At 55.1% G+C, this 55,740-nt stretch carries 59 protein-coding genes and 1 pseudogene (2 of these 60 running past the window's edge); 23 read left to right on the top strand and 37 right to left on the bottom strand.

Annotated elements, in window-relative coordinates:
* The 3 genes in view from DHN10_RS17730 to DHN10_RS17720 are tightly spaced (at most 22 nt apart) and all read left to right on the top strand, a layout consistent with a single transcriptional unit that may run on beyond the window.
* Positions 1-947, top strand: the 3' portion of a protein-coding gene (locus DHN10_RS17730) for a TRAP transporter large permease (RefSeq protein WP_373444402.1). 334 nt of this gene lie to the left of the window's left edge; 947 of the gene's 1,281 nt are visible here — the last part of the coding sequence; the start codon falls outside the window, past its left edge; it ends in the stop codon at positions 945-947.
* A gap of 22 nt (positions 948-969) precedes the next feature.
* Positions 970-1,785, top strand: a complete 816-nt coding sequence (locus DHN10_RS17725) for an SDR family oxidoreductase (protein ID WP_108816686.1) — start codon at positions 970-972, stop codon at positions 1,783-1,785.
* A gap of 5 nt (positions 1,786-1,790) precedes the next feature.
* Positions 1,791-2,666 (top strand): alpha/beta fold hydrolase, encoded by an 876-nt coding sequence (locus tag DHN10_RS17720; protein WP_159087067.1) that lies wholly within the window; start codon positions 1,791-1,793, stop codon positions 2,664-2,666.
* Positions 2,667-2,674: 8 nt separating this feature from the next.
* On the opposite strand, the gene DHN10_RS17715 is transcribed toward DHN10_RS17720, so the two are convergent.
* Positions 2,675-3,886 carry an aminomethyltransferase family protein gene (locus tag DHN10_RS17715; RefSeq protein ID WP_108816684.1) on the bottom strand — a complete coding sequence of 404 codons (1,212 nt, stop codon included), beginning with the start codon at positions 3,884-3,886 and terminating at the stop codon, positions 2,675-2,677.
* Positions 3,887-4,038: 152 nt separating this feature from the next.
* On the opposite strand from DHN10_RS17715, the gene DHN10_RS17710 reads away from it, so the two are divergent.
* The gene (locus DHN10_RS17710; RefSeq protein ID WP_108816683.1) at positions 4,039-4,923 is read left to right on the top strand and encodes a LysR substrate-binding domain-containing protein; all 885 of its coding nucleotides are present in this window, start codon (positions 4,039-4,041) and stop codon (positions 4,921-4,923) included.
* A 64-nt stretch (positions 4,924-4,987) separates the two neighbouring features.
* Here DHN10_RS17710 and DHN10_RS19805 read toward each other — a convergent pair whose 3' ends face one another.
* On the bottom strand, positions 4,988-5,260 hold the full coding sequence (locus DHN10_RS19805) for a hypothetical protein (RefSeq protein ID WP_159087066.1): 273 nt from the start codon (positions 5,258-5,260) through the stop codon (positions 4,988-4,990).
* A 46-nt stretch (positions 5,261-5,306) separates the two neighbouring features.
* Positions 5,307-7,286 carry a UPF0149 family protein gene (locus DHN10_RS17705; protein WP_159087065.1) on the bottom strand — a complete coding sequence of 660 codons (1,980 nt, stop codon included), beginning with the start codon at positions 7,284-7,286 and terminating at the stop codon, positions 5,307-5,309.
* A gap of 393 nt (positions 7,287-7,679) precedes the next feature.
* On the opposite strand from DHN10_RS17705, the gene DHN10_RS17700 reads away from it, so the two are divergent.
* Positions 7,680-8,618: a tyrosine-type recombinase/integrase gene (locus DHN10_RS17700; RefSeq protein WP_108816681.1), complete on the top strand. Its 939-nt coding sequence runs from the start codon at positions 7,680-7,682 to the stop codon at positions 8,616-8,618.
* 304 nt (positions 8,619-8,922) lie between these two features.
* Here DHN10_RS17700 and DHN10_RS17695 read toward each other — a convergent pair whose 3' ends face one another.
* Positions 8,923-9,708 carry a MauE/DoxX family redox-associated membrane protein gene (locus DHN10_RS17695; protein ID WP_025054238.1) on the bottom strand — a complete coding sequence of 262 codons (786 nt, stop codon included), beginning with the start codon at positions 9,706-9,708 and terminating at the stop codon, positions 8,923-8,925.
* A 153-nt stretch (positions 9,709-9,861) separates the two neighbouring features.
* On the opposite strand from DHN10_RS17695, the gene DHN10_RS17690 reads away from it, so the two are divergent.
* A complete protein-coding gene (locus tag DHN10_RS17690) occupies positions 9,862-10,134 on the top strand; it encodes a metal-sensitive transcriptional regulator (protein WP_108816680.1) in 273 nt (90 codons plus the stop codon).
* A 4-nt stretch (positions 10,135-10,138) separates the two neighbouring features.
* Here DHN10_RS17690 and DHN10_RS17685 read toward each other — a convergent pair whose 3' ends face one another.
* The 6 genes from DHN10_RS17685 to DHN10_RS17660 form a co-directional block, all read right to left on the bottom strand.
* Positions 10,139-11,017, bottom strand: a complete 879-nt coding sequence (locus DHN10_RS17685; RefSeq protein WP_108816679.1) for a CopD family protein — start codon at positions 11,015-11,017, stop codon at positions 10,139-10,141.
* Positions 11,014-11,358: a copper resistance CopC family protein gene (locus tag DHN10_RS17680; RefSeq protein ID WP_234417178.1), complete on the bottom strand. Its 345-nt coding sequence runs from the start codon at positions 11,356-11,358 to the stop codon at positions 11,014-11,016. The genes DHN10_RS17685 and DHN10_RS17680 overlap by 4 nt, the downstream gene beginning before the upstream one ends.
* Positions 11,359-11,370: 12 nt before the next feature.
* Positions 11,371-11,835 carry a c-type cytochrome gene (locus DHN10_RS17675; protein ID WP_108816678.1) on the bottom strand — a complete coding sequence of 155 codons (465 nt, stop codon included), beginning with the start codon at positions 11,833-11,835 and terminating at the stop codon, positions 11,371-11,373.
* Positions 11,835-12,302, bottom strand: a complete 468-nt coding sequence (locus tag DHN10_RS17670; protein ID WP_037969029.1) for a DUF411 domain-containing protein — start codon at positions 12,300-12,302, stop codon at positions 11,835-11,837. Before DHN10_RS17670 ends, DHN10_RS17675 begins: the two co-directional genes overlap by 1 nt.
* Before the next feature lie 58 nt (positions 12,303-12,360).
* On the bottom strand, positions 12,361-12,696 hold the full coding sequence (locus DHN10_RS17665; protein ID WP_108816677.1) for a hypothetical protein: 336 nt from the start codon (positions 12,694-12,696) through the stop codon (positions 12,361-12,363).
* A 64-nt stretch (positions 12,697-12,760) separates the two neighbouring features.
* The gene (locus tag DHN10_RS17660) at positions 12,761-13,357 is read right to left on the bottom strand and encodes a hypothetical protein (RefSeq protein ID WP_159087064.1); all 597 of its coding nucleotides are present in this window, start codon (positions 13,355-13,357) and stop codon (positions 12,761-12,763) included.
* Positions 13,358-13,434: 77 nt separating this feature from the next.
* On the opposite strand from DHN10_RS17660, the gene DHN10_RS17655 reads away from it, so the two are divergent.
* Positions 13,435-13,977, top strand: a complete 543-nt coding sequence (locus tag DHN10_RS17655) for a Crp/Fnr family transcriptional regulator (protein WP_108816675.1) — start codon at positions 13,435-13,437, stop codon at positions 13,975-13,977.
* Positions 13,978-14,082: 105 nt separating this feature from the next.
* Complete coding sequence (locus tag DHN10_RS20235; protein WP_373456723.1) at positions 14,083-14,520, top strand: GFA family protein; 438 nt, start codon at positions 14,083-14,085, stop codon at positions 14,518-14,520.
* Positions 14,521-14,581: 61 nt separating this feature from the next.
* Here the strand turns inward: DHN10_RS20235 and DHN10_RS17645 are convergent, their stop codons facing one another.
* On the bottom strand, positions 14,582-15,088 hold the full coding sequence (locus DHN10_RS17645) for a methyltransferase family protein (RefSeq protein WP_159087063.1): 507 nt from the start codon (positions 15,086-15,088) through the stop codon (positions 14,582-14,584).
* A 41-nt stretch (positions 15,089-15,129) separates the two neighbouring features.
* The gene (locus DHN10_RS17640) at positions 15,130-15,765 is read right to left on the bottom strand and encodes a cation transporter (RefSeq protein ID WP_108816673.1); all 636 of its coding nucleotides are present in this window, start codon (positions 15,763-15,765) and stop codon (positions 15,130-15,132) included.
* Positions 15,766-15,839: 74 nt separating this feature from the next.
* On the opposite strand from DHN10_RS17640, the gene DHN10_RS17635 reads away from it, so the two are divergent.
* The gene (locus DHN10_RS17635) at positions 15,840-16,256 is read left to right on the top strand and encodes a MerR family transcriptional regulator (RefSeq protein WP_038006129.1); all 417 of its coding nucleotides are present in this window, start codon (positions 15,840-15,842) and stop codon (positions 16,254-16,256) included.
* Between the two features lie 106 nt (positions 16,257-16,362).
* Entirely contained in the window at positions 16,363-16,764 is a 402-nt protein-coding gene (locus DHN10_RS17630) for a glyoxalase superfamily protein (RefSeq protein WP_108816672.1), read from the top strand.
* 12 nt (positions 16,765-16,776) lie between these two features.
* On the opposite strand, the gene DHN10_RS20055 is transcribed toward DHN10_RS17630, so the two are convergent.
* Together DHN10_RS20055 and merF are read right to left on the bottom strand one after the other, a co-directional pair.
* Positions 16,777-17,004: a GDCCVxC domain-containing (seleno)protein gene (locus DHN10_RS20055; RefSeq protein WP_072936797.1), complete on the bottom strand. Its 228-nt coding sequence runs from the start codon at positions 17,002-17,004 to the stop codon at positions 16,777-16,779.
* Positions 16,980-17,321, bottom strand: a complete 342-nt coding sequence (gene merF, locus DHN10_RS20050) for a mercury resistance system transport protein MerF (protein WP_234417177.1) — start codon at positions 17,319-17,321, stop codon at positions 16,980-16,982. The genes DHN10_RS20055 and merF overlap by 25 nt, the downstream gene beginning before the upstream one ends.
* A 293-nt stretch (positions 17,322-17,614) precedes the next feature.
* On the opposite strand from merF, the gene DHN10_RS17610 reads away from it, so the two are divergent.
* The 3 genes from DHN10_RS17610 to DHN10_RS17600 all read left to right on the top strand — a co-directional run bounded on the left by DHN10_RS17610 (position 17,615) and on the right by DHN10_RS17600 (position 20,510).
* Entirely contained in the window at positions 17,615-18,028 is a 414-nt protein-coding gene (locus DHN10_RS17610; RefSeq protein WP_108816670.1) for a MerR family transcriptional regulator, read from the top strand.
* A gap of 360 nt (positions 18,029-18,388) precedes the next feature.
* Entirely contained in the window at positions 18,389-18,949 is a 561-nt protein-coding gene (locus tag DHN10_RS20230) for a CDP-alcohol phosphatidyltransferase family protein (protein ID WP_108816669.1), read from the top strand.
* Between the two features lie 218 nt (positions 18,950-19,167).
* A protein-coding gene (locus tag DHN10_RS17600) for an IS3 family transposase (protein ID WP_373456722.1) occupies positions 19,168-20,510 on the top strand; the annotation gives its coding sequence in 2 pieces (ribosomal slippage) (positions 19,168-19,495 and positions 19,495-20,510; 1,344 coding nt in all).
* Between the two features lie 96 nt (positions 20,511-20,606).
* On the opposite strand, the gene DHN10_RS20045 is transcribed toward DHN10_RS17600, so the two are convergent.
* The 3 genes from DHN10_RS20045 to DHN10_RS17585 form a co-directional block, all read right to left on the bottom strand.
* Complete coding sequence (locus DHN10_RS20045) at positions 20,607-20,759, bottom strand: HNH endonuclease domain-containing protein (RefSeq protein ID WP_234417185.1); 153 nt, start codon at positions 20,757-20,759, stop codon at positions 20,607-20,609.
* A 153-nt stretch (positions 20,760-20,912) separates the two neighbouring features.
* Positions 20,913-23,951, bottom strand: coding sequence for an AAA family ATPase (locus DHN10_RS17590; RefSeq protein WP_234417176.1), 3,039 nt, complete (start codon positions 23,949-23,951; stop codon positions 20,913-20,915).
* 17 nt (positions 23,952-23,968) lie between these two features.
* Positions 23,969-25,114, bottom strand: a complete 1,146-nt coding sequence (locus DHN10_RS17585; RefSeq protein WP_108816665.1) for an exonuclease SbcCD subunit D — start codon at positions 25,112-25,114, stop codon at positions 23,969-23,971.
* Between the two features lie 72 nt (positions 25,115-25,186).
* Between DHN10_RS17585 and DHN10_RS17580 the strand changes: the two genes are divergently transcribed.
* From DHN10_RS17580 to DHN10_RS17565, 4 genes are read left to right on the top strand one after another with little or no spacing between them, the layout of a single operon-like run.
* Positions 25,187-26,005: a WYL domain-containing protein gene (locus DHN10_RS17580; protein ID WP_108816664.1), complete on the top strand. Its 819-nt coding sequence runs from the start codon at positions 25,187-25,189 to the stop codon at positions 26,003-26,005.
* Positions 25,995-26,240 carry a WGR domain-containing protein gene (locus DHN10_RS20225; protein WP_108816663.1) on the top strand — a complete coding sequence of 82 codons (246 nt, stop codon included), beginning with the start codon at positions 25,995-25,997 and terminating at the stop codon, positions 26,238-26,240. The genes DHN10_RS17580 and DHN10_RS20225 overlap by 11 nt, the downstream gene beginning before the upstream one ends.
* On the top strand, positions 26,237-27,295 hold the full coding sequence (locus tag DHN10_RS17570; RefSeq protein WP_108816662.1) for a hypothetical protein: 1,059 nt from the start codon (positions 26,237-26,239) through the stop codon (positions 27,293-27,295). Before DHN10_RS20225 ends, DHN10_RS17570 begins: the two co-directional genes overlap by 4 nt.
* Positions 27,292-28,179, top strand: a complete 888-nt coding sequence (locus DHN10_RS17565; RefSeq protein ID WP_108816661.1) for a bacteriophage abortive infection AbiH family protein — start codon at positions 27,292-27,294, stop codon at positions 28,177-28,179. Before DHN10_RS17570 ends, DHN10_RS17565 begins: the two co-directional genes overlap by 4 nt.
* Positions 28,180-28,259: 80 nt before the next feature.
* On the opposite strand, the gene DHN10_RS19925 is transcribed toward DHN10_RS17565, so the two are convergent.
* The 4 genes from DHN10_RS19925 to DHN10_RS17545 all read right to left on the bottom strand — a co-directional run bounded on the left by DHN10_RS19925 (position 28,260) and on the right by DHN10_RS17545 (position 34,608).
* Positions 28,260-31,130, bottom strand: a complete 2,871-nt coding sequence (locus tag DHN10_RS19925; protein WP_199910714.1) for a YecA/YgfB family protein — start codon at positions 31,128-31,130, stop codon at positions 28,260-28,262.
* A 118-nt stretch (positions 31,131-31,248) separates the two neighbouring features.
* Entirely contained in the window at positions 31,249-32,793 is a 1,545-nt protein-coding gene (locus DHN10_RS17555) for a Fic family protein (protein ID WP_108816660.1), read from the bottom strand.
* Between the two features lie 205 nt (positions 32,794-32,998).
* Positions 32,999-33,658: an SMC-Scp complex subunit ScpB gene (gene scpB / locus DHN10_RS17550; protein WP_108816659.1), complete on the bottom strand. Its 660-nt coding sequence runs from the start codon at positions 33,656-33,658 to the stop codon at positions 32,999-33,001.
* Positions 33,655-34,608 (bottom strand): DUF1403 family protein, encoded by a 954-nt coding sequence (locus DHN10_RS17545; RefSeq protein WP_108816658.1) that lies wholly within the window; start codon positions 34,606-34,608, stop codon positions 33,655-33,657. Before DHN10_RS17545 ends, scpB begins: the two co-directional genes overlap by 4 nt.
* A gap of 156 nt (positions 34,609-34,764) precedes the next feature.
* On the opposite strand from DHN10_RS17545, the gene DHN10_RS17540 reads away from it, so the two are divergent.
* Complete coding sequence (locus DHN10_RS17540) at positions 34,765-35,853, top strand: tyrosine-type recombinase/integrase (protein ID WP_108816657.1); 1,089 nt, start codon at positions 34,765-34,767, stop codon at positions 35,851-35,853.
* A 12-nt stretch (positions 35,854-35,865) separates the two neighbouring features.
* Here the strand turns inward: DHN10_RS17540 and DHN10_RS17535 are convergent, their stop codons facing one another.
* The 8 genes and pseudogenes from DHN10_RS17535 to DHN10_RS17500 all read right to left on the bottom strand — a co-directional run bounded on the left by DHN10_RS17535 (position 35,866) and on the right by DHN10_RS17500 (position 43,633).
* Positions 35,866-36,261 (bottom strand): hypothetical protein, encoded by a 396-nt coding sequence (locus DHN10_RS17535; protein ID WP_108816656.1) that lies wholly within the window; start codon positions 36,259-36,261, stop codon positions 35,866-35,868.
* A complete protein-coding gene (locus tag DHN10_RS20220; RefSeq protein WP_159087061.1) occupies positions 36,258-36,446 on the bottom strand; it encodes an ankyrin repeat domain-containing protein in 189 nt (62 codons plus the stop codon). The genes DHN10_RS17535 and DHN10_RS20220 overlap by 4 nt, the downstream gene beginning before the upstream one ends.
* Before the next feature lies 1 nt (position 36,447).
* On the bottom strand, positions 36,448-37,689 hold the full coding sequence (gene repC / locus DHN10_RS17525; RefSeq protein ID WP_373456720.1) for a plasmid replication protein RepC: 1,242 nt from the start codon (positions 37,687-37,689) through the stop codon (positions 36,448-36,450).
* 297 nt (positions 37,690-37,986) lie between these two features.
* Positions 37,987-38,952: a plasmid partitioning protein RepB gene (gene repB / locus DHN10_RS17520; RefSeq protein WP_234417175.1), complete on the bottom strand. Its 966-nt coding sequence runs from the start codon at positions 38,950-38,952 to the stop codon at positions 37,987-37,989.
* Positions 38,952-40,136 (bottom strand): plasmid partitioning protein RepA, encoded by a 1,185-nt coding sequence (repA, locus tag DHN10_RS17515; protein WP_108816652.1) that lies wholly within the window; start codon positions 40,134-40,136, stop codon positions 38,952-38,954. The genes repB and repA overlap by 1 nt, the downstream gene beginning before the upstream one ends.
* 386 nt (positions 40,137-40,522) lie before the next feature.
* Positions 40,523-42,559, bottom strand: a complete 2,037-nt coding sequence (locus DHN10_RS17510) for a ParB/RepB/Spo0J family partition protein (protein ID WP_159087060.1) — start codon at positions 42,557-42,559, stop codon at positions 40,523-40,525.
* 330 nt (positions 42,560-42,889) lie between these two features.
* A pseudogene (locus DHN10_RS20040) lies at positions 42,890-43,092 on the bottom strand (hypothetical protein); the annotation flags it as partial.
* Between the two features lie 115 nt (positions 43,093-43,207).
* Positions 43,208-43,633 (bottom strand): hypothetical protein, encoded by a 426-nt coding sequence (locus DHN10_RS17500; RefSeq protein ID WP_108816650.1) that lies wholly within the window; start codon positions 43,631-43,633, stop codon positions 43,208-43,210.
* Between the two features lie 267 nt (positions 43,634-43,900).
* Between DHN10_RS17500 and DHN10_RS17495 the strand changes: the two genes are divergently transcribed.
* From DHN10_RS17495 to DHN10_RS17480, 4 genes are read left to right on the top strand one after another with little or no spacing between them, the layout of a single operon-like run.
* Positions 43,901-44,515 carry a hypothetical protein gene (locus DHN10_RS17495; protein WP_108816649.1) on the top strand — a complete coding sequence of 205 codons (615 nt, stop codon included), beginning with the start codon at positions 43,901-43,903 and terminating at the stop codon, positions 44,513-44,515.
* Complete coding sequence (locus DHN10_RS17490; RefSeq protein ID WP_159087059.1) at positions 44,452-45,654, top strand: hypothetical protein; 1,203 nt, start codon at positions 44,452-44,454, stop codon at positions 45,652-45,654. Before DHN10_RS17495 ends, DHN10_RS17490 begins: the two co-directional genes overlap by 64 nt.
* Positions 45,629-46,570: an alpha/beta hydrolase gene (locus tag DHN10_RS17485; protein ID WP_159087058.1), complete on the top strand. Its 942-nt coding sequence runs from the start codon at positions 45,629-45,631 to the stop codon at positions 46,568-46,570. Before DHN10_RS17490 ends, DHN10_RS17485 begins: the two co-directional genes overlap by 26 nt.
* Positions 46,542-46,844: a tyrosine-type recombinase/integrase gene (locus DHN10_RS17480; RefSeq protein WP_199910711.1), complete on the top strand. Its 303-nt coding sequence runs from the start codon at positions 46,542-46,544 to the stop codon at positions 46,842-46,844. The genes DHN10_RS17485 and DHN10_RS17480 overlap by 29 nt, the downstream gene beginning before the upstream one ends.
* Positions 46,845-46,946: 102 nt before the next feature.
* Here DHN10_RS17480 and DHN10_RS17475 read toward each other — a convergent pair whose 3' ends face one another.
* From DHN10_RS17475 to DHN10_RS17440, 8 genes are all read right to left on the bottom strand, one after another.
* Complete coding sequence (locus tag DHN10_RS17475) at positions 46,947-47,387, bottom strand: putative sulfate exporter family transporter (RefSeq protein WP_234417174.1); 441 nt, start codon at positions 47,385-47,387, stop codon at positions 46,947-46,949.
* A gap of 83 nt (positions 47,388-47,470) precedes the next feature.
* A complete protein-coding gene (locus tag DHN10_RS17470) occupies positions 47,471-48,487 on the bottom strand; it encodes a D-cysteine desulfhydrase (RefSeq protein WP_108816646.1) in 1,017 nt (338 codons plus the stop codon).
* Positions 48,488-48,559: 72 nt separating this feature from the next.
* Positions 48,560-49,312: an alpha/beta fold hydrolase gene (locus tag DHN10_RS17465; RefSeq protein ID WP_108816645.1), complete on the bottom strand. Its 753-nt coding sequence runs from the start codon at positions 49,310-49,312 to the stop codon at positions 48,560-48,562.
* An 11-nt stretch (positions 49,313-49,323) separates the two neighbouring features.
* Positions 49,324-50,625, bottom strand: coding sequence for a TRAP transporter large permease (locus tag DHN10_RS17460; RefSeq protein WP_108816644.1), 1,302 nt, complete (start codon positions 50,623-50,625; stop codon positions 49,324-49,326).
* Between the two features lies 1 nt (position 50,626).
* On the bottom strand, positions 50,627-51,142 hold the full coding sequence (locus DHN10_RS17455; RefSeq protein ID WP_108816706.1) for a TRAP transporter small permease: 516 nt from the start codon (positions 51,140-51,142) through the stop codon (positions 50,627-50,629).
* A gap of 105 nt (positions 51,143-51,247) precedes the next feature.
* Positions 51,248-52,246: a TRAP transporter substrate-binding protein DctP gene (gene dctP / locus DHN10_RS17450; RefSeq protein ID WP_108816643.1), complete on the bottom strand. Its 999-nt coding sequence runs from the start codon at positions 52,244-52,246 to the stop codon at positions 51,248-51,250.
* Entirely contained in the window at positions 52,224-53,621 is a 1,398-nt protein-coding gene (locus DHN10_RS17445) for an MmgE/PrpD family protein (RefSeq protein WP_159087057.1), read from the bottom strand. The genes dctP and DHN10_RS17445 overlap by 23 nt, the downstream gene beginning before the upstream one ends.
* 150 nt (positions 53,622-53,771) lie before the next feature.
* Positions 53,772-54,743, bottom strand: coding sequence for a MurR/RpiR family transcriptional regulator (locus DHN10_RS17440; protein WP_108816641.1), 972 nt, complete (start codon positions 54,741-54,743; stop codon positions 53,772-53,774).
* Positions 54,744-54,766: 23 nt separating this feature from the next.
* On the opposite strand from DHN10_RS17440, the gene DHN10_RS17435 reads away from it, so the two are divergent.
* Positions 54,767-55,740, top strand: the 5' portion of a protein-coding gene (locus tag DHN10_RS17435; RefSeq protein ID WP_108816640.1) for a sarcosine oxidase subunit beta family protein. It continues 283 nt past the right edge of the window; the window shows 974 of its 1,257 coding nt (coding positions 1-974); the start codon lies at positions 54,767-54,769; the stop codon falls past the right edge of the window.

Below are 55,740 nucleotides of genomic sequence, written 5' to 3'. Positions count from 1 at the left end.
TTGCCACGGCGGCCACCGTTGGGACGGTTGCGGTGCCGCAGATCGACAAGCGCGGCTATCACACACCCCTGTTTCTTGGCTCGCTTGCCGCCGGTGGGACACTTGGCATTCTGATACCGCCTTCCGTTGGCCTGATCATCTACGGGCTTTTGACCAATACATCCGTGCCCAAGCTTTACCTCGCGGGAATCTTACCGGGGCTGGTTTTGGCGGGGCTCTACAGTCTTACCATCGTCCTTCTCTGCCTCGCCAACAAAGGCTGGGGCGGCGAAAAGATCTCAATTTCGTGGTCTGAGCGTTTCGCGAGCCTGCCAAATCTGTTGCAACCTTTGTTCATTTTCATTGTGGTCATCGGCTCCATTTATGCGGGTTGGGCGACGCCGACGGAAAGTGCCTCTCTGGGCGTTCTTGCGGCACTCTTGCTGTCGTGGAAAAACGGCAAGCTGACACGGGATATGCTTCTGAAATCATTCGAAGGCACCATGCGGACAACAGCGATGATCATGCTGATCATTCTGGCAGCGGCCTTCTTGAACTTCGTGCTTGCCGTCATCGGCCTCGCGGCCGCATTCCAAAGCTTTATCGAAGGCCTGGGCCTGTCCCCGTTTCAGGTGTTGTTGATCATTATCGCCATCTATCTAGTGATGGGGTGTTTCATGGAGAGCCTGTCCATGTTGATCACAACGACCCCCATTGTCGTGCCGGTGATCGTCGCCCTTGGGTACGATCCGATCTGGTTCGGTGTGGTGCTGATGTTGCTGCTGGAAACCGCTTTGATCACACCGCCTATTGGGCTGAACCTCTATGTTGTGCAATCCATCCGCCAAAGCGGACCAATCAAAGACGTAATCAAAGGGGCGATCCCGTTCGTTTTCGCCATGTTCGTGATGATTGGCCTTGTGATTGCATTTCCCTCGATGGCGCTGTGGCTGCCATCTCTTCTGTAAAAATTTGCGATAGGAAAGTCCCATGGATCTTAAGAATAAGACGATCATTATCACCGGCGGTGCACGCGGCATTGGTGCGGCCTTAACCACTCGGTTCGCCAAGGAGGGTGCAAAGGTTGTTGTCGCCGATCTGGACGAAGGTGCGGCTCGTGCAACCGCGGCCGTGATTGATGGTTTGGCTGTGGCATGCGACGTCACCAAGGAGGCCGATGTGCAGGCGTTGGTTCAGCAGGCAGAGCAGCACTTTGGCCCGGTGGATATGTTCTGCTCAAACGCGGGTGTGTGTTTAGGCGAGCCATCACATTCAGCCTCGGCCAGCAATGACACCTGGGGCCTTTGCTGGGACGTTCATGTGATGGCGCATGTCTATGCCGCCCGCGCGGTTCTGCCAGGCATGATCGAACGCGGGAGCGGCTATCTGTTGCAGATGTCTTCGGCTGCCGGGTTGCTGAGCCAAATCGGTGATGCGGCTTATTCTGCAACCAAACATGCTGCCTTAGGGTTCGCTGAATCCGTCGCGATCACCCATGGCGGTGACGGGATCAAGGTTTCGGTCATTTGTCCGCAATATGTGGCAACCCCGATGCTGGGGTATGCCGATAAAGGCGCATCAAGCGATCTGCCGGGTGTGATCACACCAGAAGCACTTGCAGAAACCGTGGTTGAGGGTGTTGCGCAGGAAAGCTTCCTGATTTTGCCGCACGCGGATGTCGCGCAATTCATCCAATTCAAGTCTGCCAACTACGACAAATGGCTGGGCGCGATGCGAAAACTGCGCAGCAAAATTGTAGACGAGATCGGGTCCACAGATCTGGAAGCCATGCACAAGCTGGTGTGATCGTTATGACGCCTCACCCTCGCTTTGAGACATACGCCAACCAAAAAGTCAGCATCGGCGGGCAAAAAATCTGCTTTAGCACCAACGGAATTGCAGTGACGCCGGAGCGGCCCACACTTGTTCTGGTGCACGGTGCCGGAGGGTCCAAACTCGACTGGCCGCAATCTTGGCGGAGTGTGGCCGAGGCGACTGCCCCGTTTGGCCTTCCGTCGTCGACGGCTGTTCTGCCCGGTCAAGGGGGGCAAGCGCTGCACGCGCATCCCGTGATTGCGATTGATCTTCCGGGCCATGGTGGCTCGGGTGGCCTAAGCTTGCCTGATATCACTGGCCATAGCCGCGCAGTCACCGGTTTCCTGCAGGCGCTCAATCTGGAAAACGTCTGTCTGGTGGGGCACTCAATGGGTGTCGGCGTTGTCTTGTCAGCCGCGTTGCAATCTAGCAAGCGGATTTCCTCACTATGCCTGATCGCCGGGGCGGCGCGAATGCCAGTCACACCCGAATTGCTGAAGGGGTTGCAGAACCAAACCGAAGATACCGTCGCCGCCATCGCCCGCTCTTGCTGGCACAAATCAACGCCAGAACACTTCGTGAAGACCACACAGCAAAGGATGATGTCTGCCGGAGGAAACGTTCTGCTGAAAGATTTCACTGCATGTTCAAAACTGGACCTGAGCGCAAAGTTGGCAGCGCTTCAAGTCCCGACATTGATCCTTGCATCGCAGGAAGATCGCTTGGTGAAAACCGCTGAAATCAATGCCATGGCGCAAGCTATTCCAAAGGCTCAGCTTCAAATCTTCCATGAATGCGGACATTTCCTTCATGCTGAACGCGCGTCAGTGGCCGCGGCTGCACTCGCAGGGTTCCTTGCGAACGCAGCCTAGTTGCCAAGTCATTCTGCGGCAATGGGTTTGGTTGGGATGTCCACCAGCTTGCCGCGTGGTATCAGGCGGTCTGCGTCATACATCGGCAGGGTGCAGAGCTCACCGCTCTGGGTGGACCCATCAGCGCAAAGCACCTCCACCTTTGTGCCGGGACCCCGCGCAGGGTCGTCCATGCGCACAATGCAGACACCGCAGCCCTGATAGGGCGAATAGCCCGAGGAGCAGACCCGACCGACCTCTTTGCCATCGATGGTCATGACGTGTCCAAGTTGCGCCACGCCGCCGGTGACTCGCATGCCCCAGGTGCGGCAGGATTTATCGGCGACCTCCAGCGCTTTGTGGCCAACAAAGTCACGGTCGTCAAATTCGACAAAACCGCCAAGCCCTGCGTCGAACGGCGTGGTGTCTGCCCCGAAATCCGACCCGGCATTGAGCAACCCGGCCTCGATCCGCCGCGCCCTGAACACTGGCGTTCCGGTCAGCAGAATGCCGAAGTCCGCGCCAACCTCCATGATCTTGTCACCGATGGCGGGGATGTCAGTGTCGGGTAACATGTAGACTTCCCAGCCCAGTTCATTGGTGAAGCCCGAGCGGCTGATCCAGCAGGTCTGGCCTGCGATGGAAACCTCGGTGCAATCAAAGTAGCGGAAAGGATCGGGCATCGGTCCGTCAAGCACAGCTGCCAGCAGTTCCAGCGAGCGAGGACCCTGAATCTGGCTGACCCAGACATCCGGGTTGTGGATTTTCACGTCCAGCCCTTCGGCGTGTGCCTTGTACCAACTGAACAGGTCGCCGTCGGCCTGCGCCATCCAGAACCTGTCTTCCGCAAGCCGCAGCAGCACCCCATCGGTGATCATGCCGCCATCGTGATAGCAGGCGAACTGATAGGAACAGCGCCCCGGCTTCACCTTGCTGACGCTGCGGGTGAACACTTTGTTCAGCAAGGTTTCGGCGTCCGGCCCGCTAATCTCGATCGGCAATTCTCCGGTGTGGCGGAAAATGACGTTGGTGCGCACGGCCCAATACATCTCGTCATCTGTGGCGGTGTCGAGTTTTTCCGGCGTCAGGCGCGAGTTGTAGAGCGTGTATTCGGGATCATAGGGCAGTTCCATGTAGCTTAGCGGATGGGCAGGCATGGTGCGGGCAAGCTCGCGCGGACGCGTCCCTTGATTGGGGAGCGCCTTAGCAACGAAGCGGAAGTTAGTGAGGTCAGTTGTCATGATATTCACCGTTTAGATTTGTTAGACGCCTGCGGGTGATCTTCGACAAGGACAGATGGATGCCACGCATTAAGTTTGGGATATTCGGTCATGTGGGCTTGGCGCAAATCTAATGATTTGCACAAGTCGTTCGAAAAAATTAGACAATAACAATGCGCTTTCGTTCTTATGATTCCCTCAAGACCTTTGATGCCGTTGCCCGCAGTCTGTCGATGACCAAGGCGGCGGACGAGGTGCATCAATCGAAAGGCTCGATCAGTTACCAAATCAACAAGCTCGAAGCCGAGCTCGGGTTTCGACTGTTCGAGCGCGCGCACGCAAAACTGGAAATGACCGAAGAAGGGCGCAGATTGTGGCATGTGTCCCAAACGGCCCTGAGCCAGATCGACCGTGAAATCGAAGACCTGCGTGGCACTGTCTCAGGTGCCGTGACCGTTGGCGCACTGACCTACTTCTCGTCACGCTGGCTGTCGCCAAGGCTCACCCGCTTTTTTGAGGCCAATCCCGGTATCAGCCTGCGGATCGAACCGATCAATTCCGTCGACATGATGAGATCGGTCAAAGTCGACATGGCAATCCTCTGGGGAATTGACGGCTGGGAGGGTCACAAGAGCGAACTTCTTCTGTCCCTGCCTGCTGTGCCAACCGCCAGCCGTGCAGTTGCTGAGCAGGTAAGGCAGCTTGGATTGGCCGAAGCGGTCAGGCAGCTTCCGCTCTTGGGTGACAGCTCCGGCGATGCGGGGTGGAGGGCCTGGCACGCAGCAGCAGGGCTACCTTACGCCCCCAGCCGATCCAGCCTGACGATCCCGGACTCCAACAGCCGCGTTCAGGCGGTGGTGGATGGTCAGGGGCTGGCGCTTTGGGATGATCTGATCGCGCCAGAAATTGACGACGGCACGCTTGTCCGCTTGTCCGATGTCAGGGTTGAAAACGCGGGGTACTTTGTCATTTTCACGGATCGGCCGATGTCTCAGGGTGCGGAGGCATTTTTGAACTGGTTGCGGGCTGAAAATGATCGCAGCGAGAGGCGGGCCTGAAATCCGGTGCACGTTCAGCTCATGAACGGCCGGTTTGGAGAAATCTGCCGCGTCGCCGCGTGTTTCATACCGCATTTGCGAAAGGTTTCTGCGTCCGCAATAGAGGCATAAGCAAAAGGCGGGATTGTTCCGCAATTTTCGAATTCATGGATTCAGATTTGCTGCGCGTTGCATGAACGGCTGCTGTTTCCGCCGCCAGGCAGTATAAAACCTTTCGCCGCTTCGAAAAAATCTCTGCTGCGCGCGCCTGCAGCGAAATTTTGACACTTCTGCAATGGGCTCTTTCGACACATTCTCTGCGTTCGTCACGAATGCCCGGTTTGGTGAGCAGTGCCATTCGCTGGACCACACCTTAACATAAAGAGGCGGGACACGCGCAGAACTCAGCCAAACGCCCGTGCGGCCATCAACTGGAGCCATGCAGGCAAGAGCGGTTTTAGGGTTGTTTGCGCATCCGGCTGCTCCGCTCCGTCCCGGATCCGACGTAAGATATTGCGATCATCAGCTGACAACGCGCGTTTGGGCCAAGCATCCGGCAACGCGCCGGCCTGCGCGAACCCGTCCAGCCAATTGGCAAACTGGCGCTTGCCATACTTGCGGAGATCAGCCCCAAAATCATCCACCATCAGAGCATCCCGGATTGTCCCATAGCGGAGCATGAGAATGTCCAACACCCGCTGGACGCTGCCCTCGCCTGCAAAACTGATCTCGCCCAGAAGCGGCGGCAGCCAGTCTGGCGGCGTGGTGAACTCTGGTGCGACCAGAATGCCGGTCAGGTAGCCATCAATACTGTCCGGGCTGAGCGTGGTGCCTTTGAGCAACCGCGCCAACTCGCCTTTGCCCTCGGGCACGATATCATCATCAAAGACCTCGTCTTCCATCGGGTCGGGCACCAATGCGTCAAACCCCTCTTGCTCTGCCAAATCGAGGGTGAGCGCTGCGATCATCTCGAAGATTGGGGTTTTCTTGAGCGCCCGCCCCGTCTCCACCGCGTGGACGACCGCAGCAAAAGCGCGCCATTCATCGTGATCCGCATGGCGCAAAACGGCGGCGGCGCGGGCAAAGAGCATGGACCAGTCGTTGCGCTGCAACTCCAGTTCGTTCCATACCGCTCTTTCGGCCTGTTGCTCTGTCCGCGCGGCATCCAACGCATCGGACAGGGAGGCGTTGGTCACAAACCAGCTCTGCGCCATGTCAAAGTCACCCGCCCATTGCAGGCTTTGACCGATCAACCGGCCGCGCTTTTGTGCCGACAATGTGGTTACAAGGCCATCCGGATCGGCGATCTCGACGGGCGGCAGGGGATCGGCTGGTGTGATCTCCCCCTGCCCCAGCATCTCGGAAACATCCAGAAACCCTGGCGCGGGCGGCAGCGTCTCCCCAAGGGCTTGGGCCAGTGCAACCGGCAGATAGTCTGCGGGTACCTCATAGAGCGCCACATTGCTTTCGATCTCGGCCAGCATCGCGCGCTGCTCCGTGGCGCTGGAACAGGGGATCGCGTAGGTGTCTTTGATCCCGTGACCGGCCTTTAACATCAGCATTGCGATGCATTTTTCGCTTCCGCGACTGACATTGGCGGCAATACTCTGACTGCCGGTACCGTCCGGCAGGGATGCCAACACCCGGTGCATACGCCAAGGCCTGGGGGCCGACCCGCCACTGGCTTCGCGGCGCAGAGCCTCCTTGATCGCCTGATCCAGCTTGAGACGCGGCGCGCTGTCGGGCAGCCATTTGCGCAGGCGGATCAGGTCGGCAAGTAACGCAGCATCGACATCGCCGGCTTGCGCCAAATCCACAAACCCCGCCGCGGCCGCGAGGCGCATATCCTCCTGTGCATCCAGCAGAAAATACCGCCCCATCGCAACCAATTCCGGCACCGCCTGCACGATCATCTGATGCACAAACGCCATCGCCGCGTCTTGCGGCATCGCTCCAATCGCCTCACGCAAGATCATAGAGGCCGGGTAGCCGGCGACATCCTCGGGGATCAATTCACGTACCAGCGCCGCGATATCAGGCACATCAGCGACCGAGATGAGACCTTCAAAATCGTCATCATCCACTCCCACCCTGATTGCATCTGGGGGTTGCAACCCCGCACGGATGAAAGCCTGGCACAGAGCCATTTTCTGCGGCGTCTCAAAACCGAAAGCCACCTTATCAGTCCAATCCTGCACCAAGGCAAAGATGCGCTCCGCGTCTTTCTCGGCGTTCTCCAAATTCATCCGCAAGCTGTCGAGCGTGGTGGTGAAGAGCTCAAGCAGACTTTCCGGAACATCCCGGCTCATCTCTGCCAAAAGCCCGGACACCGCGTCAGCATCGCCCGCAATCCGCCCACTCCACGCCTCCACCCAGCGGGACACGGCGCGCACGCTATCCCCGTTCGGTCGCTGCTGAAGGCACGTATCCAACACCACTCGCGTCATGCCAAAGACGCTAAACAATCCGTCCAAAAGGTTAAAGTCGATCCAGAGATCAGGAGGGAAAAAACCGCGTTACCCTTCGCAGCGCCAGGATCAGCCAGCCGGAGTAACGATAACCGAGAATTATCGCTACCGCAGCGAAAAAGGTCACCGTTTGGGTTAAAAACTCCAGTCAGCTTGCAGTTGCAAGTCTTCTAAGTCACCATTCCTTTGTGGCCAGCCTGGCCCATATCTGGCTGTTGCCAAACCAAATTTCGTAGATTCCTGTGCGCCTTAGATGGGGTTGGAAGCTGTCGGTGACTGATAGCGGCCCCAAATCAATGATGAGGGCGCATGACCAAAATCAAGATCCAGGAATTTGAAGAGTATTGCCATGAACAACTCGGGCTAAGCAAACACAGCCTAAGAGCCTACCGGCAAGATCTATCAGCATTTGTTAAATTCAGAACCAAGGTCGGACAAACCGATCAGCCCACTGGGCAGGACGTTATTGCGTTTCAAAGGGACCTGCGGGAGGTGCAAAGCGCCAACCCGTCTACTATCCGACGGCGACTTGTCACGCTCAGATCATACTACAATTGGCTCGAAAACCTTTGCCCTGAAGAACGCTCCCCGTTCGAAGGGCTGCGGTTGGATTTGAAGATACCCAAACGTCTCCCGCGGCCCATCGATCGCCCGACACTCAACGCATTGTTCCAGTCAGCTGAACACATCATTGAACTTGACCCCATCGCGGAACCCCAGGGCCTCATCGATATCTCTGCAACCCAAGTAACCGGACTTATCGCTCGACTCCTCGTGGTCACCGGGCTCAGAATTAGCGAGCTGACAGCGCTGCGGGTGCTAGACGTGACTGGGGCCGCGACTCGAATAAGGGTTCGCGTAAAAGGAGATCGAGAGCGAACAGTCTATGTCGCCAATGACCGGCTGCAGCAGGATTTCCGTCACTATTGGCAGACTATGTTTGACACTAAAGGTTCGAAGGCGTGGCTGTTTGCCAACACAAATGGAGACCGCTTAACGCCTCAGGCTTATCGCAAGCGACTTAGAACGCTCTCGCGTTCTCTTCGGATAGAGCCGCACTTGACTCCCCACCGGTTCCGACATTCCGCAGCTACCCTGCTTATTGAGGAAGGTGTCGATATCCGTCTAGTTCAAAGGCTGTTAGGACACGCCAGCATCGCAACCACAGAGATCTACACCAAAGTGTCCGACAACTCATTGAGCTCTGCGGTCGCCACTGCTGACACTCTTGCAACTGTGGATCGCTGAAGAGTGCATTTGATCGCACCCATTTGAGAACGGCGACCGCACAACCAGCAGGATTGCGGCCGTTCGTGCTCATTGCGGCAAATGGCTGGGAAGAGCCCGACTCGGCCATTATGATTTTGTGCTGCGTGCGCTCGCAGCGAGGAAAATGCGGCATGAGCGAAAACCTCATGCTGTCGCGCGGCGGGAGAAACCGCCATTCCAGGATGCCGCAGCATGGTTTTGGAGTCGAAATTACAGGTCGCGGGATATTGATGCCGTTCCAGATCTGCATCCTAAGGCCCGCTTTGATTGCTGATCGCTAGTTTTAAATCATCAACCAAAGCATCACGACGGCCATACCAACCATCATCAGGTTCTCGGTGAGGCTTACAAACCCAAGTGGTACGTTTGAATTTCCACCGACGCACGCGCATTTCAGCTCGCGTTTGTCGATGTAGACGGCTTTGAAGACGCTGATGGCTCCGATACTCGCAACCAGGAGCGCAGCGGGCGCGGACACCCAGGTCAGGATCATCCCGGTCATGAGGATACCCGCGCCGGTTTCTACGAACGGATAGATATAGGCGTAAGGCACCCATTTTCGCGCGAGTAAATCGTAGTTGAGGAACATCGTGGTAAAGCCTTCGACATCGCGCAGTTTCTGCATACCGAGAAGGATCATCGACACCGAGATGAACCAGCCAAGTGTCTGCCATGTGATTGCTCCGAGAAATCCAATGGAAAGTGCCACTGCGGTAAGCGCTGCAACAGCGAACAAATACAACACAGGTCGATAGGTTGTTGCTGTAGGATCCCAGCCGGTTAGTTTCTCGCGCAGGTCTGTGTAGCCACCAACGCGTTCGCCCTCGATCCAGGCCTGGGGTGTCGTATTGACGTCGTGCTTAGCCTTGAAGGCATCCACTTCGGCGCGGGTTCGGAACAGCCGGTCATCGACGTCATAGCCCTGACGTTCGAGAAGCCAACGCGCCTTTTGCCCGGATGGGCATAGATGATCTGGCAAGGCCATTCGGTAAAGCACAGCAGTTTTGCCAACCGCTTCTTCAGCCGGATTTGTTTCAATTTCAGCAACATCGCGTGCGTCTTTAGGCATTGGCTTCTCCGTTTGCGTGCTTCGTATGCGGGTGCGGTGCTTGCGTTTGCACTGCTTAGCTCCATATACCCCCCTAGGGTATATAATCAAGACCGCGAGATTTAATCCCGTGTTCTCTCGACTTTTTCTCCGCCACCATGCGAAAAGAAGGCCATGCACAACAATCGCGTAGCCACTCTAAAACGTCTCAATCGCCTTGAAGGACAGGTCCGCGGGATCGCCCGGATGGTCGAGGAAGATCGCTATTGCGTTGATGTGTTGACGCAAATCGCAGCGGTGCGGGCAGCGCTCAAGGGCGTGGAGAAGCTCGTGATAGATGATCACGCATCACACTGCATTGAAGATGCGCTTGCATCGGGGGACCGAGAGGATCAGCGAGCCAAATTCACGGAACTGCTCGAATTGCTCGACAAGGCGCGAGGCTAGGTCGTTAGAGATTGACGGGTGGTGTGGTTACACTCGTGATCGTTGCGGTTGCCAACAGGATCAGGACAACAGCTAGCATTTCAACTGAAATAGAACGGCGCAGAGCATGTGTTGCGCCAGGTTTCTCGGCGCGCATAGCAGGGACAAGCCTCACCTTATTGAAAGCCGCAAAGCCCAGAAGTACCGCAACAATCGCGACTTTGAACAAAAGCCCTAAGCCATAGGCTGTTCCGAACAGGGCAGCGACGGAACCTGAAAGGAGCCACGCGAGCGCTGTACCCGCAAGGATCAGGGCGGCCACTCCGAAAGCAGCGACATTGCCAAAGTGGTGCAACACATCAACGCCAGAGGGAGCAAGCGCCGCGCGGCGCAAAGGCAAAAGCGCACCAACCCATAAAGCTGCGGTCAGTAGGTGAAGAACAATCAAGACAGCAAGAACCAACCTGGGGTCACCCAGGGCGTGGCCCACCTGAGCAAAAGATATGGCTACGGCAAGGCTGCCCACCAAAGCAATCCACTGCCCTACACGGGGGACCAATACCGTCAGTATCGCAAGTTCGCCAAATCCACGCCAAATCGCGGCGGTGCCAAGTGGGCTTTCCCAAACAAACCCGAGCATCATTGGGTCCGTTGCTCCCTCAAAACCCATCCCGGATATGCGTGCCGCACGAATGCCGAAACGTGCAGCCAAGACCGCGAGGCCAACCAGTGCCGCACCGACCGCAAGCTGCCGAGCAAGGCGTAAGACAGACACCTCAGCGCGCTTCGCAAAGACGAAGGAAAACAGCACGCCCCCCATCGCGAGCAGAGCCGCGCCATAGCCAATCGCTTTGGCCACAATGGCTAAAGCGGCAAGACCGTCGATGGAAGCCAGTCCAGTCACTCTGCGACGGTAAAAGAGAAGTTACCCTGCATCGGGTGACCGTCTGAGGCCATGCCGCGCCAGTCGAAACGGTAGCTTCCAGGCGCAAGCTCTTCCAATGGCACTGCTCGGAATTCCGTTGTTGGTTCCATACCGGTCTCGCGTTCGATTTCGATGTCATCATCGGTTGCAGTCAGCGTGACGGAAATGATGCGCATCGGATCATCGAACCGCATCGAAAGCTCTGAAACTTCCGTGACAGTCGCGCCATCAGCAGGTGTCGTTGCTTCGGATTTGGAATGCGCCGCAGCAACCATTGGAGCAATTGCGACGGCCAAGCCAAGAAGAAATTGTTTGATCATCTGAATTTTCCTTTATTCGGACTGGGAATTGAGTCTGTCGTGATGCTCTCGAATATCACTGGGCCAGGTTGATTTAATGAAGGATAGCACGGCAATGATCTCTTCATCGCTGAGCACTTCTTCATAGACAGGCATACCGGATGGGGGTGCATTCTCCATCAGTCCGGCAAGCCCATATTTGGTTAGGGTGAAGAGCGTTTCATCGTCGTGGTGCCACGTGTGCCCGGTCGCGTCATGCGGCGGTGCTGGTAGCAAACCATCTTCGCCCCGCGTCCGCCAGTTCGGTTGCCCTTCGAGGCGCGCCCCGTGGCACGCAGCACATTGAGCCACGTAGATGCCCTGACCAAGGGCGACCACTTCAAGGTCATCAGGTGACAACAGACCGACCCCATCGGAGGGTTGGGCCATGACAAAGGCGGCGGCGAAACCGGCGAGCGCGAGCCCGCCGGTCATAAGAACTGCCTTGCGACTTGCCATCACGTGTCGAAGGGCTGTGCAGTACCAGCTCGGTAGTACACCGTTCCGGTGCCCGCCTCTCCGCCAAATGCAATAACGTCGTAACGGGCGGACGGATCATCTCCCATGCCGGGGGAACCCATCGGCATGCCCGGAACGGCAAGCCCGGTGACGTCTGGGCGATCCTGTAGGACTGCTTCCAATGCTTCAAACGGAACATGCCCTTCGAAGACATATCCATCCGCTTCAATGGTGTGACAGGATGCCAGTTCAAGCGGTATGCCGCGTTCTGACTTCTGCGCCTCGGGGTCGGTCAGCTCCGCGACAGTGACAGCGTAGCCGCGCGCGCGGGCCAAATCGGCCCATGCGTGACAGCATCCGCACCCGGGAGAGGCGAGAACGTGCATAGGCGTACCTGCGCGCGCAGGAAGAGCGGCCACGACAAGAGCCGCTGCGGAAAGATTGGTGAAGTGACGACGTGTGATCATGTCTGTCGGTCCTTTGATTTGAAAGTTGAATGGATTGCGGACAAGCGCCCGTTACCGTTCAAACTTTCGGAGGACCGGTCGGAACAGCCCGTGTTAGGTTCGAGAACTCGAAATCGGCATAAAGCACACCAATGACCATTTCGCGTGAGGGACTAACTGGCAAAATCGCCGCCGTGACTACAAGATCACCAAAACAGGGCGTTGATCCCATGCCGCCCGTGGTATCACAGCAGTCCGCAAGCGCCTTCTCTGCATCAGCCACCAGATCGTTTTCTGTCATTTCGGCGTGGTGATCAGCGTGATCCGGTCCATAGTTCAAGCCATGCATAACAGACGCGGTGGAAGCACCGGCGAACGCAACAACAAGAATGATCGACAGCACTAAGCGAAACATACCAAATACCTACTGGGGGTATATTGTTTTGACAAGTCACGAGGATGTGTCGCCGTTGGACAACCTAGTTGCACCCATTATGGTTGCGCCACATCTCCGGATCATGCCCGTCAGGAACGGCGTCACATGGGTCATCTGAGTAGCCGCGCAGCACCGAATACTGGGTCACTTGAGTGTCAGTCAGCAATGGCAAAGTCAGCAGGTGCGCGTTGAGGTGAACTAGGCGCAAGTCTGCCCGCGCCTCACCTGCTTCCGCCACCAGCCGCTCAAGTGTCCCCGCATCCGGCGCACCAAGTTGAAAAGCTTCGTCCAGCGATTGTTCCGCCGCGACGAACCGCTCCCCAGCAGTTATGGCGTCTGCCCGCATCTGCACCCGGATCACCTCGATGTCGTCGCGCTGCTTTTCGGTCAGACCGATTTCATCGGCAAGCTCAAGGAGATGCGTTGGTCCGGGAACGCCATTTAGCTCGGCGGCGCGTGCAAGACCCCAACCGCCGCCACGTGCGATCTCTTCCAAGTCGTCCTCAGAAAGGGATTTGATAAGGCGCGTTTCTTGTCCTGCATAGTCCGATGGAGCTGAGCCGTGGTTTCCAGAGTGGTTTTGAGCAAAGGCAAAGGTGGGCAAGAACAGCATGAGAAATGCGAAGCGCTTGGTTGTCATGTTTGAAATCCTTGTTTGATCCGGTATTTGCGCAAAGACATTGCATATGATGAGCAACATGAAACATGATATAAATCATGTTAGATCATTGGCTCACTTCATTCGAAGCCTCATCTGTTCGAACACTAGACGCAGGCGAGTATCTTTTTCGGCGTAACGATAAGGTTGAAATGGCCTTCCTTGTAAGAGAAGGCCATGTGCTCCTTCGCCGTGCTCTGAAAGATGGCGGGCTTCTCACATTGCATATCGCCAATGGGGGCGATCTGGTCGCTGAAGCGTCCTTGTTTGCAGATCAGTACCACTGCGATGCGGTCACGGATCGGACGACAAAGGTTTCGGCCATACCTAAGGCGCAGCTTCTGAAGGACTTTGAGAACGGTTCTTCGGGGAAACAACTTTCAGTGAGGGCATTGGAGCGAACGACCAAAGAACTTCAGGCACTCCGGACGCGCATTGAGATCATGCGTTTTCGAAAGGTAACAGATCGGTTGGATGCCTATCTCGAACTTAATGGACCTCCAAAAGAAGGCGGGTGGGTGCACGTCGCCGATTGGATTGGGGTGACGCCACCCGCTCTTTATCGCGAACTTGCGAAGCGTCGACGGGACGATGAGACATGAACCTAGACGCAAATACCCATTTTCAGATAGCGGACTTTCGTTGCCCTACAGAAACCAGGTAGATAAGGACTATGAGTTGTTGCGTAGTTGGTTCTCCTTCCTAAAATGAACTGGAGAGGAAAGATCACGTTGCCTGAGCAGTTTTCCGGCGGGTGCTCGTGTGGAGCGGTCCGATACAAATCCGAAGGTGTTGCCCGCTACATGGGTAACTGCCATTGCCGCGATTGCCAGCAGGCCACTGGAAGTGCCTATTTTCCAGCTGTGCTAGTGAAACAGACTGATTTCAGGCTTGAGAAAGGTGAACCAAAGTGGTTCGAGCGCCAAGCTGATCGCGGCCATGCAATGCTTCGCGGTTTCTGCTCTGAATGTGGATCACCGCTGTTTCTGATCAACAAGGCAAGCGAAGGAGCAATGATCTTGTTCGCGGGAAGTTTGGATGATCCGAGTTGGTACCAGCCAAGCCGTGACATTTACGTGAAGAGCGCACAGCCTTGGGATCAAATGGACCCCAGTCTCCCGACAGCTGATGGAATGCCTGCCTAGCTTTTTAGCGTTGTTACATTTTTGGTGTCAGTCGCAATCCGACTTTGGCTCGTTGCGTACCTCAGAAGAACCTCCCCACACGTGACGCGTACTGTTCAAACGCGCTTCCGTACTGATCTTTGAGCCATGGCTCCTCGGAAAACGGTGCGGCAATAAGCACTGCTATTCCAGCCAATCCGACTACCATTGCCCACAGCGCCGCTGACAAGATCATCCAGCCACCGACGATACCAATGTCAGCCATATACTGCGGGTTCCGCGAGTAGCGATACATGCCTTCGGTGCGCAGGGTGCCTTTGGCTCCACCTGTCTGCGGCACCCCGAAATGTGAGACTTCCATCCATACCACAATGTTGCCGATCAGGATGAGCGGCAGGCCGACGCCAAACCGCACCCAACTTGGAATGGCAAGATCACCCCAGCCCCAGACCCCAAGCAGTATGAGAGCCCCAAACAGCGTGAATGTGGGAATCCAGACAAGGAAAGGCGTGAGTGTGGTGTAGCGCTTGGGCGGCCATATCCGCCGCGCAGGAAAGGCAATCGACCAGAGGATCGCTGCAAGGGTCATAGCGGCAACCCCCAGACCTAGAAAAATCAGCAGACTATGCATCATACCTCTGCGTGTTTGTGGTCGATCATTTCACGCCGCTCCGCGATGGCTTGGCGCACGATCTGGAACGCTGACGACAGAAATAGTCCTGCCATGATTGTTGCCACGATCAAATCTGGCCAGCCTGTTGCAGTGCCCCAGACGCCCAAGGCAGCGAACATGACAGCGACGTTGCCGATGGCGTCATTGCGCGAGCATAGCCAAACTGAACGGACGTTGGCGTCACCGTCTTTGTAGCGCACCAACAAAAATACACTGGCAAGGTTGGTGAGCAATGCCAGAAAGCCTACTGCACCCATGATCTCGGCTGTGGGAACTCCGACATAAAATACGCGGTAGATAGTCGATCCGAAGACCCAAAGTCCCATCAACAAGAGGCTAAACCCCTTGAACAGCGCGGCATTGGTACGGGCGCGAAGAGAGGCACCAATGACGGCCAGAGAAATGCCATAGGTCATTGCATCACCCGCAAAGTCGAGAGCGTCGGCTTGCAACGCCTGTGACTTCGCCAAATGGCCAGCCGTCATTTCAACTGCGAACATCGTCGCGTTCAATGCAATGACGATCCAAAGCCTTCGCTTGTAATCGTCTGATACGCCGTCAAACTTGGCGACGTGTCCGCAGCAACCTGACATGGGTGAATCCTCTTTCATCTTACGTTGATGATAGTGTAATGTCTCTAGTGACTAGAGGTTCAAGAGGTTTCTTCATGTTTTCTATCGGCGAGCTTTCAAAACGCACAAAGGTCAAGGTTCCAACCATTCGTTACTATGAAGAAATGGGACTTTTGGCAGAAGCCGAGCGCACGAGTGGCAACCAAAGACGCTACGATAAGGAAGGATTGGAACGACTGAGTTTCATTCGTCACGCTCGTGATCTGGGATTTTCGATTGAGGCGATATCATCGCTCATCGAGTTACAGGATCATCCAGACAGATCGTGCGAGGCCGCAACAGACATTGCTGTTTCGCAGCTTGCAGATGTTCGCGCGAAAATCAAACGGCTCAAGCTTTTGGAAAAGGAACTCACGCGAATTTCGAAGGGATGTGATGGGCACGGCGTTTCTGAAGACTGCTATGTCTTGGCGTCTCTGGCTGATCATGAACTTTGTGAGAGGGAGCACTGATATCGATAACCAGAATTACAGTTGCGGAAAAAGGGTGTTAGCCAACCTGCTAAGTCAGTCACTTGACTGACTGGTATTGGTAGTTGGTTATGGCAATAGTCGTAAGATGAACACTGAAGAAATCCCTTCCTCTTGCTTCCAACGAACCGCCGCAGTGCTACAGGTGAACAGCCGCACAGTAAGACCGATGCGGGACTTTTTTGTAGAGCGGCTCGGATTTGAACTTGGTACGGAGATTGGGACTGGTCCAAAATTTGTGACTTTGGACCGAGATGGTCAGACAATCATGCTTGCTTGTCATCGAACATTTGGATTCCGAAAACATGGGTGGGCGGCCTATTTCTGGGTAGAAAACATAGAAGCGCTGCATGACGAATTCGAGCGCCGAGGCGCAAAGCTCAAAAGCCCGATCACCGACAAGCCATACGGTTGCCGAGAGATTGTAGCTATGGCACCAGATGGCCGAGAAATCGTATTCGGCGAGATAACAGGTACCCAAGCAGATTAAGCCCGTGCATACCTAAACACCGCAGCAGGACTTGCCTTCTTGGATTGGTGGACATGGAACCGTTGCGTAAGAACAGTAGACGCAGCAATCCCCCTCTAGCGGTTTCAAGACGGTCTGACATGACTTGCATTCATAAAACCACTGGCAGGCATCGGTCGGCATAGTCTCGGTTTCAACGTGCCCGCAAGATGGACAGGTGAGAGTCGATTGCAGCACTACTTTTGCGTCTTCTGTCGCCATATCGCGTACCCCGTGAGTATGAGAAATCCTGCCAATATCGGCAGCAAGACAGCATCGCTGTAGACGACACCAAGCAGGCCTGTCAGGCCAAGCGCTGTAAGCACGACCGGCAAGATCGGCGTGAAGCAACAGAGGATCGCCACAATCGTGCCGCCCACCCCGAGCGCCAGTAGTTTGTTTTTCATCGTGTCGATCTCCACAAATCCCACATAAAACGCTGCGCTGACGCCTCCCAGAGCGGCGAAGACAGTGCGATCAAAAAGGCGATAGATGCGACTGACGTCCAGACAATTGCAGATCGTCTGCGCGTTGCGCATGGCTTGCGACGCAGCACACGATACCACGCCCAAACGAGGGCGATCGCGACAGCGCCAAGAATGAACCCTCGGTAAGCGATGAATGGGCCAAGCATGGTGAGCCATGCGCCGCCAAGGCCTAATATCGAAAGGCCGATAGGCAAAACACAACAAGACGCCGACAATAGCGCCAAAAGCGCTGCGAAGGGCATCACTAGGCGGGCAGCGATGCCGGTGTCTACCACGGGTTGTTGATTTGCATTCATGTCCATTTTGCACTTCTACTTCCTGTAGCCACTACAGGAGCAAGCAAAATGTTCACCATCGGCAAAGCGTCAGAACAAAGCGGCGTGAACATCGAAACGATCCGGTATTATGAACGTGAGGGTGTTGTTCCGAAACCGGGGCGCTCGGCAGGCGGGCGTCGGCTATACTCGTCCGATGAAATTGCCAAACTCAGGTTCGTGCGCCGGTGTCGCGATTTGGGCTTCCCGATCTCGATTATTCAGACCTTTCTATCCCTGACCGAGCAGAGTGACCGATCCTGTGGCGAGGTGAAAGCAATGGCTGAGAACCATCTGGGTGAGATCACCGCCAAGATTGAGAACTTAGTGCGCCTCCAAGACGCGCTCTTGAGCCTTTCCAAGAACTGCGACGATGGCTCTGCGGCTTGTCCTATGTTGGACGCTTTGATGAAGGATGGCTTTGGCGGCAGCCTAATCGAGTAAAGCAGCCGTTAGCTTGAGTTTCGCGAACGGTATCTCTGTCCCACCATCTTTCATATTGGCGAAGCGTACGGCGAAAGTTCGGTCTTGGCTCAGGCACAATCGGGGCCTCTGATCGACCGGTATGGCGACATCAGCTGCGACACAGCGATGAACGCGCCGCGCGTGCGAACTAATGCTGCGTCAGCAACAGCCGCGCCTGCATAAGTCCGGTTTGTCCGCCACTTCGACATTCGTGCCAAGCGCAGCGAAGGTCTGCAGCGGGCGTGAACTGGAAAATCTAAGATAGGACAATCCTCTCATTATCATCACTGGATGAGCAGGCTTCGCGCGACAGATTACCCGTTACGATAACTAGGAATTATGCCAACGTTCAGGGATCAAATCCCAAACTTGCTCTCGATAAGCAGAGTGCCGGCTAGCGCAGTTTTCGTGGTGGTCTTTTCGACGTCTGCGCCAATAGCATACTGGGTTGCTCTGGCTATCGCCACAACGGCATTGCTTACCGATTTTGCCGATGGGTACCTGGCGAGAAAATGGACGGTCGAAACGGAGGCTGGTTATTTTCTCGATGGACTCGGGGATAAGTGTTTTACGATCGCATTTTGCCTTGTGATTGCGCGAGAATACCCGGCACTTATGTTTCCAATGTGGGCTCTCATAGCACGAGAGCTTCTGCTGTACGGCTTGCGGGCAATAGACCCGACCAGGACAACAAATCTAGTTCGTTTTCGCAGCGTCTCGCTTTGGCAAGCTGGCACTGTTCGGACGACGTTTGGAGCTTTTCTGCTGCTGTCCGGGTTGCGGCTCTATACGATCGAAGCACCGGCCGCAGTTGAGATCGTATTCTACGTATCGACCGGTTTTGCTGTCATATTTGGTTGGACGTCTGTTTACCTACTGGCGCGAACATTGACTACGTAAGCAATTTCATTGTCGTAAGGATCACGGGGATCACTCTTGCACCGTTGACGGCTGTCTGGAGCCATTTCGAATAGGGCGAAGCCCGAGCAATAGCGAAACACATTCGCTCAAACGCGAATCTGTTCTCCAATGTGTCTGAAGTCAGCGCTTATGGGTCCAATTAGGGTAATTTGCTAAGTGAGAGTTTGTTGCTCATCGTAGCCACTGAGGAGTGGAAGATGAGAAAGACAACGAAGAGCCCTGGCGAGAAGATCGTCAAAGACATCAAGCGGGCAACCCGCAAGCACTATTCATCCGAAGAGAAGATCAGAATCGTGTTGGATGGCCTGCGCGGCGAGGACAGCATTGCCGAACTGTGCCGCCGTGAGGGTATCTCCCAAGGCATCTACTACAAGTGGTCGAAAGACTTCATGGAAGCCGGTAAGCGGCGTCTGGCAGGCGATACAGCACGTGCTGCGAACACTGATGAGGTGAAAGAGCTGCGCCGCGAAGCAAAGGATCTCAAGGAAGTCGTCGCGGAACAGACGCTTGAACTCCGCCTTCTCAAAAAAAGCATGACAGGCGATGGGGGCGACCACGAATGAGGTATCCTGCATCAGAGAAGTTGGAGATCATCCGGCTGGTTGAGGAAAGCCATCTGTCGGCCCGCATGACGTTGGCCAAACTCGGGATCCCTCGCACCACTTTCTATCGGTGGTATGACCGGTATCTGCAGCGTGGCGAGGCCGGATTGCAGGATCAATCTCCCAAGCCAAAACACGTCTGGAACCGGGTGCCCGACGAGGTGAAGCGCAAGGTGGTCGACTTCGCGTTGCAGGAGACGGAACTGTCACCGCGCGAGCTGGCGGTGACGTTCACTGATGAGGAGCGTTATTTTGTCTCGGAATCCACGGTGTATCGGACACTGAAGGCCCATGATCTGATCACCAGCCCTGCGTTCATCGTGCTGAAGGCTGCCAACGAGTTCAAAGACAAGACAACTGGGATCAATCAGCTTTGGCAAACAGACTTCACCTACATCAAGGTATTGGGCTGGGGTTGGTTCTATCTCAGCACGGTTCTCGACGATTACAGCCGCTACATCGTCTCCTGGAAGCTCTGCACCAACATGCGGGCTGAAGACGTTACCGATACGCTTGACCTCGCATTGCGGGCATCCGGCTGCGACCAAGTCCACGTCGTTCACAAGCCACGTCTGCTCAGCGACAACGGATCCAGTTACGTCTCAGGGGATCTGGCAGAATGGCTGCAAGACAAAGGCATGAAGCACTCGCGCGGTGCGCCGTATCATCCGCAAACCCAAGGCAAGATCGAACGATGGCATCAGACATTGAAGAACCGCATCCTGCTGGAAAACTACTTCCTGCCGGGCGATCTTGAGGCCCAGATCGAAGCCTTCGTCGACCACTACAATCATCAGCGGTATCACGAGAGCATCAACAACGTCACACCCGCGGACGTCTACTTCGGGCGTGACAAAGCCATTCTAAAACAACGAGAAAGGATCAAACGAAAGACGCTCGAAACGCGCCGCTTGCATCACCGCCAGCACGCCGCATAATCAAACCAACCAGATGAGCCAAACGCTCTCTTAGGTTAGGCCGCTCTTGGTCCCAAAAACCCTGACGACGGACACTCGCCGTCTCGCATACAAGACTTACCACCGGCGCTTCCGAGACGATGCCTTCGCCCTTCTCGGCGTCTTGTTCGATTTGCGCTTGTTTGCGCCAGTTTGAAGGGCTTGAAGATTACGCCGCGCATCCGAGCCACCTTTTGATCTTGGCCAGATGTGATCAACCTGCCAACCCATGAGGCTGTCTCGGTTGTAGGCAGGCTTGTAGATCACGTTGCCTTGCGCATCCCGTCTATAAAGGTTGGGATTTTTGCCTTTGACGGGTCGTGCTTTGTTCCAAACGTGCTGGGCTTTGGGATTTGTAGAATACGGCATTGAGAACTCCTTTGGTTATGCCGCGGATCTCCGCGTGTGGATGTGGGAACCGGACGGCGTGACTTCGATGTCAAACCCGCCGGTGATCATGGATTTCACCTGTTCGGTATGGGAGATCAGCCCCACCGACCGCTTGTCGTTGGTCAGTTCGTAAAGCGTCTCAAGCGCGGTGTTCAGAGTGTCTTCGTCCAAGGTGCCGAAGCCCTCATCGATGAAAATCGCATCGAGCTTGATTCCACCACTGTTCTGCTGAACGACATCGGAGAGACCCAGGGCAAGGGCAAGCGAGGCCTGAAATCCCTCGCCGCCGGACAGCGTCTTTGTGGGTCGCGACTTCTCGGTGTTGGCGTCGAAGACGGCGATATCCAACCCACGTTTCTGTCGCCCTCCAACAGCATCTTCCGGGCGGAGGAGCTGGTAACGTCCGCCCGTCATGGGAGCGAGCCGTTGATTGGCGGCGACGAGAACCTCATCGAACATCGCGGCAATTGCAAAGTCCGGGAGCCGAACCTTCCGCTCATTATTGCCGTTGACCAGGTCTGCCAGGCCGCCAACCGGACCGTACTCCGCCTCGAGGGTAGTGATACGGGCGGAAAGCGCTTCGACTTTTCGTTGCGTTTCGAGCTTTGCTTCCAAGTCGCGCTGCAAGCGAGTGTGAGTCTGCTGACTGGTTTCCAGCTTCGACTGTGCGGATTCTTTAGCAGCCGTCAACGCCTCGACATCTGGAGGGCTTCGATCACCGATTTCGTTCGCCAGTCGTTCGAGTTGGGCCTTGTTGGCAGCAACGCGCTCGTTGAATGAGTTGATCTGTTCCTCGAGCGCGTCGGACTGCGCGACGTCAGCCTTTGCAACTTTTAACCCGGCCTCATCCAGCCCCGCCGTTCCAAGCCTCTCGGTGAACTCCGCCTGGGCGTTTGTAAATGCTTGGGCTGTTCGGTCGACATCTGCGACAGCACTCATCTCACCTTGCTCTGCGGCACTAAGGGCGACAGCGGCCGCCTTTTCACCGTTTATCGCCGTCTCGTGGGCAGCGACGAGTTCGCCTTGCGCAGAAACAGCGGCTGACAGGGCTGAGGCCAAGGCACCGCCTTGCCGCCAATTCTCGGGCACATCTCGCAGAAGGGTGTCGTAGGAAGTCTGCGCGCGTGTCTCCGCGTCTCTGGCCTCAGAAACCTCCTGGCGCGCGTGCTCATAATGGGAAGTTGTCTCCCCGGCGGCCGTTTCGGCCGTGGCGATCTTGCTTTCGAGATCGACAAATCGGGCGTCCGCTTCCAGTGCAATCCTCCGGTCACGTGCTTCTGCCAGAACCGGATCGAGGCTCTGCCGATCCCGTTCCGGACGGTCGAGGGCATCAAGTTCGGTCTGCCTTTCGGTCAGAGATGACCTCGCCGCAGCCAGTGCGGTCTTCGCTTCGATCTCATCGCGTTCGGCGCTACGAAGCTCCCGCGACGCCTGCTCGAACTGGTCATGGCGACCGCGGCGCTCGGGATCGCCGATCGCTGGATTGGGGTGGTCAAGCGATCCACAAGCCGGACAGGGCTCTGCGGGAAGAAGTTTCCTCGCCACGTGGAGCGCCTGTATCTCGGTCAAATCCTGTTCCGCGCGTTCCAGGGCGGTCTTGCAGACTTCGAGATGGGCACTCCGCCTTTCATACTCGGTCTGCAAGCGGTCGACTTCACCTGCCTGCAGACCGCGCCTGGACTTGGCCGTTTCATAACGACCTAAAGCCTCGGCCTCACGTTCCACCGCCGCCAGAACATTGCCTGCCTCTTGAAGGGTGCGCACGTGCGCCGGCTGCTCTTTCTGGAGGTTGCGGAGCGTCGTGAGTGTTTGCTCGGCGTTCGTTCGGTTGCGTTCTGCCGTCGCCTGCTTCTCAACCGCCGACTTCGTCGCCAGTTTCGCCGCCTCGAGATCCGCTAGGAGGGTGCGGGATTGGCCAAGCGTCTTTTCGAAACGCTCCAATTCCAGCACCTTTGCATGGGCAGCGTCGCGATTATCCTTCTGCTGCTCCGTCCGATTGAGCGCTTCTTGGGCCACGCTCAGGGCCGATTGAGCAGAAGACAAACTTACCTTAGCTGTAGCGTGACGGGTCTGAGCGGCACCGGCCTCCTCGCCCGCAGCTCGCATCGCAGACTCAGCGACCAGAACAATTTGGGCCGCACGCGCCTTTGCAAGACGGGACTTGGTCTCCTCAACCACCTCACTTGCAGACTCGAGCGTTGCCTTCTCTGTCTCAGCCGCTCCCCTCGCTTCGAACTTTTCTGCCAGACCCTCTCCAGCAGACAAAGCCTTCTGACATTGCACCAGCGTTTCGGTCTCTGCTTTCACGGTAGTCTCGAGTGAAGAGACCTCTTCGCCCATCGAACCAATCTCGTCGGCCAGTTGTTCTTCGCTCAGATTACCCAGATGCGTGTCGCGCCGGACGCGGTCATCATTGATTTGACGGTAGAGGTCGGCGGCATCGCGTTTGATGCGATCCGCAAAGCGTTCGTACATCTGGACGTCGAACAGGCGTTTCAGGATCGGGGAGCGCTCATCGCTTGGCGCGGTCAGGATTTTGCGGAAGTCGCCCTGGGGCAACAGCACGATCTGACGGAACTGGGCAGCATTGTAGCCCAGAAGCGCCTCTATCTCGGGATCGACCTTGTTGACCTGTTTCTCGGCCACGACGTCACCGAGATTATCGCCTGCAATTTCAGCCAAAGGCATGCCGGTCGCCCGAAAAAGGTAAGCCTGGTGCGGTTCGGTCGTGGTGCCTGATCCACGTAGCGCCGCGCGCTGCTGCTTGGGAACGCGTTGAACGACATATCGTTCGTTGCCGAGATCGAAGACGAGTTCGACCTTGGTGATATCGGTTGCGTGTGCGTGATGGCAAATCATGTCCTCTGCGCTGCGCTCTGCCCCGGAGGACTGTCCAAACAGGGCGAAGGAGATACCATCGAAGATCGTGGTCTTTCCCGCGCCGGTTTCGCCGTAAATGCCAAAGATCCCGGCATCGAGCGCCGCCGTGAATTCAACGACCTCGGTTCCGGCATATGGGCCGAACGCTGTCATCGTCAGTCGGATTGGCCTCATTTCGCGTCCTCCAGCACCGGGCGGTCGAGCACACTCTTTACGACGCCCTCCTCATGTTCCGTTGCGCCTTCGCCGCGGACATAGGTCAGGAATTCACCGATGACGCCGACGGGATCGTCGAGCCTTGACTGCGCCCGGCCGGCGCTACTCATTACGAGGTCCTGCTTTTTCTCTCGCAAGGTCTGCAGAATGTTCGGATAGTGTGGCCGCAGCTGAGCGGCCGGCTCGATTAAGGCCCCGTCGTCCCGAAGAATCGCCCGGATGTAGTCTTCGCTCGGATTAGCCTTCGCCTCAGAAACGAGATCCTCCAGAAGCCCCTTGACCTCACGGACATGTCTCAAAGGCTCGAAGTCCACCGTTTTCAGATTGATCACCTGCCCCTGCCCGTCAAGGTCAAAGACTGTCATCGATTTCGTCGTGCCCGCTTCATCGAACCCGAAGGCCAAAGGAGAGCCGCTGTATCGGATCGTGTTCCCACCCGCGGTTTGCGGACGGTGAAGGTGGCCGAGCGCAACGTAGTTCGCATCTTCAAAAATCGCTGCCGACACGGTCTCCACCGTACCGACCGACAGCCGCCTCTCAGTCTCCGTCGGTTGGCAGTTTGTTACGAAGGCATGGGCCACGACGATCCAGCGAGCATCATCTGGCACGCGCGTCCTTGCGGCCTCGATCTGCGCCCGGAGAACGTCCTCCGGCGACCGGATGTCTTCTGCCTCAAAGGCGCGACGGGCGGCATAGATCTCTCCGTAGGGAAGCGCCGAGATCGCGATCTTGCCATGTTCATCCTCTAGGACCAGCGGCGTCTCATCTCGCTCGATCGGGCCACGGACCAGAATACGTCGGCGATCGAAAAGCTTGGACGCGGTCCCAAGACGTTGGCCGGAGTCGTGGTTACCCGCGATGACAACGATGGCCGCATCAGTCTGTTCGTGAACGCGCTCTAGGAAATCACTATAGAGCTTCATTGCGGCTTCGGATGGGGACGCTTTGTCGTAGACATCGCCAGCGATAAGCAGAACCTCGATGCCCTCGTCCACGACGGCCTTGAACACCTGGTCGAGAACATGTGCGTGATCCTCGTGAAGTGAGACGCCCCGCAAGGTCTTTCCCAGATGCCAGTCTGCTGTATGGAGAACTCTCATGTTTGCACCGTTATTTTTTATACGTATAATTTTAATATGGACAAAACCACAGAGTCAAGATAGATTCTAGTAATGGCCTTTGACGATCTAAAACATGCCCAAAAACAGCGACTAGAATACCTCGACCGCCTGCTCTTCTGGGACGGTGCGGCGACGCGCGGATCGTTGATAGAGCGCTTCGGGATCTCGAACCCTCAGGCCGCTCTGGATTTCAAGACCTATCTGCACGCTTCAGAAACCAACGCACTCAAATATGACGCCTCCTCGAAAAAGTACCACACGACGGAGCGCTTCACACGGCTGACGGGGCGGGCCACAACTGACGAGCTCGAGGAGCTGCTCAGCGGAAAGAAACGCGCCTTCTACGATGTCTTGCCCGACCTTCAGCGCACTCAGAACGTACGTGTCTTCAGGCCGCTCTATCGCGCTCTGCTCGCTGGGGAGGCGATCAAGATCGTCTACCAATCGATGCGCGACCCAGAGCCGGAGACCCGTTGGATTGCGCCATTACGCTTCGCCTCAGACGGGGTGCGCCTCCATCTGCGCGCCTGGTGCTATACCCGTCAAGGCTTTCGCGACTTTATTCCATCTCGCATCGATCCAACTCGGTCTTTCGAAGAGCGCCGTGTTGCTGAAGAAGTCCCGAAGGACGATGATTGGTTTACCTGGGCCGTACTGAGGCTGAGCCCCCATCGCGACCTGACGCAAGACCAAATGCGGGTCGTTCGGATCGAGTTCGGATTTGAAGACGAATTCCTCGAAATCCGCGTTCGCAAGCCGCTCGAATTCTACACAAAGCGTCGTTGGGGGCTCGATCAAGAGAACCCGCGACTTGAGTGTGTTGGTTGCGCGTACGTGGCTATGTCTGAGGAGGAGATAGATGAGGATTGATATGACCCGCGTGGACTCGGACGCGAATATGGATAGGTTTTACTGCGTTCAGCTAACAGAGAGTCTATTTGGAGAGATTGGCGTCGAAAGACAGTGGGGTCGGCGTGGAACTCACGGTCGGCGTCGGCTCGATTGGTACAGGGGTGATGCTGAAGCGAAAGTCGCGCTGTCCAATCTCGTGAATGAGAAGCTGTCGAAGCGCTATCAAGTGAAAGCTGGAGGAGCCGCCCGATGAAGATGAAGAACCTCAAGAGATTTCAGACCGGCGGCACTCGGTCGAAGATGCAGCTATCCGTTCCGCTGCCGCAAACACCTGAGGGCCGGGTATATCGCTACTCACCCAATGAGGAGGCCCATCCTAGACACTTCGTCCTTGGGGAACGAGTGACCGAAATCTCAATCGCGGAGTCCAAGTACAGGCGAATGAAGCAGCAACCCGGCAGCTCAAGAACAATCTGCCCTTACAGTGGCATCGTCGGTGACCATGACGAATTCACGCATCCGAAGGACAAGGAAGCTGCAATCAAGATCGTCAAGCATGCTGCCATGCAAGATGCCCAAGACGCCGTCTCAGATATGCTCAAGGGAGTTGCGAGAAAGAGCCGAGGCGGCATCACTTACAAACCGGGCTCGCATACCCGCCGCCCGAGGCCGCAATTTGGAAGACGCGATCTCATGCGTCTCTTAGTCTGCGATTGCTGCGGTCGCGACTACGGTGTCTACGCGATTGCCCTTTACTGTCCCGATTGTGGTGCCCCGAACGTTTCACTGCACTTCTCGCGAGAGGTTGAGTTGGTTGGGCGGCAAGTCTCGATTGCTGAAGGGCTGGGAGAAGAGCAAGCTGAACTTGCCTACCGCCTTCTGGGAAACGCGCACGAAGACGTTCTGACCGCGTTCGAAGCTGCTCAGAAGGTGGTTTATGCGCACAAAGTCTCTCTGGACCCCAGCCGTGCGGCTCCCACCAAGGCCATCCGAAACGACTTTCAAAATGTTGAAAAGGCTCAGAAACGCTATGCAGAGTTCAACATCGACCCGTTCAACGGACTATCGGATGCGGAGCAGGAAGCGCTCGAACTCAACATCCAGAAAAGGCACGTCATCGGGCACAATCTCGGTGTGGTTGACGCAAAATTTGCCGAGAACGCGCGAAATGCGCGGTTAGGTGAAACCGTAGAGTTGCTGGGGAGCGAAATCCGAGAATTTGCGCGGCTTTGTCAGATCGTCGTGGCGGCATTAGACGATTGGATAGGGGATGTAACCGCACTGCACAGGCGAGCCCAGAAGTCATGACCCACCGGCTCATCATTATTGGAAATGGCTTCGACCTTCATCATGGGATACCTTCACGGTATAGCGATTTTGGTCGATATTTAGAAGCTGAAGACCCGGATGTGCATCGTCTTATTGACGAATATCTCTTCTTTGACAAAGACTTCTGGAATGAGTTCGAAGATCGCCTAGCATCATTCGACTCTGATCAGGTCATTGATTATGCAACAAACTTCCTGGTCTCTTATGGCGCCGATGATTGGAGTGACGCGGACCATCACAATTTCGAGTACGAGATCGAGCAGATCGTCGAAGGTCTTGCAACAAAGATGCGAATGCGCTTCGCTGAATGGATACGCGGCCTCCCAATACCCGCACCGCGCACTGTGCCATTGGTGCACTGCATCGACCCCGGCGCGCGCTTTCTGAACTTCAACTATACGTCAACTCTGCAGATACTTTACGGAGTGCCCGACGCCAATATACTGCATATCCACGGCAGTTCTGGCAGCCCTGACAAGCAAGTCGTACTAGGGCACGGTTGGGAGCGACAATCTAATGAACTGCTCTCGGGACAGATTGATGAAGATACAGATACCCGTGTGGCTGGTGGATACCAGCTAATCGACGATTATTTTGCCGCGACCTTCAAGCCGACAGCAAAAATCATTGAGAGCAACCGGGCATTTTTTTCTGGGTTGCGAAATATCTCTGAAATTTGGGTACTTGGCCATTCACTCGCGGACGTTGATGCACAGTATTTTGAGAAAATTGTAACCTGCACCAATCCTTCAACCCGTTGGACAATTAGCTATTACAACAATCTGCCCGAAATGAAGTCGCGCTTTTCAAAGCTTGGTGTAACCGAAGCGCTAGTACAATTTTCACCTTTGGAAATACTCTGACCAAAGCTCAGGTGCGCCAGCACTTGCCTAAGGCTGAATCTCTTCGCCAAAACGAAAAATGTCTTTCATTGTAGGTTTAATCAGCGCCCATGGCATTTTTTGTACTTCCTACCCGAGCCGCATGGGCACGGCTGATTGCGTCCTACTTTTTTTGCAGCAGAAGCTTCTGGACGGTAAGCATCGATTTGCTTCTGTCCCTGCATACGTTGGGCAAGAGTATCCAGCAAACCGAATTCCGGAACCCATTTCGGAGGAGGGCCATACTTTCCGATCTGTGCTATCAATTCTCTTTGGTTATTCAGTTCGCTTCTACCGAGATCAGCAAGGCCGGCTTCATAAGGCCGCAGTCGCTCCATCTCAGCTTCGGCTTCGCTAAACCTTCCGCAATATGCAAGAACAACGGCGTGTTGCGAGCGAACGGGGATGAGATACTCCGCAAGCTTCAGTTGCTGAAGTTGAGGCAGAAGAATACTCTCCATTATGTTCAAGGCGCCGTCGAAGTCATTGCGCCCGATAAACTGATCAACAAGATCTTGACCAACTCGGAACATGGACTCGGGCGCCCGAGCCAAATCGTAGAATTTCAACGCATGGACACGAGCCAAGGGTGAAAACTCTCCTTCTGCGTCTGATGCCTTCGCCAACACGTCTAGAGAGTCAGCCAAATGCTTGATATCGTCAGTCGGAAACGGTTTCTGTTTCACTAGAAGCTTAAGTTCCGGCGCATTTCGTCCCATAACCTGCTGTGGGGACAGACCAAGCAGTGCATAGTACTCCTTAATGAGGGGATGTATTCGCCTGACTGCCGCAGCGCTGTCACCAAATGCCAACTCCGCAGTGGCAACGTTATACGTGTATACCCGTCGATGACCGGGAGAGGCGTCCTTGACAGCTTTGCCCAGACTTTCGATCAATTGCTCAGAACCTTTCCGATCACCGTTTTGGGCGAGATAAATCATCCGCTTCATTCCGACGCGAAGGATTTCTTCCGCCCCTAAATCATGTGTCTCAATTAGTTGGTCCATTTGATCCAACCAGGCCACGGCGCGATCTGAGCCAGACTTCAGATGTGCGAAGGCCAGACCATCAAGCGCCATGATTCGCTGCTCCGGCGGGATGGTTTCGTCTTGAACTCCTTGCTCAAGAAAAGCTTCGATCTCGGGCCATACACCCATTTCATGAAACAACTCGTCCGTTGCCATTTCAACGAGCACGTCCAAGCGGCCTACGTCTCCGCTAAGCCGCAGAAAAAGAGATAGCTTGGCCGGACTCCAGTCTTTTAGAAGACTGGCCTGGACAATGGCTCTCAGGGCCAATCGATACCTTTTCAGCGGCTCTGCGCCCTCGAGGACAAGGCGCCCCTTGCCAACCACTCGTGCAGCATCATGAATTTTGACTTTGTCATCAACGAAAATCTGCAACAGCCCCAGCCCAAATAGATGACGAAGCGCTGCTACGAAATTGGCTTTGTCTGGTCCTCCCGCTGCGGCGACATATACGGCTGCCTCTTCACGCGTGATCGGTGCGTCGCAAAGGCTGAAAAGCTCCGCCACCTTCGCTGTAACAGTTGGAAGTCCATCAAAAACGCGCCCAAGAATAACCTCCTGGGAGATCTCCCGGGTTTGAGCTGACGCCGCAAGATCCTTGCAGAATTTCCTCAAGCGTCCATCATAGTCCGCTTTAGTAATCACCAAGGCGTTGAGTACGTAAAGTGGAAGACCACCAGTGAGATCGATTAACCGCTGACAATCAGCTGCGTCTGCTTTGCAACCGGCATCCAGGGCCGCTGCCGCAACTGTATCAGATGCCCAGCCCGCCAAGCTTTCGCGGCTTGCGCCCAACAGGGACTCAAGGGCGCTAATTTCGCCCTCAGGACGGCAAAGGAGGATAAACTGAACTTCGGAGGCCGCCTGCACAACACCGATGAGATCATCACCTGAAAGACAATGTGCATTGTCTAACGCAACAGTTACGATCTCGCCGCTTTCGGCGATGCGGCGTGACAGGATTTGTAGCATTTCTCGTCCTGATGCACCTGGAAGAAGGATCTGACCTAATTGTTGTCCCTCTGAAAAAAGGCGGCCTGCAACTTCCCTCGCCACCACGCTGGCGAGGCCTGCTCCAGGAAGATCGGCAACGTCGAGATATACTAGCCGTCCCGCTGCATGCTGTGCGGATTGTGCCAGCCAGGAGGTCTTGCCCGCGCCTGAATATCCAACGATCAGACGGACTCGCTCTTCCGTAAGAAGCTCTGGCTCATCTTGTTGTATTCGGTAGTGCGCGGGCGGAGCTGGCAAGTCCTGCAACTGCAATACCAATTGCTCGAATAGGTCCGGCAAGTCCTCGGCACTGAAGATATGATTGAGACCGCTGTTCTCCCCAGTGGCGGCCAACATGATGATTCCGGCCAGTTTCCACACAAGCGTGTCCGGGTTGAGCTTGGCGAATGGTAGAGATTGAGCCAAGGCGCGTGTAGCCTCAATGGCATCGATGAGTGACGCCGACGGCGGTGGGAGGGTCCGCCCATCTTCTGAGCCTTCGGGCCAATCCACATGCACGTCTGCTGGCCAATCTGCCCCAGATATCCGTTTGGCAAGGGGGCCATTCGGAGGTGCATTGCTGACGATGACAAATTCTGCCGTACTCGGCCGCTCACCGGTCTGATGAGCGCCACGCAGTTCTTCGAAGCGGGATACAGCACTCTCAATGTCACTCCATGCCAGCTTGCTTTTGCGATATTTGACCTGAACGTACAGATGTTTTCCGTCGAGAAGCACCTCAACATCTTCGTCGCTCTCCACAGTAACAGCGTTCGCAGAAAGTGCTCCGACACAAAGTAGGCACTGAGCGGCATAGAGGTGCTGAAAAAGATAACCTCGATGCACGGCTTCGATGCGAAGCAGCTGCTGTGCATCAAGTGTCGATACAGATGCTATTCTCGATTGGTTCAAACCGTACCCCACTTTTCATATTTCAAAGAATAATGAATGGACGACATTTAGCCCTATCTGGTTTTGTCAAAGGCTTCGCCTTCATCAGAGGAAAACGTCATCGAACCCCAGCTTTCGGTCAGTTTTGATGCGTTGCAAGCGATCCTGACCATCGCATTCGATCCTCAACCAACCGAGCGAACGGTACGATGTCTCCCCCAACACTCGCGCATTCCAGCGCCGACATGTATGCTGCTCGATGATCAACATCGATGACTGTCCAAGAGTAGCCGCCGGATGCGAACATTGCGTTCATCAAAAACCGCGCCATCCGTCCGTTGCCGTCAGGATAAGGGTGGACATAACCAAGCAACCAGTGACCCAGGACAGCGCGAACTGCTGTGGAATCCTCATTCTCGAGCCGTTCGAACAGTGTCGCCATACCGGAGGCAATCGCTTCTACCCGCGGCGGCGTGTGTCTCGAACCCCGTAAATAGACGGGATGATTGCGGTAGCCCGCCAATGCGCCTGCCTTCAAGATGCCAGCTGTCACAGACGGGCGGAACAGCTCTTCAAACCACGCGTCATGATCCAGTCTAACCACCTGCCCCGCCGGTTCTCCATATAGTATTTTCTCTATCGAAGCGCGGACCGCTTGAAAGGCTTGCCAGTAGCCGCTGGCGGCAAGCGCGTCGACATCCTTCCTGTGTTCCGCGTTTCCAAGAGGGTCAAAGGACCCTTGCCGCACTTGCTCGATCAACTCCTCGGTGACGGAATAGCCTTCGATCGACAGCGAGTGATAGGCATCATTGACATAGATGTCGTCGATCATCGCAAGAAAAGCATCCTTGTCGTCTGGCATGCCTGGTTCGTCCGGAAATATCTCCACAATGGCATCGCGATGGGTGTCCCATGCCGCATTGATCCTAGCCGCGAGTGGTGAGCTGCCGACCTCAAGAGGCATCACTTGGGCAACATCTGCGAAAGGATCCCTTTCCCGGACATCATAGTCAGCGGCCTTCATCTTCTTGAGAATGGTTTCAGCCTCACTATCGCGTCCCACGCGACGCAAAGCACCCGCGATCCGCCCTGCCGCCAAAACGTGACCACCATCAAGTAATTTGACAAGCAGAGGACCTGTGTTCTTCAAACCGCTCAAGACAATTTGCGCCTCCATCGCGTAGGATCGGTAGAATGCCTCGGGGACGTTGATCAGTGCCGCTTCGACGGACAGAACTAACAGCCCATCTTTTGTTGCGATGTCACTCTTCGGAGGCAGGTCCTTCTTGAGGTCGTACAGCGAGGTGTCGAACGGCAGCACCGTGTTGTTGCCAGACCCCTTGGGTGTCCAAACGATCACTTGCTTCGGAATGTGCGTACTCTCGGCATGCAAAAGCAAAGATTGCTCAGACGAGAAGCACCACTCCAGACCATAGCGTTCGTGGCAGTACCGGCGGCAGAAATCCCAGAACGATGTGTACCAAAAGGTCGAGTCATGCGGTTTGTCCTGTGGTCGGGTCACTATCAGCCAACCCAAAATGACATCGCTCAGGAAGCCATTCTTCTTGAGCCTTTCTCTGTGGGTTCGGGTGAGCTCACTGCTCCGTAGGACGTTGCCGTGTTCCGCTTGTCGCTCCTTGAGAAGTTCCAGCGAGGCTGCAAGTTTTTCGTTCGGGGACGCCATTGTACGAGGGCCACTTTCCTAAAGTAGTTGTCGGTGATTTACGCGTATTCATTGTCGTTCATTTACACGTAAAGGTCGTAGTTTGTATACACGTTTTTTATGTTGTGCAAACACACGTAAAATCTGCTGTGCATTAGCACGTAAAACCTGCTCACATCTCCGACTGATTGAAAGTCAAAGCTCGACCAATTGAAAGCGAAGAGCCTCAGACCTGCGCTGTCCGCGTCTCCTCATCTGCGTTCCCAACAGCCAAATCCAACTCAGGCAAGTCTCGCAATGTCCGCAAATCGAACGTCGTCAGAAACCCTTCCGTCGTCACAAAGGTATGCGGCGCGCCTGGCCGCGGTGCCCTTGGGCCGCTCGCAATCAAATCCTTGAACCGCAACCGCGCCAGCAGATCGCGGCTGACGTCTTTGCCAAAAATGTCTTTGAGCCCAGCCCGGTCGATCGGTTGGTGATAGGCAATGGCGCAAAGCACCCCCATCTCGGTCTCGGTGAACGTGAGGGATTGATCACCAAGGTCGGCAGCCGCTTTGATCGCATCCGCAAACTGCGTCTTCGTGCGGAACATCCACCCGAGGGAAACTTCAACCAGCTCGTAGGGCCGGCTGACCAGTTCCGCATGAATATCTTCAATCAGCATCTCGACCGAGGCCCCCTGCCCCACGACACGCGCAAGGTCCTCGCGTCCGATTGGTGACGCGCTTGCGAAGAGCACCGCTTCGATGCGGCCCATCCATTCGCGCCAGCGTAACTCCTGTGGTAAGTCTTCAAGCTCCCGGTCGAACACGCCTTCATTGGACGACGCGCCCTGCCCTTTCGCTTGAGTTCGTTTGGCCGCGATGTTCACAGCGGTACCGGTCATGGTGCGATCCCATAGAGCCGGAAAGTTGGCCGCCCGGTCAGCTCACAGGCGACACCCAATTCGACCAGCCGCTCACAGAACCGCCGCGCGGCGCGGTCCGTCATCTGGATGGTCGTGCCCTTTATCATCGGCGACAGTATGGTCGATGGTCCAACCACATCCTCGCTCAGGAACATTTCGACCGCGGCCGCCGATCCTTTCGCTCGCAGCTTCGGGGCGATGGTGCGAAGGGCTTCTGCCCGGCGAGCCAGATCCCGCGCCAAAGTGAGCGTTTCTTCTATGGAGCCAAGGATCCGTACCCGGACCACAAGATCACCTCCCTGCTCTTCTGCGGTCAGGTCGCGCAGTGCCGTCTTAGTCAGCCGTTGCGCCGAAACCTGCAGCACCTGCTTCCAGTTCATCGCCCGCGCCAGGATGAAATCGGAGAGCAGACAGGCGACCCGCTCCGCCCGGTCGTCGGTCTCAAGCACGGCGCGTAGGACAGCTACGCAACCCGCCAGCGGCCCATGGGTCCGGGCCCGCTCCATACCCGCATCGAGCCAGACGCCCACCTCGCCCGCGAAGTCGGCACCGACCAGGTCGGCGATCTCACCGATCCCGTCTGTCCGGAGACCCACAGCCTCGCGCCAGAACGCCAGAAGATCGCCGTCTGGTCCTCTTGCCTCGCCCGGCGGCGTCAGGTGGTAGGCGTCACGGATGTCCGCCTCCCGCGTCAATCGGCCTTCCAGTTTGGATGTAGCCGTCGCCGCACTCAGCGCCCGCCGGTTGGCCAATAGTTTGACCGGCACTCCGTACCTCGGATCAGACACCAACCCATCCAGCACGGTTAGCGCGGCCCCGGATCGAAAAGCCACAGTTTCAAGCGTTTCTGCACGCTGAGAGGTGACCCAGCCCGGCAGTTTGGGTAGGGTGTTCAGGTCGTCAGAGATCGAGCTGGGTTGATAGGTCATACCACAACACTAGTCTTTCGCGGCGCTTTCGTCCACAACAGACGGTACAAACCGCCCCACCTTACTGCTCGCTTTTATGTCCAATAAGGTTGCCTTATCGGACGTAAAAAGATAGGCTGCGGGAATGCTGACAATCTCGCAAATAACGACACCAAAATGAACGGAAAACCGCGCTCAGCCCCCCCTGCCCCCTCAAATGCCGCTCAGGGCGACGAGAGAGGCCGTGCGTCTGAGAAGACCATTCAAATTCCAGACTCTGTGGCCGCCTCCGGCTCGCTGGAACGCCTCGTGGAAACCGCGCGCGGTTATGCTGAACAGGCCACGGCCGAGAACACCAACAAAGCCTATGCCAAGGACTGGGCGCACTTTGCGAGCTGGTGCCGCCGCCGCGGCGCGGATCAGTTGACACCCGACCCACAGTTGATCGGGCTCTACATCGCTGAATGTGCAGCGCCCCAAGACGGCTCCCCTGCCTTTTCCGTCAGTACTATTGAACGCCGTTTGTCCGGCCTGTCGTGGAACTACCAGCAGCGCGGCCAAATGCTCGATCGCAAGGATCGCCACATCGCAACGGTGCTGGCCGGTATCAAACGCCAGCATGCCAAACCCCCGGTTCAGAAAGAACCAATTGCGCCTGACGAACTGCTGGAGATGGTGGCCACACTGTCCCACAGCCTCCGCGATCTACGCGACCGCGCCATTCTACTTTTCGGATATGCTGGCGGGTTCCGCCGATCTGAGATCGTCGCCCTCGATGTAAACCGCGACGACACCTTGGACGGCAAAGGCTGGATTGAAATCGAGGATGAAGGCGCTGTCGTCATCCAACACGCCAAGACCGGCTGGAAGGAAGCTGAGATCGGGCGCGGCTCCGCAGACCATTCCTGCCCGGTGCATGCGCTTGAGCAGTGGTTGCACTTCGCCAAAATCGATCATGGGGCAGTGTTCCGGCGGGTGCTACGGGACAACTCCAAGGTTCAGGATGCCCGACTATCCGATAAACACGTGGCGCGCCTCATCAAGAAGACGATGCTGGATGCGGGCCTTCGGGCGGACATCCCCGAGAAGGACCGCCTGAAACTCTTTTCCGGTCACTCATTGCGCGCTGGCCTCGCCTCCTACGCCGAAGTCGATGAGCGATACGTGCAAAAGCAACTTGGCCATGCCTCAGCCGAAATGACGCGACGGTATCAACGCAGACGAGATCGCTTCCGCGTGAACCTGACCAAAGCCGCAGGTCTGTGACCCCCCGGCCTATTAAACACCCGTATACAGCGTCATGCGAAACGACGCATTGAAGCTCACCATCCGCGCGAGAGTCGTTAAAGCCAAGCCATCGTTGAAACCATTTGGCTTCGTACCGAGATCATAGGCCGTGTTGAATTCCCGAAGCATGCATTGGTCCAGCAACTTGCGATCATCTGCGCTGAGTTGGTCTAAAACGTCCAATACTGCGGTGATGTTATCCTCGACATTCCCCTGAAGATCCTCGTCTCCGGCACCTAAAAACTCAAACGTCGCATGCCAATTGCCCTCGCCATCTTGATGATTGGCGATACCAACCAGCCCCAAAACCTCTAAGGTTTGGATCAACGGATCGAGAGGCATCGTTGAGATCAAATCAAAGTCCGTGTTGCGATACTTAATGTTCATTTTGCGCTCCGCAGTGCCTTAGCTGCATCCAAACATCCGTGATCGATGGCGGTGTCCAATGGCGTTTTGCCAATTTCGCACGTAATTCTGGGATTGGCACCGGCGTCAATGAGAGCCCGGATCATCTCACCATCGTTGCGAAACGCCGATACTTGCAGCGGCGTGCATGGCGTCCGATTTGACACCTCACGCCGCCGTCTCGCTCAACCGACCAAAGAAACTGCGTTCCAGATGCAACTCCCCTGCCCTGCCTTTTTCGACCATACCGCGCAAATACCCACCGGGTGATGCGACCTCGCCCGATGAATGCTTTTCAAACACGAGTGCCAAGGCGGCAGTCGCAACCTGTTTGCCCAGTTGGTCTTGTGCGATGTTCCACGCTTGCTCTGAAATGCCAATCATTGGGCGCAGCTGCCCGGCAACCCGGTGCAAATCGCCCCAATCCTTGAGATATCCACCCATATTGCGTGCCCATGACGCGAACTCAGGACAGGCTTGCATCACCACGGGCAAATCTAGGGCTGCGCGTTTTTTGCGCACATCAGCGATCCAATCTTCTATCGCGCTATCAACCTGGTCTTCCGGTTGTGCATTGGGTACTACGCCCGCCGCGTCCTCTTTTTCAGAGGAATTACAGGTTACAGGATCGAGTTGATTTGTAATTAGTATATGAGGGTCAGAAATGACCCCGCTGGGGTTCAAATCTTTGGTAATATGCGATAATTGCCCCATCAATTCAGAGGTGTTCTCCACAACCTCATCCGGTTGCACTGCTTTGAGATAGGCCCCTTCGACGCGCTCTTGCAGCTCTTTGAACCGCCCCAGAAGCCGCATCAAGCGCTCTGACGCCTCGTTTCGGCGCGGCAGACGATTCAATAGGTCCTCAAACACACCGGCGAATTGCGCCCAGGGGCCGCTGAGCGCCCCGCTGGTGGCCGCCTCGATGCGCGCTCGGATCATACGGCGCGCCACAGTGATCTGACGCTTGAGACGCTGACAGAGCGCGCGTTCGGCCTTCAGCATCGTAAACAACTGTTCAAATTCCTCAGCACGGGCCGACATGGGCGACAAATCAAAGCCGTAAGCCTCGACAATCACCCCCTCAACATCCCTGCGGCCCCAACGCTTGCCATTGGGGCTATCCTGAAACGAAATCACCCCAGCCTCTGCCAGACGGCGTGCGTGGCGTTTCAGAGCAGACAACGAAAACCCCGTCTGCTCCATCAGATAGGCGTTGGAAGCCCAAACGATAGGCCGCCTGCCCTCTTCCCAGTCCTGCGCTTGGGTAAAGGCCCCCAACGTATCCAATAGCAGGACATCGCCCGATTTCAGTCCGATGTGGGCTCCTACTCTTTTGACCGCCACAAAGGCCCTGCCCTTATCGACCGCCAGATCGCGGCCGGTGTCTGCCAGCTGATCAGCTTGCAAGAGCGCGGGCGTTACCTTTCGCCAACCATTTGCCACTAAACCACTATTCTGGAACCCGGTAGGTCCAGTTGCCCCGTGGGGCGTGTCACTCAAATGTTCCATGTTTTGCTGAACGCAACAGATACCCGTTCGCCCAAAGGCGTTTTTTGTTGTGCGGTGATTCGGGGACTGCTAAGATTGAAGTGCGAAAACAATCAGCGCTTTGGCGTTGCAGCCCTCGGAACTCCGGTTTCGAGGGTTTCCTTTTGCGTTATCCTCCTTGTCTGCTCATGTCCTCAATAAGCCGGTTAACAGGTGTTAACTGACGTTCTCCTCCGCATCGTCCTGAAACGATTGGTAGGATTCTGCGATCAGACGGTCGATGTTGCCATCCAACCAGTCTGCAAATTCCTTGCTGTCTCCTGCCCGCTTGACGGTCAGCGTCACCGACGACTTGGTCGATTTCACAACCGCGCCCGTGACCGGTGATCGTTGGGCAGGTCGGTCTTCTTTCGGGCCACGTTTCGTCAGGCTGGCCAAGACGGCCTGCAAACGCGCATCAGACCCGGCGTCATCAAGCATGCCCGCGAGCACGCGCAGCGCTGCCTTTTGCGACACCGCGCCATCTTCAAAAGCCGCCGCCAGCATCATCCATTTCGGGCGCCCGGCCCCATGCGCAGGCCCAATGGCCACGCCCACCTGATCAGGGATTAGACGCGCCACGCGTTCAAGTTGGGACAGCGTGTTCTTGCTAATCGACAATGCTTGTTGCGCGTCCTCTCGAGAATGGCCCTGATCAAGGATCGCATGTGCAAAGCGCGCGCGCTCATAAAAGCTTAGGTCCTGACGGCTGGCATTTTCCAAGCCCTTGGCGATCAGCGCTTCGCCATCATCCAATGTGCGGATCAACGCTTTGACTGGCATGCCCAGTTCTTGGCACGCCAAGATACGGCGGCGGCCATAGATCACCTCAAACTTGCCATCTGCGTCCTTTGCTGGGCGCAACAAGACAGGTACCTGTTGGCCGCTTGTCTTGATGCTTTGGGTCAGGTCCTCTACATCCTCATCGCCGCTGTTAACAGCTGTTAACTCCAATCTGTCTTGTGGACCCCACGGCAGGATAAGCGCCGTATCAATTTCTTGAATGCCACCCAAGCCAGCACGTACCGAACCGACCGTGCCTTTGGGCAAGGTCCGATGCGCGCGCTTGCCGATCGGGGTTTGCCCCTCGGTCGCGGCTGTAATCGCCGCCATGATCCCGGCTTTGTTCTTGTCAAGTGCCATCAGCCACGCCCCCATGCTTGCTGCACCAACTTAGCAATGTCAGATCCAACCGAATCCATACTGCTGCGCGCACGGTCATAGGTGCTGCGCGTCATGTCTGCTCGCGCGACCTCGTAGATCGACATCTTGAGCATCGACGCATCGGCAATCGCAGTACTGCGCAGCGCTGTTGAAGGAATGATCCGATCCTGAAACAGCGCACGCATCAGTGACACAATCTGCTGGCTGGGAATGTCGCTTGGGTCATCGCGTGTGATCAGGAAGCTGAAGAAATCATGCTCCATGTTGACACCAGTATCTTCAATAACACCCAAGTAGGCCGAGGTCATTTCAATGAACTGTTGGGTTGAGGCCAGATCAAGCATGCTAGGCGTCATCGGCACCAGAACGGAGGACGCCGCAAACAATCCCGTCAGCGTCAAAAAGCCAAGGGCAGGGGGGCTGTCGATGATCACGATGTCATAGTTGGCCTCGACCGGTTCCAGCGCATTGGAGAGTCGTTCAAAGAACGCAGCACCACGGCCCGCATTCACCGCCGTTTCGGTTTCAAATTCGCTCAGGATCAGACGAGCAGGGGCCAGATCGAGACCCGCGAAATAGGTATCGACGATAACATCTGACAAGGGCAGGGGGTCTTCGTAGCGCAAGGCGTCATAGATGGTGGGGCCATCAAATTCTAGCTCGGTTTGCAGCCCGCAAAAGCCCGTCAAACTGCCCTGCGGGTCCAGATCAACCGCCAACACACGGTAGCCCTGAAGCGCCAGATAGTGACAAAGGTGAATGGTTGCCGTGGATTTCGCCGATCCGCCTTTGAAATTCATCAACTGGATGACTTGCAGCTTGTCATCCTCGCGGCGGCCAGGAACATATTTGCCCGGCGTCCGCGATCCCGCCTCCAACGCCTGGCGCATCGCCCAGATTTCATCGCCGGAATAGGACCGCCGTCCGCCTTTGTTCACTGCAGGCTCTGTCAACGTGCCATCGCTATGGAGCTTGCGGAGGAACTGGCCCGATACGCCCAAAAGATCGGCGGTCTCAGTCGCACTAAACAAACGCAGTGATTTACGTTGATCCGGCGCATAGACCTGCTCCAAATGGGTGGTCAGGGCCGTCTTCAACCGTGCCGCCATTTGGTCAGTGACATCGGACTGGGACGTGGCCGAAATGGGTCCTGTCTGTATCATAGTTGCTCTTTTCCCGCTCAATGTTGCTTATTTGCGCAACTTGAGACAGTTAGGCCGTGATTCACCTTGTTAAGTCAAGAAAAATCTACCCATGGCCATTAAAGGCAATAGATACTCTATATGTGGCATGGATGTATTCTAGTTAACAACTGTTAACACGCTGACAGTATGGACAGTGTGCTCTCTTCCCGTCTTATTCAATCGGCAGTTGGTTCGCTGGCAAATATCGAGGCTCGCGGCAACTTACCTTCGCTGCCCAACGCGATACTTGAAAGTAGCGATGGATTGCTACCGGTCCGAAAGAACCATTGGTTTCCGATGCAAATACCAATCACTTCTGTCAGCCAGGGTAGGGCAGGGGGCGCAGCTGCGCCCCCGTCCGAATGCTAGAAGCAAGCTGGGGTCCATTCATTGATGCGCGCCTTCTGGGTCGATGTGACCTTGTAGATCGCCTGCACGTCTGCATCGTGAAATAGCGCGTGCATCATCTGATCCTTCTCGCCCTTTTTCAGTTTCTTGAAGGTCCGGAACTCTGATCTGTCTGCCTCGCGTTCAAGCAATTGCATGAACAGGGCATCTAGCTGCGCGGCCTTCATGCGCTTGAAGCAATTTGCGGCTGTTGGCGCCCAGATTTCACGGATGTTGACACCAGCCTTCTCGGCAATAAGGGTCATCATATCGGCTTCTTGCGTTTTGAACGCGCGAGCAAACGACTCCGTGATTTCTACATTGCGGGCTTTCTTTCCTTGGGTGAGGAACGCTTCAAATGCCTCGGCAATTGGTGCCTCTTCGGCATCCCAATCGTCCTCATCATCTTCACCATCGTGCATATCTCCTCCAAGATCAGGGCAAAGTCTGAATGCGTCATCATCGTTCTTAGGCATGTTACGCTCCATGTCGAAACGCACTGCCATGGTCTCGTTGCCCCAATGCGAACCACGCGACAGCCCAAAAGCTAAAAGGTCCAAGACCAGTTCCGGTTTCCGCAGCAGCGCCGTCTGGAACGCGGCCAAACGGATTGCGGTCATGTCATCAATGAAGGCTGCCGCGAAGGCGGGCTTGTTTGCTTTTTTCTCGGCTGCGTCTGCAGCTTCATCTGCTGCTTTGGCTTCGTCTGACTTTAGAAAACCAGCTTCAACCGCTTTGGTGCGATCTTCTGCCTTCACCAGGCCGACGATTTCACGCACTGTGCCGTTGTTGGCGACATATAGGACCGCTCCTGCCATCGCGCGTTGTTCGTCAGAGTATTCGCCGACCAAGATGTCATCCAAGGCCTGCTTTTCTTTACGCTTCTCGCTCTCCATGTTCCAGTATGGTTCTTCACCGAACTCAACGTATCGTGCCTGCTGGTCGTCAGTCAGCTCACCAGGTATTGGTCGTATCAGTGCCAACTCACCGTCGTCGGTCAGCTGATAGGCCATGATGTGCGACGCATCACTGATATCCACCCACGCCCAGTTTTCCTTTTTCTGAAATGCTCTTGCAGCTTTCATCAGTTTCGCACTGAACAATTCGTCGAGCTTCGACGCGTCGTTGATGACCGCCTCATCATCAAACAAGTTCGTGTCTATTGTACCGCCAGCTTTCTTGTACGCGTTCAATCCCACGTATTGCGCCATCCGGCATGTGGTGCTTGGCTTTTCTTCAGTGAGCGCTTGTTTGATGTGGTGTGCATGCCAGTAGCCACCCTCGGAGATCGCTTCCAAGACTTCCAACTGCTTTGCCTCTTCATCACTGACCGTGAATGCCTGGGCATCGCTGAGGCTGAGGTCACCTGCCTTGACTGCATCAAGTACGGACACCGGTAATTTCGCCAGAGCGGCGCGGCGTCGCACATGCGCTTCGGTCACGCAGTACGCTTTCGCGACTTGGGAAATCGATAGGCCGGTTTGAAGTGAACTGCCGTAGTGTCTTATCTCGTCGACAACATCCATTTCTTCGCGTGCTGTATTCTCAAGCAATGCCCATGCAAGAGCAGTTTCGAGGTCGTCAGTCACGCGTACCTCGATCGTTTCCAGATCTGGGCGTTCTTTCACAGCGAGTTGCAGCGCGTGCCAACGACGGCGCCCGGCAACAATTCCAACCTTCCCTTTGTCATCAATAAGACCGCAAACGTTCTGCATGAGGCCACGGGCTACGATTGTTTCAGCGAGATCCTTGATTGAATCTTCATCGATTCCTTCATTGAACCGCGGATTGTGTTCCGACACATATGTGTCGGACAGCACGATCAGCTGGGTCTTGTTTGTGACGGCGGTTTCTGCAGTAATTTTGGATTGCTTAGTCATTTGTCGTTCCTTCTTTTGGTGAATCTGGGCCTCGACCATCGGGTAAAGGCTCTCTTTCCGATCCCAACTGGGATCGATGAACGGCGAAGCCGCCTTTTCTCTTTTTGTTTGAATTTGGGCGCAGTCTTCAGACAAGAGCGGCTGTATCCCACTTGCCGGTGGGGCAGGGCAGGGGGGGCTTCGGTGTCGTTAGCCCCCAATCCCCCTTCCTGCGTTCTTTCGGCGCAGAGGGGGCCGGTGAAAGATGACCCGTGCTGATTCAGGCTGGTGAACACCCGCAGGGCCGGAACGCAGAGGAGGACCGCGCTTTGCGCGGTTGGGAGCCAGAATGAATCTGCTAAGGGAAATCACCGGCCACCCGACAGACGGAAATCAAGCTAAGCCGCCCGGAGGGCGGCGTTCTGGATCGACGTATTAGCTGTTATTAGGATCGCGTCACATCGAGCGTCGCCCCGCATAGGCTCTCCAAATCGGTGTAAGCTCTCCAGCGCGCCACAGCCGGGCCAGCATCGTTCGCCATGGATCTCGAACCGATGGCGACCACATGGCTCACCATCGCGCCGGTCTGTCTTGATCCGGTCGCCCGATTTACGCGGGATCATTGAGGGCGAGGCAACGGCACAGTCCAAACCCAGCTTAGTCAAATGGCGATGGATGCCGTATGGGCAGATCGGAGCTGTTTCTGTTCGTATGAGACAAATGGGCGTCGAGGGCTCGTAGAGACCTCAGGGCCCGTATTGACTCAACGAAATAGCGACAGCGGAGTTCTGGGCTTCGGGCGGTTTACCGTGCGGAGCCTAGGGCGTGATGACCCTCATTTTGGAGGGTCAGTGACTCGGCATCAATGCGTGGAACTGGAGTTGCTGGTGATGCCAGCTTCAAAGTCGCCTGAAAGACCGGTACACTGAACAAGCGAACCGTAGCATTCTTCCCACTGAACTCAGCTTCGCCAATAGAAAACTCGGACTTCAGTGTGTCGTGGTCGATGATAACGGACACATCCGATGTTCCTTTGCCTTGTTCATGAATGAACGACAGCTGGACGTTGTGTCCCATCAATGGGTAGGCATGCAGCCAGAGTATTAGTTCAGACTGATCCGTCTCCATCACGGCTCCGATTTTCGATGTTATCCGGCGATTGCTTGACGATATGAACGCGGCCCCGGCCAGACGCATTGAGGCGTATGGTATTATCTTCTCGAAATTCATTTCATCTTCCTCTCGATGTTGGCTACTGCACCGAAAACTTGAAACGGTTTTGCTACTAAAATTGATGCAACCTATTGTTGATTGTAAGAGAAGTACTCCAGACAAATAACGAACAGAAGTGAACGGAACTGAACAAGAACGAACAAACGACATTTATCTTATTGATTTACTTCAACTAAATTCCTAGGATAAAGCTTGGAAAGGCTATATCCTGAGTTCTGAAGAGCAACCGTTGAATCGAGGACGCAACAATGCGCAGGGTTGTGAATGTTGATTAAGCGTGGAAAGCTTTATGAGGTGCCGCCGTCAGACGGGCGCGACATCAAAGAGCTGTTTCTGTATGCCGTTGAAAGAGGTATCGGTCAAATCGTCGATTCAAAGGGTATTCCTAAGAACAAATGGACACCCAACACATTAGCAAATGCGATTTCGGAGATCGATCACCCCGACGCATCTGTAGATCTTCGCACCGTACAGTATTGGTTTGATAGCAAGAACAAGCGAAATATTAGCACAACGAACTGCCGTTGGTTGGCGCAAATATTTGGGTGCGGTAGCCCGGATGAGATTTCCGATTGGCAAACAGCTCTTCTATCCGCTCGTAGGGTCTTCATCGAGGGCCGTAACTGTGAAGGTGGGAGCACATCCTTTGAGGGAAAGGAAAGCCAGCGCGTCGAAACAGCAGACGTAACCAGAGATATTGGGCCTAGGACAAAAACCACGAAACAGGGTTTCTCAGAAAATCCGATGTTCAGCACTCGGACAGCGACGGAGTTGACGGCTATCAATCCACTCATGCTCACAATGAACGTGACGAAGTGCGCGATACCAGCATCCAGCCACCCAAGGTACGTCGAAAACGCCAAATATCAGCACAGCTAGAGGTACTTTTCGCTGACCCAGTGACTCCATCGGTGGTGGTTTGGTTTTGGCTGACGGGTATCCTGTTTCTTGCAGCTGTATTAGGTGTTCTAAGTGTAACTTACACGACCCCGGATGGGACAAATAAGCAGGTCGGATACATTTGGAGTCCAAGCTGGATTATCCATGATCTAGTTCTGCTACCCTTTTTCTTAATGACTGTGTCACGAACAATTAACTTTTGGAAAACTGATGCCCGCACGTTATTTTTGAACGGCGGGCGACGAAGCCCTCATGAGGGCTGGTTAGAGAAGGTTAGTTCGCTGTCGATACTTCTTTGGCTCGCCATAGCTATCAGCGCATTCTTTGTTTTCCTTCTACAATGGGTGGGTGGCTACCTGATACCAATTTTGCGCAATGAACTAGGGAATATAGCGGTAAGCTGGCCCATAATCATTTTAGCGCGGCCGGATATTATGTCTGTGGGAGCCGCATTGTCCCTATCAGGAATTTACATTTTCTTTGCCGCGCTCGTGTTCTTCTTTCTAAACGCCGGTTTTGTGTTTCTGTACGCCGTTTGGTCGGATTTTTCTGATCTCTTCAAAGAAAACACCAACATGATCAGGGCAAGTGACGCTGCGAAAATGCGATTTGTTGGCGTGAGGCTGGTCGAAAACATATTCTTAGGAACGATTCTAGCCCTTTGGATTAGCACAAGCATAAAACTCTATGCGATGTACATTTCTGTTAGCAGTAAGGATATCCTAACGTGGCTTTACACTGATTTTATTCAGGTATTTGAGAGTTCCGAACAGCACGATAATATCATCGTCGGGTATTCATTGAGTCAGTTTTCAACCATCATATTCACCTCGGTAATCGCCGGTGTTTTTTTGTATATCTATTTTAGCGCCAAAGCACTTCTGGACGATGGAGGCGACTTTTCTGAACGTTACCCCAAGACATATGCCCCATGGGGCAGGTGGCTGATTGTTGTGGTTCTCTTACTAGTTAACTTTTTCAGCGTTGGCCAAGTGAAGGGTTTTTCACTATTGCTGTTGCTTTCGATAGTCGTGACGGCTTATTGCGTGTTGACCCATCGCGGTAGAAACTTCGTCTTGGATGAGACACATCATGGAAATAGCCCCGCTAAACAATGAAGTGGCTGAGTCCGACGAAGTTGGGGCTGCCTATTGGATCAATACTGAAGACAAGGTTCGCCTTCGGGTCGGTATGTGGTGTGACGAACGAGCGGTTAACGGAACGATTTTGTTTTTTACTGGACGCGCTGAGTTTATCGAGAAATACGGAAGAACCCTTCCTAGTTTTCTGGAACAAGGATTTGCCATATTTTCAATAGATTGGCGAGGTCAGGGACTGTCTGACAGAGTGGCTTCGGACGCTCATCTCGGCCATGTTCGTCACTTTTCGGACTATCAGAAAGATGTTGTCGCAATGATAGAAGCGGCAAGATCACTGAATCTCCCCAAACCGTGGTATTTATTTGGACATTCGATGGGCGGCAACATCGGTTTGCGATCATTGATTGATGGTATTCCAGTCGTTGCAGGTGCGTTCACCGCTCCAATGTGGAGTATTGCGGTTCCTTCGTTTCTGGAGTCCTTAGCTAAGCCGTTGTCACGTCTTGCAGTCATGGCCGGCCTAGGTGAGATGTATACTAAATCTCAAAAAGGAAACAGTTACGCTCTCCATAGATCATTTGAGAGCAACTCAATCACGAATGATCGACCTATGTACGAATATTTTATCAGGCAGGCGACCCTGTTCCCCGAGGCTCATATAGGGGCACCGAGCATGAGGTGGCTTTATGAAGGGTTAACTGAGTGTGATAGACTATCTAATATCCGGTCTCCTGAAGTTCCCTGCTCGGCTTTTGTCGGCAAATATGATGTAACCGTTGGTCGAAAATCAATAGAAGATCGAATGTCTAACTGGCGAGATGGTGCATTCACCATCGTTAATGATGCGAAACACGATCTGCTCTGTGAACGACCAAACATCAGTAAAATGGTAATTCAGGATATTTGTGCATTTTTTCGGCAATACGTTCCTTGATGAACAGGAACTGATGGTGCTGCTGGCTGCTCCGGACCGCCACAGTTGGACCGGCAGACGTGATAAGGTGTTCTTTACGCTCGCCGCTGACTCCGGGATGCGCATGTCCGAGATCATCAACCTCGATATTGGTGACCTTCATCTTGGCTCCGGCGCGCACATCAGTTGCGTTGGGAAAGGCCGCAAGATGCGGATCACACCGATCACCGCGCAAATGGTGTCTTTGTTAAACCAATGGCTCATAGAGCGGAGTGGTACTTTGATTGGGTCATGAGCAAGTTGGTACGACTGATATCTATGCTGCAAATAAGCAACCATCGCGATTGTCGAAAGCGCGGTAACACCGATGACCACGAAGAGCGTGTCCTGCTCCCGATCACCGCGTGCTGGCAGAACCGAAGCAATGGCCGGAGCTGCGGATGCCCCGCAAATGGCTATCGCCCCCGGCCAAAAGTCCGAAAGCCAACCGACGCCCAAACATGAAAGACAGGACCGCTCCGCGGGCGAGTGTCGCCATGACAAATCCGCCTACTGCGGCGACAGCCACAAGACCCCAATTCTCTACATCACCGATGCTCAGGCGCAGCCCCAGCAGACCAACGCCCAGCCGGAGCAGGGTTTTGGCCGAGAACTCCAATCCCGGCGTGAATTTTTGATCGTCGTAAAGAAAGTGGAATGCCATCCCGATCAGCAGGGCAAATAGCATCGCAGGCGCGCCGTAATGCTCGGACAAAATGGTTGCGGCGGCGGCAATCACGCACACCAACAGCGCGCCGCCAAAATGGGTGTCCCATAGGGATTTGATCTGCGATATCATTGTTCGCACCTGAGCAGTGAAATTTGCAGAAGGCGGAAGGCGCCTGGAGCAAGCCCAAGCGCGCCAGTATTCAAGATCTGGCGTTAGCCAACCCAGCGACCGGTGAAGTCGAACGCAGTATCATAGCCAAACAGGGCCGCAGACCCGCCTGTGTGCAGGAAGACGACACGTTCGCCTTTCTTGAAATGTCCTTTGCGGATCAGGTCAATGAAACCGGCCGCCCCTTTGGCAGAGTAAACGGGGTCAAGCAGGATCGATTCCAGTTCGGCAAACATCTGGATGGCTTCGATGCCGCTTTCGGTGGGAATACCGTAGCCTTCACCAACATAGTCTGTGTTTGCAACGACGTCTTCGCGCTGCACAACCCCTGCGCAGCCAAGCTTTTCAGCGGTTGCACAGGCGAGGTTGTAAACGTTTTCTTCCTGCATCGGTTTTGGTGCCCGAACGCCAATACCCAAGAGAGGGATTTGTGCATTCATCGCCTTCAGGCCGACGATCAGGCCCGCTTGTGTGCCTGCGCTGCCGGTGGCGTGAACAATGTGGTCAATTCTGGTATTGTTGTCGTTCACTTGTGACAGCATTTCAAAAGCACAGTTCACGTATCCAAGAGCGCCCGTGGGGTTCGAGCCACCACCGGGAATGGTATAGACCTTTTTGCCATCTGCGCGCAGCTTGTCGGCGGCGGCTTCCATCTCGGCGTTCATATCTAGGCCACCGGGGCGCTTTTCCGTGGTGGCGCCGTGCAGATGGTCAAGCAGGACGTTGCCGTTGTTGTTGTAGTTCGCGTTGTTTGATCCGGTACGATCTTCCAAAAGGATATGGCACTCCATGCCTAGTTTGGCGGCAAAGGCCGCAGTCTGGCGCGCATGGTTTGACTGCGTTGCGCCTTGGGTCATCACCATATCGGCACCCTGAAGTTCGGCCTCGGCCATCAGGAATTCCAGTTTTCGGGTTTTATTGCCGCCGGTGGAAAGGCCGGTACAATCGTCGCGCTTGATCCAGATTTCCGGGCCATTCAATTCTTTGCTGAGGCGGTCCATCCGTTCCAGCGGCGTGGGAAGGTGGGCAAGAAAGCGGCGGGGGAAACGAGCAAGGTGCATTGAAGAGATCCTTTCGGGAGATCTGACAGGAAGAGCCAATGTGGCCGAGATGTAGGGATGGATGAGAAATGGTCAGCGCTTGGAAAAGAACCGAGCAAGGACAGAATTGAAGACATCGGATTGTTCAAGATGGACGCAATGTGCCCCGCCGGGCAAAAGGCACAGTTCGGCGTTTTCGATCCCTTTGGTCAGCTGAACAAGCCCATCAACTGAATAAGATCGGTCTTTGTCGCCGCTGATCACCAGCACCGGCATCTGCAATTCGTGTAACCGATGGCTGACATCCCATTTCTGGAATGCCTCCAACGCCCCCTCGATGGCGGCGCGTGCTGCGCCCGCACCAGCAGACAGGCAGAACTGGAACATCGGTGCGCGCTCATACTCGGCAAACCAAGTCGCTGTGACTTTCCGGGCAACCGCATCGACGCCCTCGGCACGGACACGGGCCTTGGTTTCATCGAAGGTCTCGAACCGACCTTGCAAATTGCCCGAGCTGTTGGTGGCATACAGGACCAGTTTCTGTACCCGGTCGGGATGGTCCAATGCGGTTTGAAGTGCGACCATCCCGCCCATCGAATGCCCAAGCAGGTGGAACTTGTCGATGCCCAACTCATCCAGCAATCCGACCTGTGCGATTGAAAGTGCTTCTATTGTCGAAACCGCATCCACAGCGTTGCTTCCGGCAAATCCCGGCAAATCAGGCGCGATGACATCATACATATGACCAAGCGCTGCCGCCTGATGCGCGAAGTACCCGCCGCCACCATAAAAGCCATGCTGCATGACCAGTGCCTGGCCGGTTCCGTTGCGGTGATAGTTCAACATCCGATGTTCACTCAACTCGCAAGTCCGGGAAGATAGAGCGCGATCTGCGGGAAGGCCAAAAGCAGGCCGATCAGAACGGCCAGTGCGGCGATGAACGGAAGTGCCCCAAGGATCACATCTTTGAGGTCCACTTCTTTCGGCGCAAGGCCCTGTATGACGTATAAATTCAGCCCCACCGGTGGTGTGAGAACAGCGATCTCCATCGTAATCGTGTAGATGATCCCAAACCAGATCAGGTCATAGCCGACAGAGTCGATCAGGGGGAACAGCGTGGGCAACGTGATAAATGTGATGGATACCGGTTCCAGGAACATCCCGACGATCAGGTAAAACGCGATCACCATCGCCAGAACCATATAGGGTGCCAGTTCCAGCATCAGGAACGCTTCGGTGAATTGTTGCGGAACCCGGTGATAGGTCAGGACAAAACCAAAAAGCGTACCTGCAGAAAGCAACAGGCCAAGATATCCCATGGTCCGCATGGTCGCCATCAAAGCGCCTTTTAGCCCTTCCCACCGCAGCCCGCCGATGGTGACAGCGATGACAAATGTCAGAAAGGCAGCAATTGCAGCGGCTTCGGTCGGGGTCGCAATTCCTGCATAAATCGACACCGTGATCACCAGCCCGATGACCAGCACCGGAAGCACTGCGGCCAGAATTTCAAACAAGGGCATGCGCAGCGCTTTGTCAACTTTCGGAATTGAGTCCGGGCTGGCTATGCCCCAGATCACAACAACAATGACAAACATTGTTGTTAGCGCCAGACCCGGCAGGATACCCGCAATAAACAAATCACCGATCGAGACATCCACAACAATGCCATAGAACAGGAGGATCAGACTTGGAGGGATAAGAACGCTCAATGTACCGCCCGCAGCCAGTACGCCGGCGGACAGGCGTTTGCCGTAGCCAAGTTTGAGCATCTCCGGCAGTGCCACCCCTCCGATTGTCAGGGATCCCACCATGCTGGAGCCGCAAACAGCTCCAAATCCGGCACAGGCGCCGATACTGCCATATGCCGCCGATCCGCGCAGGGGCACGCCTTGATGCATGAAACGGTAAAGGTTGGGACCAATGGTTGACCTGGCAATCAATTCCCCAAGAAAGACAAACAACGGCACGGCCAGCAATATGTAATCCACCCATACGCCCCAGATCTTCAGTTCAGTGCTGATAAGAGACGTGCTGAAGTCCTGGATTAACCACAGAAATGGCAATGACGCAGCCGCAAGAGCAAAGGGCAAAGGCAGCCCCAAAGAAATAAAAATCATGAGCAATGCCAGCAGGCCGCCACCAACGTGATACCATTCCATGTTAACGTTCCTGATGTGAGTGAGGGTCGGATTTTCCGCTGAAAGTGATCCAGATTTTTCCAGCCAAAACGATGCAAAAGACGATCAAGGCAAGGGCTGTCGGCGCCCAGAACCAGGCGCGAGGCCAACTAAGCACTTCGGATGCGGCGCCGGACTTATTTGCTCGAAAAAATGCTGATACCGCAGAATAGGCAAAGAACCCCCCGACCAGAAGCATGATCAATTGGTTCAGAAGGCCCAGAACACGTTTGGCTTTTCTTGGAAACTGGTCAACGATCATTGTGACTTTGGGCAAAGCATCCTGTTGCATGGCATAGGCCAGCCCGAGAAAGGCGCAGGGAACCAACATCAGGGCCGTCGCCTCCGTAACGATCTGGTCTGGTTTGTTGAATACGTAGCGCATGACCACACCGTAGGAGACCCAAACGGTTTGGATCACCACAATGACGGCCCCCACGGCAGCTAACATTGGGCCCAACTTCTCAATCGGATCGGCCTTTGAGTGTTTCGGTTCCATGAATTCTCCTTCGCCCTGTAGCAGAAGCCCCCAAATCAATCCGTGAAGGTTTTCTGCAACTCGCCGACCCGTAGCGAAACAGGCCGGCGTGTGCTCACATTTCGCTTAGTTCGCGTGTTCAGCAAGCAAAGCACGGATTTTGTCGGCCGTCTCGACACCACAAGTGTTGTTCAGCTCTTCGTCCCAGAAAGGTTGGACCGAGGCCAAAAGTGCAGCGCTTTCTTCGGCGCTCAACGAGCGGGCCGAACCGCCCCCGTTCATCACCGCATTGCCAACAGATTCGTTCACCCAGGCTTCGTATTGCGGCTTCAGCCAGGCTTCGGTTTCCCGGCCAGCATCCAGAATCGCTTGCTGGTCTTCGGGGCTCAACCCGTCAAATTTGGACTTGTTCATCATATACATCACATTGCCGTAGAACAAATTGGCGTTGATCATGTGCGGTTGAACCGTCCACAGCTTCCAGGAACTATAGGTTGCCACGCCCATGTTGATGCCATCCACGACGCCGCGTTCGGCCGATTGAAAAACCTCCTTGGGTGACACGAAAACCGGGCTGCCGCCCCAGGCCTCGATCATATGGCTGACCAGCGGTCCAATGGACCTGATCTGAAGACCGTTCAGGTTGCTTAGGTCCACGTTCGGTTCTTCGAACCACCATTCCTGATCAAACGAATAGTTGGAGGAGAAGATGTTGATCAGCCCGGCCTCGGCCGCTTCGGCCGCCAGGATTTCTGTCATCGCGGCATCCAGCTCGATCTGGTTTTCCAGGCTGACCGATGCGGGATAGAAAGCACCCGCGCGATAGCAAGGCAGGCGATCGTCATAAGAAATGTGACTGACATCCGCGACGCCGCCAAGTACCGCATCGATGCCTTCACTCCAGCCGTTCAGTGTGGCAGACGGAAAGATCTCCATCTTGACCCGGCCTTCGGTCTTTTCAGCAATGAGATCAGCCAGATGCTGAAAACCGTCATGGCGAATATCGACTTCGTTCACGTAAGTGGACAGCCGGATCAGCTCTTCGGCGTTGACCGCTCCTGCGCCAACACCGGCAGCAAGCACCGCCACGGAAGTGGCCATCTTAAGTTTGCTCAGCAGTTTCATTTGGGTCTCCTTGTTGGGTTGAGTTTTTGTGGTTGGAACCGAGTGAGAAAAAGATCTGATCAGCCAGCCCGACGAGGCTGAATTCATTCAGATCCGGTGCAATTTGGGTTTTGCCCGCGAAGGCAAGGCAATCATTGAATTTGTTTTGCAAATCGTGATTTGCCAAAGGGCGGTTCGGCATGCCGAATGCCTCGCCGCAAAAGCCCGTGATCGTCTGTCCGTCTTTGAACGTGATCGTGAGGCGCACACTTTCCGGGAAATCGACGCTTTCTGGGGGTGTTGACAGGTCATCAGCGTTGCGAGTTGTCACGCGTTGCATGAGGTCCTGCTTCTTTCGGTTGTTCAGTTCCGCGAGGCTGAGATCCTGAAGGCGGACACTTCCGTGCAGGGCCGCGCAGGCAAAGCAGTAGGGAAGTGAAAACTGTGCTTGCTGGGCGCTTTCGGGAACGCCGAATACCAGGCTTGCCCGCACGAGTTCCGGCACTTCGGCCACGGCGGTCTCGATGTCATCTGCGGTTTTTCCGCCCTCTTCCAGTAACTTAGCGGTTTCTTCGATGATGGCATGCACCGCCGAGCAGACCGGACTGGTCTTGAACAACAATCCCGGAGTTTCGAGCCGCCAGCGTACACCCAGGGTCTCTGCGTGCTCGGATAGCAAGATCGCCCTGTTCAACAGGGCAAAAAATCCGTTTTCCTGCTCAAAAGCGTCCTGAGGGCCGGTCAGACCAGCCTGCGCCGCGCGTGTCAGGGTTATCGCCTGAGCAGCCACGTTCCCACATAGATAGGGTTTGGTGTCCGTGCCAGCGATAGCCCTTTGAATTCCCGCATTTACAGCGGCCATTCCCAAGGCATTTGCAGTTTCCTCTGCGTCCAACGCATATAGTCTGCTGATGCCGGCAACAGCACCAATCAACGCACATGAGCCAGTTGCCCACCAACCTTGCATGAAATGGCTATGGGTGCATATCTCGCCAAGGCAATACGCAACCTCTGAGCCGATGATGAACGCAAGCAAAGCGTCGTCATCACTGGCCCCGGTTTCCTGCGCAACCGCTAGAACCGCGGGCAGGATAATGGCCGATCCATGGATCATGCCAGTGTAACTGTTGTCGTCATAGTCCCACAGATGCGCCGCCATACCGTTGATCGTGGCGGCCGCGATAGCGTCAGTGCGTTGTCCTGTGGCAGCAAAGCAATTGCCTGGGATTTTGGCGATGCTCTGCCCAAGGAGCCTCACTTTGGAATGAACCGCACCTGCCACGGCTACGCCTAACGTATCCAATGCTGCACGACGGGCGCAAATCCTGACGCCATCGGGTACGTCCTCTAGGCAAAGCGAGCCACTCCAGTGTGCAAACCGGCGCGCAAGTGTCATCTTTACAAAATGTGCGGGATTCTGGGCCAAAAGGTGCTTGTCTGATCGCTCGATCACAGCCACGCGAATCCTCCCAGTCGGCGTAGTTATGGAGCAAACGCTATAATTATTCTAGGTATGTGTCAAATACTATTATTTTGTTTTCTGGCCCTATTCAACATATGACCCGCTTCTTTTTCGCAACCCCACAACCTTCTCGATACGGTTAACCGCGCCACCCCTGCTGTTAGCAACTGCCAATGCCAGCACTGTCTCAACCATTGCGCAGATTGACACAATAGATGGGTAATAATGAGGGCTTTCAGTCGGAAGGATCAGGCAATAATCGGATAATCCCACCAGTGGGGAACTACGTTTGTCAGTGATCGAAAGTGTCGTTACGCCAATCTCTCGGGCATACTGAATAGCCTCAATAGCGGTTTTTGCGTAAGGTGCGACAGCAATGCCAAGTACCGCATCGTTTTCTTCCAGTGAGCCGAGAGTTTCAATTGCGCTTGCGAAACCTGGTCGTGTTGCGCGCAACCCAGGAAAGGCTATCCCACCTGTATTTTCCATATGAGCGGCGATCCAGGCCATCGATCCTGTTGCAACGATATGTGTGGTACGAGAACTTCGTATGCTCTCGGCAAATCCAGTCAGGGTCTCCTCCGGATTTTGGTGAAAACCTGCGCTTATGTTTTCGAGAGCTGCCGTCCGAAGCTGTGCGATCAGAGGAATTTCACCCTCTGATTTGGCTGACCCCATCAGAATTTCCGCCCGGGCACCAAAACTGTTTGAGGCTAATTCCGCCTGAAACAGCGCTTTGAAATCATCATAACTGTCATAACCGAAATGCCGAGCCAGGCGCAACATAGTCGGAGACGATACTCCGACCTGATTTGCGATACCCCGCATAGATCCAAAGGCCATTTGGTCGGGATTATCCAATGCGAACTTTGCTGCGGCTTCCAGCTTTTTTGGTAGGCTTGGGAGCTCTGCTGCGAGCTTCTCAACTATTCCGGTCATTCGAGGGGGTCCTGTTGATTCTGTAGCATTCGCTACATTGGGAAAGTTTGCAGCTCTCGTCAAATATAGCACTTGATATTTTGAATTGATAATAATAGCGTTTGGACCATCTTGCATACCAGCTTTGGGAACTCTTCCACATGGCGCGTTATTCAGCTTTCTCAATTTTCAAAAACGCCCTCGGCGGAAACCGGGGTTGGCCACGCGCATGGCGCGACCCAGTGGCGAAGCCTCAGTACGATGTCATTATCGTAGGCGGTGGCGGTCATGGTTTGGCAACGGCGTATTATCTGGCCAAAGAGCACGATATTCACAATGTTGCAGTGATCGAGCGTGGCTGGCTGGGCGGTGGCAATACCGGAAGGAATACGACCATCGTGAGGTCCAATTATATGCTGCCCGGCAATACGATGTTTTATGAACGCTCAATGCGGTTGTGGGAGAACCTGAGCCAGGATCTGAATTTCAATGTCATGATGTCACAACGAGGTCAGTTTCATCTTGGGCATTCTCCTGCACAGATGGATGGGTTGCGACGGCGCGGCAACATCATGCGAGCTCATGGGATCGATGGCGAGTTGATCGACAGGGCAGAAGTGCAGCGGCGCCTGCCATATCTCGACTATTCCGAGAACGCCCGGTTTCCCATAGTAGGTGCGCTCTATCAGGGTCGCGCCGGTACAGCGCGACATGACGCTGTGGCATGGGGGTATGCCCGTGCAGCTGATCGTCTAGGCGTTGATATCATTCAACAATGCGAAGTTCTCGGATATCTTTGGGACAATGATCGCATTGTCGGGGTTCAAACCACCAAGGGGGACATTCGGGCGCCCAAAGTCGGGCTGGCTGTTGCTGGAAATACCACCGTGCTTGCAGAAAAAGCCGGGGTTCGGTTACCGATTGAGACTCATGCACTGCAGGCCTTTGTCACCGAACCTATCAAGCCATTTATCGACAATGTGGTCAGCTTTGGCGCAGCGCATTTCTACATCAGCCAATCCGATAAAGGCGGCCTGGTTTTGGGCGGCGACCTGGACGGCTACAACTCCTATGCGCAGCGTGGCGGGTTACCAATTGTGAACCATACAATGGCGGCCGCGAAATCCCTGGTGCC

Source organism: Loktanella sp. Alg231-35 (assembly GCF_900143545.1).
Taxonomy (GTDB): domain Bacteria; phylum Pseudomonadota; class Alphaproteobacteria; order Rhodobacterales; family Rhodobacteraceae; genus Yoonia.
Note: the sequence above shows the minus strand (reverse complement) of the source record. Positions and strands in the feature narration are given on the sequence as shown.

Bases quoted from the DNA above. Each gene is read 5' to 3' on its own strand.
- DHN10_RS17565 (WP_108816661.1), top strand. From the start codon at position 27,292: ATGACCCACCGGCTCATCATTATTGGAAATGGCTTCGACCTTCATCAT.
- DHN10_RS17680 (WP_234417178.1), bottom strand. From the start codon at position 11,358: ATGATCAAACAATTTCTTCTTGGCTTGGCCGTCGCAATTGCTCCAATG.
- DHN10_RS17570 (WP_108816662.1), top strand. From the start codon at position 26,237: ATGAAGATGAAGAACCTCAAGAGATTTCAGACCGGCGGCACTCGGTCG.
- DHN10_RS17630 (WP_108816672.1), top strand. From the start codon at position 16,363: ATGAACACTGAAGAAATCCCTTCCTCTTGCTTCCAACGAACCGCCGCA.
- DHN10_RS17725 (WP_108816686.1), top strand. From the start codon at position 970: ATGGATCTTAAGAATAAGACGATCATTATCACCGGCGGTGCACGCGGC.
- DHN10_RS20230 (WP_108816669.1), top strand. From the start codon at position 18,389: ATGCCAACGTTCAGGGATCAAATCCCAAACTTGCTCTCGATAAGCAGA.
- DHN10_RS17665 (WP_108816677.1), bottom strand. From the start codon at position 12,696: ATGTTTCGCTTAGTGCTGTCGATCATTCTTGTTGTTGCGTTCGCCGGT.
- DHN10_RS17710 (WP_108816683.1), top strand. From the start codon at position 4,039: ATGCGCTTTCGTTCTTATGATTCCCTCAAGACCTTTGATGCCGTTGCC.
- DHN10_RS17555 (WP_108816660.1), bottom strand. From the start codon at position 32,793: ATGGCGTCCCCGAACGAAAAACTTGCAGCCTCGCTGGAACTTCTCAAG.
- DHN10_RS17720 (WP_159087067.1), top strand. From the start codon at position 1,791: ATGACGCCTCACCCTCGCTTTGAGACATACGCCAACCAAAAAGTCAGC.
- DHN10_RS17535 (WP_108816656.1), bottom strand. From the start codon at position 36,261: ATGAACATTAAGTATCGCAACACGGACTTTGATTTGATCTCAACGATG.
- DHN10_RS17675 (WP_108816678.1), bottom strand. From the start codon at position 11,835: ATGGCAAGTCGCAAGGCAGTTCTTATGACCGGCGGGCTCGCGCTCGCC.
- DHN10_RS17655 (WP_108816675.1), top strand. From the start codon at position 13,435: ATGTTAGATCATTGGCTCACTTCATTCGAAGCCTCATCTGTTCGAACA.
- DHN10_RS20225 (WP_108816663.1), top strand. From the start codon at position 25,995: ATGAGGATTGATATGACCCGCGTGGACTCGGACGCGAATATGGATAGG.
- repB (WP_234417175.1), bottom strand. From the start codon at position 38,952: ATGGCACTTGACAAGAACAAAGCCGGGATCATGGCGGCGATTACAGCC.
- DHN10_RS17455 (WP_108816706.1), bottom strand. From the start codon at position 51,142: ATGGAACCGAAACACTCAAAGGCCGATCCGATTGAGAAGTTGGGCCCA.
- DHN10_RS19805 (WP_159087066.1), bottom strand. From the start codon at position 5,260: ATGGCACTGCTCACCAAACCGGGCATTCGTGACGAACGCAGAGAATGT.
- DHN10_RS17495 (WP_108816649.1), top strand. From the start codon at position 43,901: ATGTTGATTAAGCGTGGAAAGCTTTATGAGGTGCCGCCGTCAGACGGG.
- DHN10_RS17640 (WP_108816673.1), bottom strand. From the start codon at position 15,765: ATGTCAGGTTGCTGCGGACACGTCGCCAAGTTTGACGGCGTATCAGAC.
- dctP (WP_108816643.1), bottom strand. From the start codon at position 52,246: ATGAAACTGCTGAGCAAACTTAAGATGGCCACTTCCGTGGCGGTGCTT.
- DHN10_RS17660 (WP_159087064.1), bottom strand. From the start codon at position 13,357: ATGACAACCAAGCGCTTCGCATTTCTCATGCTGTTCTTGCCCACCTTT.
- DHN10_RS17670 (WP_037969029.1), bottom strand. From the start codon at position 12,302: ATGATCACACGTCGTCACTTCACCAATCTTTCCGCAGCGGCTCTTGTC.
- DHN10_RS17580 (WP_108816664.1), top strand. From the start codon at position 25,187: ATGGCCTTTGACGATCTAAAACATGCCCAAAAACAGCGACTAGAATAC.
- DHN10_RS20235 (WP_373456723.1), top strand. From the start codon at position 14,083: ATGAACTGGAGAGGAAAGATCACGTTGCCTGAGCAGTTTTCCGGCGGG.
- DHN10_RS17485 (WP_159087058.1), top strand. From the start codon at position 45,629: ATGGAAATAGCCCCGCTAAACAATGAAGTGGCTGAGTCCGACGAAGTT.
- DHN10_RS17585 (WP_108816665.1), bottom strand. From the start codon at position 25,114: ATGAGAGTTCTCCATACAGCAGACTGGCATCTGGGAAAGACCTTGCGG.
- DHN10_RS17700 (WP_108816681.1), top strand. From the start codon at position 7,680: ATGACCAAAATCAAGATCCAGGAATTTGAAGAGTATTGCCATGAACAA.
- DHN10_RS17610 (WP_108816670.1), top strand. From the start codon at position 17,615: ATGTTCACCATCGGCAAAGCGTCAGAACAAAGCGGCGTGAACATCGAA.
- DHN10_RS17695 (WP_025054238.1), bottom strand. From the start codon at position 9,708: ATGCCTAAAGACGCACGCGATGTTGCTGAAATTGAAACAAATCCGGCT.
- repA (WP_108816652.1), bottom strand. From the start codon at position 40,136: ATGATACAGACAGGACCCATTTCGGCCACGTCCCAGTCCGATGTCACT.
- DHN10_RS17470 (WP_108816646.1), bottom strand. From the start codon at position 48,487: ATGCACCTTGCTCGTTTCCCCCGCCGCTTTCTTGCCCACCTTCCCACG.
- DHN10_RS17635 (WP_038006129.1), top strand. From the start codon at position 15,840: ATGTTTTCTATCGGCGAGCTTTCAAAACGCACAAAGGTCAAGGTTCCA.
- scpB (WP_108816659.1), bottom strand. From the start codon at position 33,658: ATGACCGGTACCGCTGTGAACATCGCGGCCAAACGAACTCAAGCGAAA.
- DHN10_RS17460 (WP_108816644.1), bottom strand. From the start codon at position 50,625: ATGGAATGGTATCACGTTGGTGGCGGCCTGCTGGCATTGCTCATGATT.
- DHN10_RS17645 (WP_159087063.1), bottom strand. From the start codon at position 15,088: ATGACCCTTGCAGCGATCCTCTGGTCGATTGCCTTTCCTGCGCGGCGG.
- DHN10_RS17440 (WP_108816641.1), bottom strand. From the start codon at position 54,743: ATGCAAGATGGTCCAAACGCTATTATTATCAATTCAAAATATCAAGTG.
- DHN10_RS17540 (WP_108816657.1), top strand. From the start codon at position 34,765: ATGAACGGAAAACCGCGCTCAGCCCCCCCTGCCCCCTCAAATGCCGCT.
- DHN10_RS17500 (WP_108816650.1), bottom strand. From the start codon at position 43,633: ATGAATTTCGAGAAGATAATACCATACGCCTCAATGCGTCTGGCCGGG.
- DHN10_RS17465 (WP_108816645.1), bottom strand. From the start codon at position 49,312: ATGTTGAACTATCACCGCAACGGAACCGGCCAGGCACTGGTCATGCAG.
- DHN10_RS17475 (WP_234417174.1), bottom strand. From the start codon at position 47,387: ATGATATCGCAGATCAAATCCCTATGGGACACCCATTTTGGCGGCGCG.
- DHN10_RS17715 (WP_108816684.1), bottom strand. From the start codon at position 3,886: ATGACAACTGACCTCACTAACTTCCGCTTCGTTGCTAAGGCGCTCCCC.
- DHN10_RS17545 (WP_108816658.1), bottom strand. From the start codon at position 34,608: ATGACCTATCAACCCAGCTCGATCTCTGACGACCTGAACACCCTACCC.
- DHN10_RS17690 (WP_108816680.1), top strand. From the start codon at position 9,862: ATGCACAACAATCGCGTAGCCACTCTAAAACGTCTCAATCGCCTTGAA.
- DHN10_RS17590 (WP_234417176.1), bottom strand. From the start codon at position 23,951: ATGACAGCGTTCGGCCCATATGCCGGAACCGAGGTCGTTGAATTCACG.
- DHN10_RS17445 (WP_159087057.1), bottom strand. From the start codon at position 53,621: ATGACACTTGCGCGCCGGTTTGCACACTGGAGTGGCTCGCTTTGCCTA.
- DHN10_RS20055 (WP_072936797.1), bottom strand. From the start codon at position 17,004: ATGGCGACAGAAGACGCAAAAGTAGTGCTGCAATCGACTCTCACCTGT.
- DHN10_RS20045 (WP_234417185.1), bottom strand. From the start codon at position 20,759: ATGGGTTGGCAGGTTGATCACATCTGGCCAAGATCAAAAGGTGGCTCG.
- merF (WP_234417177.1), bottom strand. From the start codon at position 17,321: ATGCGCAACGCGCAGACGATCTGCAATTGTCTGGACGTCAGTCGCATC.